The following is a 57,671-nucleotide window of genomic DNA, read 5'->3' as shown; positions in this document are numbered from 1 at the left end:
AGTACCCAACACCGGCCCGTTGCAGAGCAGTACAAGTTGCAGGCCGTACAGGCGAGCCGTGCCGACTGGCCTCGCGAAATTGCCTGCCTTGTGCGGAAGGTCGGATCGCTTTCGCCCCTGACGTCGACCTTCAAAGAACAGCTACTCCAAGAGGCTGCCCGTATCGAGATGAAGCCAAAGCGGGCGAAGTTCATTTGAACGCGTGCCGCGACACTTTCATTCTTTCCGGCCGCCGAGGCACCGCGCCGAGGCCGCACAGGAACGGTAGAGTCTCGTCCTCAGCCGGAAAGTCCGCTTATGGAGGGTTTAGGGACCGTCGCTTCCCGATGATGCATGTCCCCTTGGGGTCGGGTTGCGTCAGCCGGCTCTTCAAATGCGTCGCCGGAAAGCGGCCATTGGAATTCCACCTCCCTGAAGCGACCAGTCGGCAGTGCGTCTCCCGACCCGTTAGCTGTCATCGGCCTGCCCGCACGGAGCGTCCGGAAGCGGACGCTCATCCGGTCGAGTAGGGGATGGCTGCTAACCTATTCATCATGAAGCCCCCGTCTGGTTACGCGCGCGGTCTGTACACGTTCAAAGCTGCGACCACCCGCCGTCAACCGGCAGATCGGCACCGTTCGTGAAGGTCGCGTCGAACGCAAGGAATAGGACGGCCTTGGCGATTTCCTCCGACGTCCCGAAGCGCTTCATGGGATTAATGCCGACGGTGTGCCCTTTGACCTGTGTACGCATCTCTTCCGTAGGGAACACCTTTTCGAGGATGCCCGTGTCTATGGGGCCGGGCGACACCGCGTTTACGCGGATCTCCTGAGGAAGCAGCTCGACGGCGAGCACCCGGGCGAATGACCGCAGCGCAGCCTTGGCGGCTCCGTATGTGGCTTGGCCCGGCAGTCCCTTGACGTTGGCGACGGAGGTCGTGAGGACGACGGAGCCTCCCCGGTTGAATAGCGGCGCGAGCTTCTGGACCGCGAAAAACGGTCCCTTGGCGTTCAGGTTGAACATCTCGTCGTAGATGGCCTCGGTTACGTTCGCGAGAGGCGTTGGAATGCTGAACCCGGCGTTGACGAAAAGCAGGTCGATGATGTCGAACTCGGCCTTTACCTGAGCGGCGAGGGCGTCGATGTCTGTCAACGATCGTGCGTCGCTCGAAACCACGATGGCGTCGTTCCCAATCTCCTTCTGCGCCGATTCCAGGCCGATCTTCGAGAGACCTGTCACCAGTAGACACGACCGCTAACCGCTGCCTCGATCGCTTCGATCAACGCCGTGGCGGTATCGCGCTTGTCGACGATTCCGGCCACGCCGAGATGCAATAGTCCCGACAGCATGTGCGCATGGCAGATCATCGTCAGGATGACGACGCAGGGATGCGGCCGGGCCCGCAACAGGCGGCGCAGGAACGACACGACGTTGTTGGCACCGTGAATACCCGGCATGCCGATATCCGACACGACGACGTCGCACGCATAGGTGTCGAGCAATTCAGCCAGCGTTTGGGTATCGGGCGCCTCGCCGACTATCTCCACGTGCGGCGCCGCCTGCAGCAGGCGCATTACGCCAACGCGAACGCAGTCGTGATCGTCCGCCACGATGACTCGGATCTTTTGTGTCATTTTTCTGTTGTCTTATCGACTGGCACTCCCTGCACGCGACGTGCATCCCCGGGCTGTGCCAAGTGCATCTTCTATCCGTCAGGCCACAAGACCGGCACGACGTCTCGTCGGCTCAGCGCCGCTTTTGCACGCAATCTTCGGAGATCACGCCGTGCTCGACGGCGAAGCGGAACAACTCCGCGTCGCTGTGCAGGCCGAGCTTGCGCATCGCGGCACATTTCTGGGCACTGATTGTTTTGACACTGCGCCCGAGGCGCGCGGCGATCTCCGTTACGCCGAACCCGGAAGCGTATTGAGTGAACACCTCCAGTTCGCGGCGCGACAACATTTGCCGGACAAAATCGAACAGTTGCGCGACCGTTGCATCGGCAATCAGCGCGCGCACCGCCGGCCCGAGATAGCACTCACGAGCCAGTGCCGTAATGACCGCCACGTGAATCAGTTCGATCCGGTCGCGCTTGCTCACAAGCCCATCCACTCCGAGCGCGATAACCTTTCTCAACTCCGCGGCTTCGGTTTCCATAGTGAGGACGACAAGTGCGACCGTCGGATAGCGCACCTTGAACTGCCTGATCGCTTCCAGTCCGTCACCGTTGATGCCTCCCGGCATGTAGAGGTCCATGAGAACAAGGTCGCACGGAATTCGATCGACTTCCTTAAAAAGTTCCGCAGCGTCGGCAGCGCGCCCGACGATCTGCATATCCGGATAACCCAACATCAGATTTTCGATCGCTAACAGAACGAGTGGATGATCGTCTGCGATGATGGTTCGAACAGGTGTGCTAAATTCGGCGTTATTGTTCATCGTTTTTTCTCCCCCGTACCTGAATTCCCGTCGCTCTCTCGCGAAGCAACTGGCCCTCCGCGATCATCAATCATATTTCTGACGATTACCATAAGATCGCTCTGAAATAGATCGATGAACGCATTTCGATAATTGATTAGCTATGCGATTTAACTTCCTTAAACTCCATGTGCGCGAACACAAGAAAAAAGGCCGGGATCGTTGGTGACGCCGAGTTTAGCCATCGCTTCGCGTTTTTGACGGATGACGGTACGGCGATGGTATCCGAGCGCTATCGCGATCTCGCTGGTCGATTGACCGCGCACGAACATTCTTATCACTTCCGCCTGTTTCCGCGACAACCGAGAAACCGGCGGCAGATCACACGCTTCGTCAAGGGGCTGGGCAAGCGCTTCGACGATGGAACGGCCGACGTAGGCCTCCCCCTTAACGTCGGCCTCGATGGCTTGCCGAAGCTCGTCCCTTGTTTCCATTTTGCTGAGCACGGTGATCCCACCGTCTGACACAATGGCACGCAGAATCGCAGTGTTCATCAGCGCTGTCATCACGACAATGTGCAACAACGGCCAACCAGATCGGATTCGCCTGACAAGATCCAGGCCGTCTTCAATCGCGCCCGACGCCTCCGGCATCGTCAGATCGGTAACAAGCACGTCGCACGGCGTGTGCTGCAACAGTTCGATCAATGACGCGGGTGTAGCCGCTTCGCCGACAATGGTGACACCGGCATGCATTTCCAGCGCGGCACGAACGCCAAGCAGAACGAATGGATGATTCGTCCGCCAGAATGATTCGAATGTTCACTATGACTTCTCTCGGTTGTTGTAGGCGTATTCGGCGACCGTGCAGGATAAATCTCATTCGCTTCACACTTGTCTTGACAGCCTCCCAGCGCGGGATGGCATGCCGTAAGCGGCCATAAAACCACTGCTTCAACCGGGCGAAAATCGGAGCGCTCCCAAACCCACCGACAATTCGACAATCCGTCCCGGATCGATCAAGTCATGAATGTGTAGTTATGCAAATCGAATACGCGAAAACTTTCCCCCCACTGTTTTTTCTGGCTGAAAAGCAAAACAGCGATGAGAGCGCACCCTGCCGCTCCCATCGCATGGAACACAGCCCATGGGACCGGCAGCATCACGCTCCCGGCCACCGTTACCCCATCAAGTGGCATCGCACGCGCGCGCCGCCGTCAGCTTGCTGGCGCGAGCCGCACGCGGAAATACCGGTAGCGCGATCAACGCGCACACGCTGGCTACGGCCCAAACCATCGGCCACGAACCCGCAGACAACAACGGCGGGATTGCGAGCGGTGTCAGGAACAGCATGAGAAAGACGCAAGTGTTGCCGATCGCAAGCGCAGTACCTGCGCGGCTCGTCCCCGCGAGCGTCGCGAGTTCCGTGAAGGCAACGCCGTGCCACGCGGATGCGCTGACGCCGCCCAGCACGATCATCAGCGCGAACACCGCCGTCATCGCCACGTGGGGCATGCCTGCGAGGCCCGTCACCAGGGCGAGCGACGCGAACAACACGGCGGTCAGCGCACTGCAGGCGCGCATGTAAGCGCGCCGATTGCCGCGCCGGTCGGTCCATGCACCGCTCCAGACCCGCGCAATCGCGGCGCCGGTTTGCACCGCCGCCATCGTCACGCTGATTGTCAGCACACCGGCACGGCTGAAATCGTGGAGGAAGACGGTGCCGAACGTCACGACCGCAAGTTGCGGCACGCACAATGCGCCGGCGCCGAGCGCTACGCGCCAGATGCCGATGTCGCGTAATGGCGAAACCTTCACCGGCACGGCACCCGCACTCGCCGCGTTGCGAGCCGTACCCGCACCATTCGCTTCAACATGCGTAGGTTCGTGCAACCAGCACCATGCGAACACCGCGGTAACCGCACACGCAAGGGCCAGCACGGCGTACGCGCTGGCAAAGCCGAATCGCGAGGCAAGCACCGGCAAGATCAGCGCGCCCAAGCCACCCCCGGCCGGCACTGCGGTCTGCCGGATACTCATCGCGAGGCCGCGTTCACCTTCGCGAAACCAGGCCATCACCGCGCGGCCGCTCGACCCGTTGACGCTGCCGCCAAGCAGGCCGACCAGCAACAAGCCGAGTGCGAGCGTCGCCAGACTCGGCACATGCGTGCCGGACGGCACCACGAACAACGCCAACCCGGCCAGCGCCGCGGCAGTCGAAAGAAGTCCGAGCAAGAGCACGCGACGATCGCCCCAACGGTCGGTCAGGAGTCCCCATGGCAATTCGCTCACTGCAATGCCCAAACCCAGCATGCCGAGCGCCAGCCCCAACCCTTCGTTGCCGAGGTGATAGCCCGAGCGCAAAAAAACGGCTGTGGTCGGGATCCCCGAGAAAGCGGCCGAAAAACTCGCGTTCGCCGCAAAGCCGACTCCCAGCACCTTCCACCGATGGCTCGCCGCACGCGCACCCGGCACCCGCATCGCCGCAATCGATTCGTTTCTCATGGCAACCTCTGCAGTGAATGAATTGGCGGTATCCTACGGCTGAGGCAACTATCGGAAAAGCCGGAAATTCAGATGACTTCCATCGGATATACCGAATCATGAGCCAACGCGGATTTGACCTGACACAGCTACGCACCTTCGTCGCCGTCGCCGAATCGGGCAGCGTCTCGGCGGGCGCGGAACGCGTGTTCCTGTCGCAATCGTCGGTGAGCGAGCAGTTGAAGAAACTCGAGGAGCGCGCGGGCCAGCCGCTCTTCGTGCGCAGCAAACAAGGTGTGGCCGCCACGCCGGCCGGCAGCCGTCTGCTCGACCACGCGCGGCGCATCATCGCAATGAGCGAAGCGGCGTTCGAAGACCTGCAAGGCCGCTCGCTCGACGGCGAGCTGCGCATCGCCATCACGGACTACTACCGTCCGCTCGACATCGCGCGCATTCTCAAAACGTTTTCAGAACAGCACCCGCGCCTGAAACTCCACGTCACCGTGTTGCCGAGTGCCGTGATCGACAGCAACGCCGGCGACGATGCATCGTTTGACATCGGCCTCTCATTGCGGCTCGTCACCGGGAACATCAAATCCAGTAGCCGGCGCGCCAACGCGCAAAGCACGGTGGTGCGGCGCGAGAAATTACTGTGGGTCTGCGCGGCCGATGCCAGTCCGAGGCCAGCCACGCCTTATCCGCTGGTATTGCTGCCGTCGAGTTGCCAGTTGCAGCGCTTTGTCGTGAAGTTGCTCGACGAACACAAGGTGCAGTATCTGGTGTCGCATTCGGCCTCCGGGGTGGCCGGGCTGCAATTGGCGTTAAGAGCCGGACTGGGCATTTCCTGCCTGAACGAATCGTCGATTGGCGGTGGCGTGGCGGCCTGTCCGCCGAGCATTGGATTGCCCGCGTTGCCCGCTGTCGAGTTTCATCTGTTGCCGGGGCGAATCGGCGAAAGCGAACGCGTTAGCAATGCACGCACGGCATTGATGCGTCTCTTCAGTTGACGCGCCGCGACTCGTCAATCTCAGCCGAAACATAGTGCAGCACTTCAATCGCATTCGACAATGCAGCCCGCCTTCAAACCAGACGCAGAATAAATATTGAAGGCGCGCTAATCGGCATCTATGCTGATCGAGTATGCCGCCGATTGGTCCCTCAATTTTTATTTACGCATTGGATAAATTCCTGCAATCTGCTTCACATCTACTAAACGCATCAAGGGTTATTACCGCAGCCCGAAAGCCGCCACTCATCGGCGCACTCAGGCAGTTCATTGTTTTATAAAGCAATTGTATTGCCGCACTCATTCAACACGGCGCCTCCTTAATAAATTCGTTTCGATCTGCTGTCCATGCAGTCGTTATATAAGAACAATTAGCAGGCTTGTCATGCATCGTTCATCAAATTCATGAGCGAACGCGTGAGAATTAAAAAATGAAAATAACCGCTCCCCCGACGAGGCCCAATGCTCTCAACTGATATGACTTTCCGTGTCAATCGGGATCGGTTTTCGTTTTCCATCCATAGGTGCGTGAATTTCCTGAGGGCGACGTAGCAGTAAGTCTCGACGGTGGATCACACTTCTATGAAGCGAGGCCCTCGACAAGCTGAGGCCTAAAATTAGCGTGCTGAGGTTTGTTCACAGGAGAACATCATGCGTACCGATCAGGCATATACGGGTAGTGGCGACGTACCGGTGCTGGCAGTGTCGCTGGAACTCGCGGCGGCCAAATGGAAAGTCGCGCTTCACGACGGCCGGCGCGAGAAGCCGGCCGTGCACACGGTCGCACAACCGCAGGCCGCGGCGCGTCTGCAGGCGGTGCTGGACCTGATCGAGGCACACAAGGAGAAGTGGTCATTGCCGGCAGACGTGCGAGTCGTCGTGAGCTATGAGGCAGGGCAGGATGCGTTCTGGATCTGTCGCGCGCTGCAGCGTCGACACATCGAGTGCTATGTTGTCGATCCGGCAAGCATTCCGGTCGAACGCCATCAGCGGCGCGCCAAGACCGACCGGCTCGATGTGATCAAGCTCGTCATCAACCTGCGCGCGTGGCTGCGCGGCGAGCGCGACCGCATGCACGTGGTGCACGTGCCGTCACCGGAGGACGAGGCATCGCGCCAGTTGATGCGCGAGCGCGGGCAACTGCAGAAGGAAGTCCTGCAGCACCGCGACCGGATGCGCAAGCTGCTGGCCACGCTCGGCTGCTGGGATGCGGTCGATCACCGGACCTTCGCCGGCCGGCTCGAGCGCGAGGAGGTGCGCTGCCACGACGGTGCGCCGTTACCGTGCGAGATGCGTGAGCGGTTACTGCGCGAGTGCGAACGGCTGGCACTCGTCGAACAGCAACTTGCGGCGCTGGAGAAGACGCGACAGACAAACGTACCGGCACACGCGCGCCAGCGTTGCGATGCGCTGGCGCGCCTGCAGGGGATTGGCGAAGTAGGCGCTTCACGCCTTGCCCTCGAACTGTTCTGGCGGGACTTCAACAACCGCCGCGAAGTCGGCGCGTGCGTCGGGCTGGTGCCGCAGCCCTACGACAGCGGCGAAAGCCAGGTCGACCAGGGGATCAGCAAACAGGGAAACCGGCGGGTACGCGCGCTGCTGATCGAGATCGCATGGACCTGGCTGCGCTACCAGCCTGGCAGCGCATTAACGAAATGGTTTGGCCAGCGCACACAGGGCACGGGGTCGAACCGACGCGCGCGACGCATCGCCATCGTCGCGGTAGCGCGACGTCTTGCCATTGCGCTGTGGCGTTATCTGAAAGACGGAGTCATTCCCGAAGGCGCGCACCTTAAGTCAACCTAAGTCGCCTTCAGGTTCGCAGCATGGACGTACAGGCTTGGCCAGGCAGAGACGTAGCAAACACGGTTGGAGTGAACATGCCCGTGATCACGCTGGGTTGCAGAAGCAACCGAATATTTTCAGATGGGGCATGTTCCCGGAAATGACTCCGGCGTAACGCGCATGCAGGATGAGGCTGGTGACACGCCAGCGGATAGAAGGTGGTGAGATGCTGGTTATTCTCACGAGCGCAACGGCGACTTCAGTCCAAACACGGAGACATGTTATGAAAATTTCGGCGAAGCAATCTTGACAGAATTTCGCTCATAGAAGTGTGATCCACCGTCGAGACTTACTGCTACGTCGCCCTCAGGAAATTCACGCACCTATGGATGGAAAACGAAAACCAATCCCGATTGACACGGAAAGTCATATCAGTTGAGAGCATTGCCCCGCACAGGGGCAACGCTAATAAACCACTAACAATTCAAGGAAAGGCCAACACCACAGGCATACAAAAAAAGCGCCACACGGGCAAAAAAAACATCAACCCACCCCAACCCCACCCAAATCGCCCGTCGCCGGCGCAACACCAAATCCCCCTCGCCGACCGGCCAAAACCCCGCTCCCACTCCCTGTCTGGAAGACCGCCACCGCCGAAGTCAACCTGCGAGCCTGATCCTCCAGCGAACTAGCCGCCGCAGCAGCCTGCTCAACCAGCGCGGCATTCTGCTGCGTCACCTCATCCATCTGCGCGACAGCCAGGTTCACCTGATCGATCCCGGTACTCTGCTCAATCGCCGCCGCCGCGATCTCACCCATGATCGAACTCACGCGGGAAATCGCCTCGACGATCTCGGTCATCGTCGAACCCGAGCGTTCGACCAGTTGCGAGCCAGCCTCCACCCGCGCCGTCGAAGCATCGATCAATCCCTTGATCTCCTTGGCCGCCGCTGCGCTTCGTTGTGCCAACGACCGTACTTCACTCGCCACCACTGCAAACCCACGCCCCTGCTCGCCCGCACGCGCCGCCTCGACCGCAGCGTTCAGCGCCAGAATATTGGTCTGGAAAGCAATCCCTTCGATCACGCCGACAATGTCGGCAATCCGCCGCGAGTCGTCGACGATGCCATGCATCGTGCCCACCACCTGCTCGGTCAGATCGCCCCCCTGCGCAGCCAGGCTCGACGCACCCTGCGCCAGCGAGCTCGCCTGCTTCGCGTTGTCCGCCGTTTGCTTGACTGTCGAGGTCAGCTCTTCAATACTCGCCGCCGTTTCTTCAAGCGACGCGGCCTGCTCTTCAGTACGTTGCGACAGATCGGTATTGCCCGCCGCAATCTCGCTCACACCCGTATCGATGGACTCCGTGCCGTGACGCACGGCATTCACCGTCTCGATCAGCGAATCCTGCATCTTGCGCAACGCCGCGGCGAGACGACCCATTTCGTTGTTGCTCGTCACGTCGATCCGGCTGGTCAGATCGCCGTTGGCAATCCGCTGAAACTGCGCAATGGTCGCGTCGACCGGACTGACAATCGCCCGGACCATGACCGCCCGCCCAATCAAGGAGCCCAGCAGCGACAACCCCATGCCGACCGCTACCGCAATGCAGATCGCGTAGAAGAGGTCCTGTGCGTCCTGATAGCGCTGGGCGCCATGATCAAGTTGCAATTGCTCGAGTGTAAGCATCGCCTTTTCGTACGCGCTATAGAGCGACGGCAGCTTGTGCGCCTGCAACTGCTCGAACGCGGTCTTATCGCCGGACTTGAGCGCGGCCAGCGCCGGATCGACGCCCTCGCGCAGGAAGGTGTCGCGCTTGTCCTGCATGTCCTTGATCAGGCGCTGTTCGTCGGCATCCGCGCTCGCGCGGCTCACATAGTGGGCAAGGCGATCGTTCGATGCTTTCTGGTACTGATCAAAACGCTTGAGCACCGCGTTCGCGCCGTCCTGATCGTTCAGGTCGACCAACGATGCGTAGGTCGCCAGCGCCAGACGCAGGCGCAGCAACTGTCCGGCGCTGCCTTCGAGGTCGGCGACCGCGGGCGTGTCCACGGTGTACATCTGCTGCAGCGACGCGTTGCTCGAACGCAACGACAACAGGCCGGCGGCCGCGCCGAACAGCAGGACCACGCCGAAAAACGCGATCATCAAAGTCAGGGAGGTTCGAATCGACAGATTTTTCAGCATCGGGCTTGTCTCCATTGGGCTGCCTGACCGGACGTCCAGAACATTAGTCTCGGCCACGCGTGCTGCGCCCAAGCCCGTCGGCCAGGTCCGCAACTTTTGTTCAAAATTTAAGCGAACGCCACATAGATGGTCTACGGCGGGAATACAAAAAACTTTATGGTTGATAGCGCATGCGTTTGCGCTACATCAACATACAAGGGGAAGTCAGCGGTGGCACGCGCAAAGGCATTTGCGGGACTACCCGGGTGGTCGGCGGGCGACGGTTGGTAGAAAGTGACGAGGCGCGGATCTCCGGAGCATTTCTATGTCAGAAATAAGCTCGGCTCTGCTGGTTTTCGCTTTATTGCTTGTCGGAACCGGCTTGGGCGTGTGGGTGCGGCCCTTGCTGCCCGAGGAGCATAAGGCGCACGAAACCGTGCAACTCATCCAGCTGGTTATCGGCATGCTGGTGACGTTTGCCGCTTTGGTGCTCGGGTTGATGACGGCGTCCGCGAAATCCAGTTTCGACACCGCATCGAATGATTTGCGCACCTTCGCGGCCGACCTGATCGAATTCGACACGACCTTGCGGGAATACGGCGGCAGTACTGATGAGGCCCGGAACCTGCTTCGCGTGTACACCGCGGCGGCGATTGCATCGACATGGCCCAACGAACCGGCTCCGGCCGGTGACTATCCGCGGGACATCGGATCACAGGACAACTCGCAGAAGCTGGAAAACGTGCGGCTCGGCGATATGTTGACCGCGGTGGGGCGGCAGTTGCGGCAATTGCAGGCGCGTGAGCCACTGCAACAGCGCACGCTCGACGATGCATTGACGCAATATCGGCGAACCGTGGATGCTCGATGGAAGATCATCGAGGAAGCGCACAGCTCAATTTCTCTGCCATTTCTGATGACACTGACGTTCTGGTTATGCGTGATCTTTCTCAGCTTCGGATTGATCGCGCCACGCAATGCGTTGGCGTTGGTCACGATCTCGCTTGGCGCAGTATCGATTGCTTCTGCCATCTACGTGATCGTTGATCTGGATACGCCGTTCACCGGGCCGATTGTCATTTCCAGTTTGCCGATGAGAGATGCGCTGGAGCACCTCAGGCGGTGAAAGCTTGTCACCGCTGATAGCCGCGGCGCGCGTACTCAAGACTCTGCATATGTCCACCAACGGTGGGTGACAAAAGAAAGCGGCGTGACTGCGCAAATGACCATCGCAATCCCTATCCACGGCTCGGCCCCAGCAATCTGCGCGAGGTACGACACCAGTCCGGTCAAAGCCGCGCCGCCAAGCGAAACAGTGATGAATCGCCAAACGTTCCGCACAGGGACCGTTAAAAAAAGCGTGGGATTCCGCTTCTGCCGCCCGCTGCAGGAACTCGAGAAAGCGGAGCACCTCCTCCGGTACTTTGTCGATGCGCGCTCGATAGGCTGCAAGCCTGGCTGCCAGATCACCATTGATCACCGCGCATCGCACCTGGGCAAGCAGATGGGCGCCACGCGGCGTTCAGCGCATGTCCTGGCGCTTGCATATGCGTGCATTTACCACCTGGTTCACCGCCGATTCCGCCATAGCCGTCGAAATCGGCTTGTGCTCACGATAGTGCTTCCCGTAGACGATCGTCGAGCCGTGGTTGCTTTCCAGGTAAGCAAACAACTCGTCGAGGCGATAGGCGAGTTGTTCGAGGCTCCGCGCGAATCGCTGCGTCTGCGGCACAACGACGCGACAGAGCAGCGAGATCTGTCGCATTCGCTGCTCCGCTTTTGCAGCGTTCGCATGCCAGAAGCACCAGCGTAATTTATTGACGTAAGTTTGCTGCGCTCTCTTCATGTACGGCTCGGTCTCGGACCGTGGCAGCAGACCCCTGACGATCTGCTCGAGATACCGTACCCGTATCGACTTTGCGTGGTCGGTAGTCCTTTAGCGCCGTCCACCGATGACATCGTCGACAGATGCGCCGTAAGGCGCAGATCTCGTCGGCCTGGGCCGGGATCACCGCCTGTTGCAAGTTATGCAGCAGTAGCTTCCCTCAAAACAAACCCGGAATTACACGGTAACGCACCTTGCCCTTGTAGATCCGATAGCCCTCATCGGCGGAGAGAAGCTTTTCCTCGCGCATGATCCGGTAGCCCTGCAGCAAAAACAAAGCGCCATAGACCAGCAGGTTCTGAAGCCCAAAATTAGCCAGCAGGAAACCGATATCGGCAATGCAGTAGCCGAGATAAATCGGGTGCCGCATGAACCGGTACGCACCGGACGAGACAATTCCGCGATTGGCCGGCAGCAGTCCGAACGAGCGGCGCAACGACAACTTGGCGAAAATCTGCCAGCCGAGGCCGGCCACCTGCAGCGTCGTCCCGACCGCCTCCGGCACCAGATGAATGCCGGGCGCAAGCCACACGGCGAGGAAATAGTAGGTTGCCGCGACCGTGCAGACGAAGGTCGTCGGCGTCCAGTCGCGCTTTTGCGGCGAACGCGATACGAGCGATACCCCCACCGCCGTCAGCTCCGAGATCACCATCAACATCAGCGTGATGCGCTCAGGCGCGGCGAGCCATTGCCGCATCGCAGCGTAAGCGAACACGCTCATCAGCAGCACCGTCATCGCGCGCGCGACCACGTTGACGAGGAGCGTGCCCCAGTCGATCGCCAACGCTTCAGTCATGGGTTTGGCTGGTGTCATGGTGTTCTCCGCCAGGAGCATCGTCGTGTTCGTTCTGTGGACCGTTGATCCGGTTCTCGCCTACTTCGCAATTCGTAGTATTTCCGAAGCGAGCCTGGAAAAACACGGCGTCATGTCGGCCGGCGTCAACGCGCTGCAATACACCCCGACCGGCTGCTTCGGGTTGTAGCAACGCGGCAGCGAGTTCGCCGTATTGGCCATGCACATCAGCACGTTCTGGCCGATTTCTCCGTTCGCGCCTTCGGGCGTCAGGAGTTCCGAGCCGCGGCCGATTGCGTAGACATAGGTGCCCTCGCTGCGGGCCAGGTTGGCCATCGCTTCGGCAATGTTGCGTCCAGCGTTGTTCACGTTGGCATAGTTCACCGTGCTGGTAACGACACGCGGCGTGTTGGTGATCACCGGTATCGTCTGATTGTTGAGCCACGACGTGTTGTGCGCGTTGTACCAGGTTGGCAACTGCGTGATCAGCTTCGACGCATTGTTGTTGTAACAGGGCGAGCTGAGCTGCTGGCTCTGCACGTTGTCAGCGTAGAGCGCGGCCGGCGTGCTCGGCGTGTCGCCGCTAATAATGGTGCCGGCCACAGAATTGCAGTTCTGGTTCTTGGTCGGGAAAATCGAGGCGAAGCTGTTGGGCGCACCGTCCGAGAAGAACACGATGACTCGCAGGCTCGACGGTTGGGTAATCACGGTGTTCAGCTGGTTGAGGGCATTCCAGTAGGCTTCCTCCGAATTGGTGCTGCCGGCAAAGTTGAACGCATTGATGCTTTTGGTCATCGCCGCCATATCGAAGCCGCGGGCGTTACCGTTGAATGGCTGGTCGACGACCGTACCGTAGGCGAAGTGGATCAGCGAAACCCGGTCGGTGAGCGGGTCGAATTGCTGCAGGAACGTGATTGCCGCCGAACGCACCGCCGGTGGCACGGCTGGGTCGGTGGCCATCGAGCCAGTGGTGTCGATGATGAGCACCAGGTCGAGATCTTTTCTGACGGTCTCGGAAGCGCTCGCCACGTTCAGCAGGTTGAAGCCGAACAGGTGCATGAAGCCGACCGGCATGCTTGCCTGCGCCGACGTGTCGATCGTAATCGTGCCCTGGTTGAAGACCACCGAGGGCGCATTCAGCGTTGCCGTCGTGCCGAGGTAGCCCGCCGGATAGTTGGCGGCGAAGAAGCTGTTGGCAGCCGCTATGGCATTGGCCGCCTGCGCCGCCTGGGTGCTGCCGGTGGTGACGGCCTCGCCCGCGGCGATCGCGGCCGCATCGGCGGCGGCGTCGAGCTTGGCCTTGACCATATAGCCCAGCCCCGAATCGACGGCGATCCCCACCACGCCGATCAGGAGCACGATGGAAGCAGCGACGATGATGCTGACGGCGCCGCGCTGCTTATGTCTTCTGTTAAGTCTGCTGGATCTGCGCCCAGCATAGCCAGTTGTTTTCATGATGCCCCCGCAGGCCGGTCAAAACACGTTCATCGAATACAGATTGGGATTGAGCACCGTGGTCGACGCGCCGAACCCAAAGTTCGCTGCGCCAAACAGGTACTGCATCTTGTAGAAGCTTTCGACCACATAGACGATCTGGCCCGCCGCCAGCTGCCCTGTCAACGCATTGGCGGTCGGTGCGGCGAGACCCGCGCCAATTCCACCGCAGTTGCCGTCGCTGCCCCAGTTGCCCGAACTGCAGTTCCACACGGCGCTCGAGGGCGTATAAGCGCCCTGCTGCCCGTTGGGTTGCCATTCGTATTGCGCGAGCACGATGTTGCGGATCGTGCAGTTGGTGCCCTGCGCGTTGCAGTTTTCGCTGTTGCCCATGACCTCGGTGATGTAGATCATGCCGCGATTGGCCATGTCGAGCGGCGGCGTGGTCGACGCCAGATCATTCATGATGGTTTCCATCGGGTAAGTCAGCGAGGCTCGCAACGCGAGGTTGGCGCCCTCCCGGCTCACGTTCACGAGAATCATGTTGGCCTGAATGTTGCGCGCGAGGTCGTAGGTCGGCACGGCGAGCAGCAAGAGCATTGGCAGCAGCACGGCGAACTCGATTGATGCGATGCCCGCCATCGTGCGCCGTGTTTCGAGGTGGCTCATGTGAGGAACGGTTTTCATCAGTAGCCCTCGTTACGCATGGTCGCCGCGACGGTGAACGAGTACTGCCCACCGGTGAAGAACGGCTTGATCAACGGGGTAAGAAGCGGCCACGCACAATTGAGCTGCAGCACGATCAGATCGCCGGGACCGCCGAACATGTTCGCACCATACGTCGCGGGTACGCCGTTGACCGTCACCGAGATGGCTGGGTTGACGAGGGTATAGAGTCCCATCGAGGCATCCTCGATGTCCTGGATCACGGCCAGATAGCGTTGCTGGCTGGCGGCATTCGGATCGAGGTTGCTCTGCCCGGTGACCGCATAACGTGCGCCTTCATGCACGGCGTACTGCATCGTCAGATTGACCCAGAACATCAGCCCGAGGTCGATGATCATGCAGACCACAAAGAACAGCAGCGGCGCGACGATCGCGAACTCCACCACGGTCGAGCCGTTCTGCCCCTTGCGCGAGCGCCTGACGATCCTGCGTTTTGACCCACTCATCTTGTTCTCCCCCGCTCCGGCCTGTCGTTTCGTCTTGCTGTGTCGCGCTGAGTCATCCCCCGATTCCGCTGACCGTCGGCAACATCACGCGATAGATCTGGATCACAGCCGGTCCGAGCAGCACGATCAGAAGCGCCGGGAAAATGAAGAACATCAACGGAAACAGCAGCTTCAACGCGACTTTCGCGGCACGCTCCTCGGCAAGGTGGCGCCGCCTCGTGCGCAGCATGTCCGTCTGCACACGCAACGCGGCGCCCACACTGGTGCCGAAACGCTCAGCCTGGACCAGCATCGCCACCAGCGTCTCCACATCGGCCACGCCGGTGCGCATCGCCAGATTGCGCAAGGCCTTGTCGCGGCTCGATCCGGCGCGCAACTCGAGCAGCACGAGTGAGAGCTCGTCGCTCAACACCTGGCTCTTCACGTGAATCTCGTCGGCCACACGCAGCATCGCCGCGTCGACACCGAGGCCAGCCTCCACACACACGGTCATCAGGTCGAGCGCATCGGGCAGGCTTTCGAAAATGTCCTGCTGCCGACGGTCGATCTGGCGCGCCAACACGACGTTCGGCAGGTAGTAGCCCAGCGTCGCCAGCAACATCAGCAGCACAGCGACCAGCGCGAGGCTGTGCGGCACGTTACTCGGCAAGCTCCCCAGCATGAGCAGCGCGACCAGCGGCATACCGAGCGCAAATACCGTCTTCGCAGCGAAATAGATCGCCGGAGCCGCGGCGCCACGCCAGCCGGCGTTCATGAAACGCGTGCGTAGTGCGGACTTGTCCCAGCCCTCTGTGGGCAACGATAGCTTGGCCACATGCGCGGACGCCTTGGCGATCGTCTCCAGCCATTGCGGGCGGCCCTCCGCCACCGTGCTCCCGACGCTCTCACTTTGGCCGATGCCGCCGGGCGCGATTGCCTCGAGGCGCCGCTGCAAGACGTTGGGCCGTGTGATCAGCATGACGCCCAGCGCCGCGCCGAAGACGATGATGAAGGTCGCGCCCAGCAACACGATTTGCATGGTGTTCATGATTTCCTCGCGAATTTGCCACTCATTGCCGCTACCTGCAGCGGCCACTCAGACGTGGATCCGGATGACTTTGCGCATCCAGACAATGCCCAACAACATGCTGACCAGCGAGACGCCGATCACCTTCAAGCCCGCGGGATCGTTGATCAGCCCCATAAAGAAGTCCGGATTGATCAGCATGATCACCCCGGCGAGAGCGAACGGCAGCACGCCGAGAATCCATGCCGAGAGACGCCCTTCAGCCGACAGCACCTTGACCTTGCTCAGCAGCTTCAGCCGCTCGCGGATGATCTGGCTGATGTTGTCGAGGATTTCGGATAGGTTGCCGCCCGCCTCGCGCTGGATCAGCACCGCAATCACAAAGTAGCGCAGGTCCATGACCGGTACGCGCGCCACCATGTTCTTCAGTGCGTCGTTCATCGACACGCCGTAGCTGATCTCATCGAAGGTGGTCTGAAACTCGCCGCCAAGCGGCTTGGCGAGTTCTTCGCCCACCATGCCGAGTGAACTCGGGAACGAGTGCCCGGCGCGCAGCGCGCGGCTGATCAGGTCCGCTGCCTCGGGCAACTGCCGCTCGAGCACCGCGATACGTTTCGAACGGCTGCGATGCACATGCCCGAGCGGCAGCAGCGCGAACACTGCCGCGAGCGCAAGCGAAGGCAGCAGCGGCACGCCGAGGCACAGCGCGACCGCCGCGGCCACACATGGCAACACGAGCGTATAGGTGAGAAACCGCCCCACCGACCAGTCGCGCCCCGACTGCAGCAGCAACCGGTCCAGCATGTGGATGCGCGGAATCGCGAGCAGCAGCTTCGTTAGCGAAGGCGAATCGCTCAGCAGCCGTGCTTTCAGAATCGACAACTGTGCGGTGCCAATTTCGCCGCCCACCGACATCGCGCGAATGCGCTGATCGAGCCGCTTGACCACCGGCCCATGATGACTGTTCCACCACAGGTAGCCCGCTTCGATCACGAGCACCACGGCGAAAAACAGCAACACGGCAAACCCAAGAAACAATCTGTTCATGACGCGCTCCCCAATACCGGATCAGACTTCATAGCGCTTCTGCGGATCGTAGATATGGTCCGGCACGTTCACTCCGAAGGCCTGCAGCCGCTCGGTGAATTGCGGCCGCACGCCGGTCGCGCAGAAGTAGCCATTCACGTGCCCTTCACTATCCACGCCGGTGCGCTTGAAGGTGAAGATCTCCTGCATGTTGATCATGTCGCCTTCCATGCCGGTGATTTCCTGAATGCTCATCAACTTGCGGCGGCCATCGGTGAGACGCGAGGCCTGCACGATCACCGTGATCGCCGAGGCGACCTGCTGGCGCATCGCCTTGGGCGGTAACGCGAGACCCGCCATGCTGACCATGTTTTCGAGCCGGGTCAGCGCATCGCGCGCGGTGTTGGCGTGGATTGTGGCCATCGAGCCTTCGTGGCCGGTGTTCATCGCATGCAGCATATCGAGGGCTTCGGCGCCGCGCACTTCGCCGAGGATGATGCGGTCCGGGCGCATCCGCAGCGCGTTCTTGACAAGCGAGCGCTGGCTGATCTCGCCCTTGCCTTCGATGTTCGGTGGCCGCGTTTCGAGGCGCAGCACGTGCTCCTGACGCAGTTGCAGTTCGGCCGCGTCTTCGATCGTCACGATCCGTTCGTCCGCCGGGATGAAGCCCGACAGCAGATTCAGCATCGTGGTTTTGCCGCTGCCGGTGCCGCCTGAAATCAGCACGTTGATCTTCGCCTTGATCAGCGCTTCGAGCAGTTGCACCATCGGCGAGGTGAAGGTCTGGTATTCGATCAGGTCCGCCACTTTCAGCGGATTCACCGCGAAACGCCGGATCGACAGCAGCGGGCCGTCAATTGCCGAAGGCGGGATGATCGCGTTCACGCGTGAGCCGTCGGCGAGCCGCGCATCGACCATCGGCACCGATTCGTCGATGCGCCGACCCACCCGTGAGACGATTTTTTCGATCACCTTCATCAGGTGTGCGTTGTCGTAGAACTCCACGTCGGTGGCCTCGAGCTTGCCGCGCCGCTCGACATAGACGTGATGGGCGGTGTTCACGAGGATGTCCGAGATGGTCGGGTCCTTGAGCAGCGGTTCGAGCGGGCCGAGCCCGAGCATCTCGTCCTGCACGTCCTGCACCAGTTGGCGGCGCTCGACGTCGTTCATCAGGATGTTGCCTTCCTCGATCAGCCTGCCGACCAGTTGCGCGAGCTCACGGTGGACCTGCTCGGGCGACAGATGCTGCAGCTTGTCCAGCTCGACGCGCTCGATGATCGCTTCATGGATCTCCATCTTGAGCTGCTGGTAAGCGCGCCGCGCCAGCCCGCTGTTCGAGGCCGAGTCTGCGGCGCCATTCGCCGGGCGCGTGGCGGTCGGCTCCGCTGCGACGGCCACATCCGCCGCAGCGAGGCTCGGTGCAATCAGCGCCTCGGCTGCCTGCTTGAAAAGGTGTTCGCGCAGTGACATGGTGGTGCTCCGGTTTGGATCTCAGGGTGGCGCGTTCAGGTTGGCTCAGGTCGCTTCAGGCAGATTCACATAGCGTCACGTAGGACTAGGCTGAGCCCGCGGCCTGGCCCGGAACAGCTTTGTCAGCACCGAGTTGCCCGACGCCTTGGGCGCCGGCGCCAGGCTATCGGCGAGTTCGGCAAGGCTCTTCGAGATCGGGCTGCTCCTCTGCAGCTTGAGCACCGGCACGCCTTGGTTGACTGAGTCGCGCACCGGGCGGGCGTCGTGCGGCAGTACCTTCGAGACCTTGGCGCCGATCACGTCCTCGACGGTCTTCAGGTCGATCTGGCCGCGCTTGTCATACTGGTTGATGAGCACCCGCACACGCTCGGCCGGATAACCGAGCGACTGGAACAGATGCATCAACCGCTGCCCGGCGCGAATGTGCGGAACGCTCGAGCGCAGCACCGGAAAGATCAGGTCGCTGTGGTCGAGCGCAAAGATCGAGACCGGGTTCACGCTCTGGCCGACATCGAAGATCACGACGTCGTACTCATGGCGGATCAGTGCGACGATCCGCTCGAGGTGGGCGACCTTGATATCGCCCGCCTTGACCGGGTCGCCCGCCCCGGCCAGCACATCGAAGTTGGGGTAGGCATGGGTCAGGCAGGCATCGAGAAACGACGCATCGAGACGTTCGATCTGCGCGCAGACCTCCGCGATGGTGGCGGGCGGAGTCTTGTCGCAGACCAGACAGGCGGCGTCGCCGAACTGCTGGTTCAGATCGACGAACAGCACGCGCTTGTTGCGCAGCGTGGCGAGCGCGTAGCCGAGGTTGACGGCAATGAAAGTGGTGCCGCTGCCGCCCTTGCACGACACGAACGACAACACCTGGCCGTCGTGGCGCGCCGCCTCGACGTGACGCCCGGCGACGCGTTTGAGGTCAGCTACGAAGCTGTCGCGATCGATCGGCCACAGCGCGACGTTGCGCACGCCCGCGCGCATCGCCTGGATGAGCACGTCGTGCGACGGTGCCGGTGTAACCAGCGTGCAGACTAGCTCGCGATGGCGGCTCGACAGCTTTTCGAGCGAGTCGATATCGTCCTGCGTCAAGTGATAGCCGTCGAAGATCAAGAGGTCCGCGGCTTGCAGCGCGTCCTTGTCGGCGCACACCTGCTTCAGGCCCACTGCCAGCGTCCTGAGTTGGTGTCCCACACCGCTGGCGGCAATCACCGCAGCGATCTGCTGAGCGCGCCCCAGGTCCGATGAAACTAACAGGATATTGATCATTTCTTTTGCTCCGCTTCGCATGTCCGCTTCCGGCTGTGCCTCGCCACGGCAAGTGTTACGGCGTCCCGCTGGTATTACTCGTGCCGAGCCCGACCCCATACGGCGTGCCGACAATCGGCGGTTGCGCGAACGTCTTGCTGTAATGGAACATCGAGGCCGCCGCCGCGCCGCCGTCGAGCCCGGCGACCGGGTCCGTGTTGCTGCTCGCCTGCGGGCTCAGAATCTGCGCTGCGGTGATCTGCTGGATGGTCTCGCCGAAATGCGCGTCCCAGTGCGGCGTCGAGGTCAGGCAGCCGGCGAGCGACAGGCTGATGCCTGCACATACGCTGGCGCGAATCAATGGTTTGAGCGTTTTCATGTTCGGCCCCGGTTCAAGGTGAAGTTCGTGAGCACTGCGATGCGGTTCAAGGCGCCTTCGCGGTAGGAGGCGGCAGCGCCTGGCCGCTGGCGGGCGGATTGGCGACCGCGTAGACATCCGGCTTCGCGCTGTCGTCGCTGCCATGCGGGGCGCCTTGTGCACTCTGCGCACCCATTGCCGCCACATTGCTGACGCGCTGACTTGCGCTGTTGTCCAAGGTCGCGCCGGACGTGCTCAGCGGTTGGGCCGGCGCAGCCGGTGCAGGCGCAGCCGGTGCAGGCGCAGCCGCGGGCAGCGGGCCGGAGGTGGTGGCCGGCAGGGCCGAGGCCGGTGCCGTCGGCTGGCCGCTGGTGGCCGGAGCCACAACGCCGTGGTCAGCGGGGGCAACCGTGCCGCTGTTCGAACCCGCCGTGACACCAGGCGCAACCGTAGGCAGTGCGGATTGCGGTGCACCTGCCGCAGGCGGCGGCGTATGCAGCGCCGTGCTGCCTTCCATGTTGCCGGTCAGCAGAACGCCTGCCTCGTTGACCTCGCCGAAGTGATCGGTCGGCAACGTGTAGTTGGCCGGCAGCGGCTTGACGAGGTGCGGCGTCACGACAAACACCAGTTCCGTGCGGTCCTGCTGGAAGTTCGTGCTGCGAAACAGGGCACCCAGCACCGGAATTTCACCGGCACCCGGCAGCGCGTTGATCGTGCCCGTGATGTTGTTCTTGATCAGGCCGCCAATCGCGAAGCTCTGACCGTCGAGCACCTGCAAGGTCGTAGAGGCGCGGCGCGTCGTGATGAGCGGCAATACGGCGGTGGTGTTGCCGGACGACGAGGTCACCGTGGCGCCGGTCGGCGACAGGTCCGACACTTCAGGTGCCACTGTCAGGTTGATGCGGCCGCCTTCGAGCACGGTCGGCGTAAACGTCAGGCCGATACCGAAGTCCTCTTCCTGCAGTGTGATCGTCGTGGTGCCGTTGGCCGTCTGCGCAACCGGGATGAACACCTTACCACCGGCGAGAAAGCTTGCCTGCTGGCCGCTAATGGCCATCAGGTTCGGTTCCGCGAGCACCTTGACGAGTTGATCGCTCTTTTGCGCATCGACCGCGAGGCCGAACGGCAGCTTGTTCGACTTGACCGCAAAGCCCTTACCCGCGCCGCCGCTCAGGAAATTGGCGAGCAGACCGAAGGTCCAACTGCCGAAGCTGCCATTCAGGGTCGCCTCCGCACCGAGTTCGTCGATCAGCGTCTTCGAGACTTCCGCGACCTTCACTTCCAGCATCACCTGTTGCGGCGCGCCCACCGTCAGCATGTTGATGATGCGCAGGTTTTTGTCGGCAGGCTGGATGAGGCCGCCACCGCCCGCTCCGGCCGCGGCGGCTGCGCCGCTTGCGCCCTGGGCCTGCACGACCGGCTTGGTAGCGCGCTGCACGAACGCGTTGGCCAGTTCGAGAACTCGCTGCACCTTGACGGCATCCGCCACGGTGCCGCTCAGCACGAGGCTGTCGGCGGCCGCACTGACGCGCACATCGTGTTCTTCCGGCATCAGCGAAGCCAGCGTCGCCTGCAGGCCACCCGGGTCGACGCCCACCACCACGTCGATCACGCTGCACGAACCGCTGCGGCCCTGGATGATCATGTTGGTCGCGCCGACGTCGGTGCCGAGCAGGTACAAGGTCTGCGGCGACACCAGCATTGCCTGAACGATATCCGGGTTGCCCACCGTACGGGTGCGAACCGGTTCGGGTAGCGCGACCATCGTCGACTTGCCGACTGCGACGCCGACGGTGCTGTGTTGGCGCACTTCGCCGGTACAGCTCGGTCCCTTGATCTGGCCTGCCTCGGCGGCCGTCGCAGCGGCGCGGCTCACGCCGATCGTGAGGTTCACCCCGTTCGCCGCCACCGTGAGCGGCTTTGCGGCATCGGCCCCCGCCGATTGCGCCTCGACCGGCGCACTGCACAGGTTCACACAGGCCAGTGCCACCAGCGTGAAGCGCGCGGCGTGCCGCGCCCGTGCACTGTGCGGATGGCATCGTTCGATGCAGCGCGCGTCGCTGTCATGAATATGGTTCATTTGCATTCCCCCGGATGAGGCCACTAGCCGGATTGGCCAGCCTCGATCAATTCTTGTTGTACTGCGCCCGACTCGTGCCGTCTGGTCTCGCGGCACGATTCAATCAGAAGCATTCCTGACCGTTTTGCGTGCCTGTAATCACACGGATGCAATTGCCCGGCCGCGCCGCCGCCACCCGCTGGACAACCCGCACGGCCTTCACTTCGGGCTTCGGCGCAACCACGGCGACCGGCTCCCTCAGCAGCGAGACCTTGGTCGCACCACCGGTCGTCTCGTTGGCGGTGTCCACCTGGTTACGCAGCACCAGCGACAGCGTGCCGACGCTGCGAGCCAGATCGATCTTTTCCGCCTGGTCGGGCGAGACTTCGAGCGTGACCGCATTGACGACGCGCGGCTTGGTGTCGTCGCGGCTCACCTCTTGGGCAACGGCCAGCACGAGAATCTTCTCGAGCACGATCTTCGAGATATTGCGGTCCTGCGAATCGCCTGGCGTGGCGCTGCCGTCTTTTTGCGTGTTGACGATGATGTCCACGTAGTTACCCGGCAGCGCGAAGCCAGCTACACCGATCACGTCGTTCACGCGCACCGTGATCGCCCGCTTGCCTTCGCCGATCACCGCGGACAGGCCGCCCAGCGTGCCGAGCGGCGCGAGCTTGGCTTCGAGCAGCGGTTCGCCGCGTTGCGCGCTTGTCTTCAGCACCCGGCCGTCGAGCTTCCGCAGGTCGCTGAACGCGCCGGCCGGGATGCTGCCGGCGGGCCAGTCGACCAGCTTGACGAACTCTGGCGTCAGGCGCTGTCCGAGGTTGATGTCGGTGGCCGCGACGGCGACCCGGGTCGATGGGGTCGCCTGAGTTTGCACCCAGCGCGACGCAAACAGCACGGCCGCCAGCGCAGCGATCGTCGCCACCGTCAACATCGCCAGCGCTCTCATATTTTTCATGTCGCACTCCTTAACGGATTGACTCGTCAGGCTCGCGCCTGCACTGCTTTAAATTCAGATCGGGAAAGACTGGCGGCAGTCAAAAAGACGCCGCCGCGCAGAAAATTGGACGGGGCGAATCAGGAGGGAGCGAGGTTCAACGCCGGCGTCGAAGCGCGCCGCAGTCAACCGCTTCACGGGTGCCGGACACCGGTCGTATCGACCTGGCCTCCCCATCCGGCAGGTGCCGTCCCCCTGAAGCGGTGAAGCAACCGGTCTGCAGCAGAGGGAGGAACACCCGCCTCTATCTCCTGACTGCCGGTCGGGCCGTTGAATTCGCCCATTCTTGAACCCCGTACCAAGAAAGCCTTTCTGTGAAGGCTTGCTTTTTGTTGTTAGTCGTCCCCGTCGCGCCCTTCGATGCGGGCTTGATCGTTCGAGATACCTGTATTCGTTTCCGTGCTTCTTCTGCGTTTCTTCAGTGCTTTGCCCGTCACGCCAGGGCCTTCGTGCGGCACCACCTTCTAGTGCAACAACACCATCACCGACATCGTCCCTAGCGCGATGGCCACACCGTAGGGCAGCCGGCCGAGCGATGCTTGACCCGTTACCCCTTGTGCCTTTTGCTGCGCCAAACCGGCGAACATCAGGAACAAGCTGTTGCCCGCGTGACGCAACTGGCGCCGATGAACCACCACGACCAGCGACCAGAGTCCGCCCACCACGAAGGTCGCGAGCGCGATCAGCAGCACCGCGGACGGTCCGGCCAATGCGCCAAGCGCGCCCATCAACTTCACGTCGCCCGCGCCGAAGGCGCGCAGCAGGTAAAACGGAAGCAGTACCGCGATGCCCGTCGCCAGTCCTTCCAGTCCCTGCAACACGCCTGCACTCCCGCCATGTGCAATCCACTGCACCGGCACCGCCGCGATCAAACCGAGCAGGACCAACACGTTCGGGATGCGCCGCGTGCGCAGATCGAATGCAGCGGCAGTGATCACCAGCGTGAAGACACACAGCCCAGTGGGAAACGCGAAAGTGTTCATGGCAAGACCTGTTGAATTCTGTGGTTCGAAGTCCGGGGGCGGCGTTGCGGGAGCCCTTCCAGGCACGCCGACAGCGCCAGCTCACCCGAACCCTCCGGCTCGTCAACCGCTGCTCGCGGCATCGATTGACTCTCCGGACGGCCCCTGCGATTCAACCATTCACATTGGCCGCAGCGGTCTTCAACTGCGCCCCGACGTTGGCGAACAGCGTGTTCAGGCTCGTCCCCGCGAGCGTGGCGCCGGCGATGATCATGACCGCGATCAGCCCGGCCAGCAGGCCGTACTCGATCGCAGCGACACCGTCTTCTTCACGGACAAAGCGCTTTACTTCGTTGATGATCGTTTTCATTTTCAGTCCTCGTTGCGTTAAAAAACTTATAGAGAAGAAAGCACCCGCTGCGGGCCGGGTACAGAAGCATTGGCCGCCTTTTAACGGCCCGGGCAAGGTGCGGCTCGAGCGGCGCCGTCCGGTTGGGCTATGCGAAGCATTCACAAGGAGTGCATCACATCAGCATTGCCAGGTGGTGCATCGAATCCGTCCTTGCCTCGTTCCAGGCGCCGGGCCAGCCAACCAACCGGCCATCCCAGCCCGGCCTCCGGGGTTCGCCTCGCCGTACCGGCATATCGCGACCTCGAAGTCCGTTGTTGCCGCTTGACTGTTTCCCCGACAGCAGTCAAGCGGCACCTGAATCTGAATCTGCGTCTACTGCGTTGCTGCTCGGTGCAGGACGTTTAGCGACGACCGTGCCAGGTACACCGGAAGCCTTGTGTTTGCTGGGCCGCAAGACTCCTAGGAGAAATCCGCCTGCATAGCTGAGGGCGTTCTCGAAAAAACTGTTTCAGTGAAGACACTCAACCGAATCGCCAACTTCGCGTAACGTGGTGTTCTGTTCGCTGGCACACAAACCGGCCCATGGCGCACAGAGTCGAGGCGTATTGGCTGAAAGCACCGTGCCGCCTTGATCAGAGGAAACGCAACGTGCGCTTGCGTGCGACGCCACGCAAAAGATAGGTGGGGTGGCGCACATAGACAGGAATGTCTCAACCATGAGACGGCGCTACCCGGTTAAATGAAGAAGCGAAAACCAGTGGGCGGAAAATGCCAGTTGCGCAAAGGTGACGCAATACCGGAAAAGCGCCGGCAATGTTGACTTGGACGCACGTGGGTGCACGGGTTCCGGTCAAAATTTCCGTTCTGAGCGAGACTCCACATTAGCCTGTAATGGCGCAGCTGACCTGCTTTCTCAAAGTTGAGACGAAACGCCAGCCGGCGGTCTCGCCCGCCCGGGGCGCTGCGTGTCGGTCCGGCACAACGCTGGATTGAAGCACCGGCTACGAACGTGGCGCGTTCACAGGCGCGGACGAGCGCAGGATTGGCCGCATCGAATCGGCAAACGGGGGCACCCTGTTTCTCGATGAAATCGGCGACATGCCGCACGAGGCCCAGGCAGGCCTGTTGCGCTTTCTGCAGGAAGGCAGAATTGAACGGCTCGGTGGCAACGAATCGATTCTCGTCGACATACGCATCATTTCAGCAACCCACGTCGACCTCGAAGCCGCGATACTCGCCGGACGCTTCTGCGCCGACCTGTTCCATCGCCTGTGCGTGCTGCGCGTCGACGAACCGCCGCTGAGCGCTCGCGGCAAGGACATCGAAGTGCTCGCGCACTACGTCCTGCAGAAGTACATGACCGACAGCACCCACAAGATTCACCGCTTCACGCCATCGGCCATCGGCCATCGGCCATCGACGCTATGTCCAACTATCACTGGCCGGGGAACGTGCGCGAGTTGATCAATCGCGTGCGCCATGCACTAGTCTGAAGTTCCTGTAGGCGCCACGCGAGTTTGCCCTTGCGCGACAGGCACCTGGCGTGAGATCGGGGTTCCGGTTTCTGTCTACAGATGGATCTGCTGGAGCAGCTCGAACGCGCGCTGTTGCTTGGCGTTGGGCGTGGTGAGGATCTCGAAGGTGGGAGCTTCGGGCCCGGCGTTGGGCGTGCGGCAGGTGTTACGCACGATGGTGGCGAGCTCGTTAAGCAAGGTGGCGAAGTCGTGCGCGGGGGTGCCGTCGTCCAACGTGTGGCGGGCTACCTTGGCCAGCGCCGCCTGGGAGCGCCTGGCCGGTGCTACCGGATCGCGCCCGGCCTTGGCCTGGTTGTCGGTGTCGGCGAACATCAGCTCGCGCCAGGCCTCGCGCATATGCCACTCGACGTAGTAGGCGAGCATGCACAGGAAGATGTGCGCGCGCACCCGATCCGCCAGGCGGTGATGGATCGGGCGCACCTTCAGGTCGACTGTCTTGATCGAGCGGAAGGCGCGCTCCACGTTGGCCAGGGCCTTGTAGCTGCGCACGCACTCGGGCGCGTCCATGTTCGCGGCACTCACGCAGGTGCGAATGATGTAGATGCCGTCCAGCGCGGCTTCGGCGGCGATGCTGTCGTGCTTGCGTGCGTAGGTGAAGGCGTTCTCGCCGATGGCAAGCTCGAAGTGCTTGGCCATCTTGTACTGGTTGACGAGCTTGCCCACACGAACGCCGATCTCGGCGGCGCCGGTGAGCCTGGCCGCGTCCACCCGGGCCTTGATCTTCCCGAGATTGATCTCGGTGGCCGTCAGCAACTCCTCGCGCTTGTGCGCGCGCAGCTTCGCAAGCTCGGGGTTGCGACACGCCACCAGACGCTCGCCGGGATAGTCCGGCAAGCTCAGTTCGACCAGATTGCGCTCGTCGAACAGGCCCAGTTGCAGTTGCCCCTGCTCGACGAGCGAGCGGATCGAGGCACTCTTGAGCGCGGTGATCCAGCCGATGCCCTCGGTCTCGCGCATCTCGTCGATCGCCTTCTGGGAGATCATGCCGCGGTCTCCCACCATCACCATGCACTCGATGCCGAACTCCTCGCGCAGGCGTTGTACCTCGGGCATGAAGGTGCGGCTGTCGGCCGTGTTGCCTTCGTGCACCGACACCGCCACCGGGCAGCCGCGCGCATCGGTGAGCAGGCCATAGTTGACTTGCAGCGTGCCACGGCGACCATCGCGGCTGTGGCCGATCCTGGCCAGCGGGCACGAAGTGCCTTCGAAGTAGCTCGACGACAGGTCATACAGCACCAGGCCACCCTCGGACAGATGGCGCGAGGCCAGCTTCTTCTGGATCCTGTCCTGACGTGCGAGCAGCCAGTCCATGGCGGCGTACAGGTCGTTCTCATCGGCATCGGCCACGTCGAAGTCATCGGCCAGCGTCGTGGTGTGCCACCAGCGGGTGGTGGCAAGCTTCGTGTGGGGTGCCACGATGCGCGAGGCAATCATGGCCAGTACCCGGTCGCGTTCGCGACAGGGCTGCGAGGCAATCAACGAGTGGAGCCCCAGGCGCTGCATCGCCGTCGCCACGGCCTGCACATGACCGTGCAGGCGCGAACGCGTGATCTCGAAGGCCTGCGCCAGCGGCACGAACGTCTCGCCCTGCAGCGAGCGACGGATGATCTCGATCAGCGGCTCGGGCAGGTGCGAGAGATTGCCCAGCGTCTCGTTCCTGACGGTGCCGCCCTCGCGGTAGCTGCGCCGCAGCAGGTGCGTGCGATAGACCTGCCCCTTGTACTTGCGGGTCGTGGTGACGACGTGGGCTGTTCCGGTTCGCGCTGGCATGCGGAAAATATAGAACAAAATCCACAAATGTCAAATATTTTAGTGACTACAAATCTAACTAAAAAAAGACCGTTCGCCCAGGCGATTTACGAGGCCCGACAGGCACTTGCCGCCATCAGCGGGCCTACAAAATGGGGTGAACTTCCGACTAGTCATGGCCGAAGGCAGGCTGCTGACACCCTATGACCTCGACCTCGAATCGCATACGGCCGGAGAAACGGTGACGCTCGACCGCATACGCGAACGGGCCGAGCGCAGTGCGATCGAAAGCGCTTTGCTACGCCACGATTACCGGCTGGGAGAAACGGCGACGGCACTCGGTATCTCGCGCGTCACGCTGTACCGGATGATGAAGGCATATGGAATGCGCGTTGCAGTAGGCGCCACGGTGGAGGATACGGATGCCGAGCCGGACGGGGGAGCCTCCGCCTGACGGGCGACGGCCTGGTCGCAAGCCGGGTTTTCGCCGTGCCCGAATCCTGCTGGCGGAGCGCATCCGGCAAATGTTGCGGGTCCACAAATGCCGTAAACCTGAGATAGACAAAGAAAACCCCGCTAGAGGGCGGGGTTCTATCTTTACACTTTCTGATTACGGGAAATCAGAACGGTTAGCGGAACAATGTCATGTCAAATATCACCCAATCCATTGATTAAATTAACTTATTCTCACATTAATTCATGATGCGTAAAGCTTGGTGATGTCAAAATACAGATTGGTGCTCCCTTTGGAAGCGCCCGCTTAGCGGGTGCTTCCGGTTTTTCGTAACTCACTTTTTAGGTTTGTGGACTACATGTCTTTGTGGTTTTATTGGGGGGTGCGGGGGGAGGCAAAAAAGCGCCCCCCGCGAAGTTATCCACAGGCCGCGATGAGTTAAAACGTTCCTCCTAGTTTATTAACAGCCAGTCTCGCGGGCGCAGCGCCACCTTCGGCGGACCACCCCCCGTTTTGCGGCGCGCTCGCTTCTCAGTAGGACGCGCGCAGCCCGCCGCCGGTAAGAATGGGAATCTCCGCGCTGGCTTGCATTAAGATATGAGGAATCCACGCACAATAGACCGTCGAGCGCGCGCATCGGTATCAAGAGCGTGTGGCTGGAAATCGGGGGCCGCACGAGCGGCTCAAGTGTTTGCGCGTGACCACGCAATGGGACATGAGCACCGCCTGCTCATCCGATGCGGGCGCATTGATGCGTCTGGTCCGTTTGCAGGAATGACCTTGCCCCTGTTTGGCGAATCCCTTAACCGAGGAAATTACGCAGCCTCGCCTTGCCGGGCTGCGAACCAGTTTTTCTCGAATGTCATGGGACTGACGTAGTCGAGTGTCGAGTGTAACCGGCGTGCATTGTAAAAGCCCAGCCAGTCAATCACCTCATCCATTGCGGCACGCCGCGTGGCGAAGTGCCGACCATGCATGCGTGCGACCTTCAGCGAACCCCACAGACTTTCGGTCGGCGCGTTATCCCAGCAATCGCCGCGTCGGCTCATCGACGAACGCATGCCATAGGCCTTCAACGTGTCCTGGAACAGGCCGCTGCAATACTGGCTACCCCGGTCGCTATGCACGATTACGCCGGCTTCCGGGTGGCGCCGGAACCACGCCATACGCAGTGCGTCCGTGACCAGCTCAGCCTTCATGTGCGGCTGCATCGACCAGCCCACCACCTGCCGGCTGAACAGGTCGATGATGACCGCGAGGTACACCCACCCCTCGGCTGTTGCCAGATAGGTGATATCGCTCGTCCAGACCTGGTTCGGTGCGGTGGCGGTGAAATTGCGCTCCAGCAGATTCGGCGCCACCGGCAAATCGTGGTTCGAGTTCGTCGTCGCGATGTACTTGCGCTTGTGGCGGGCTCGAATGCCATGCTGCGCCATCAGCTTGCGAACCCGCTCCTTGCCCACGCGCACGCCACGCGCGAGCAGTTCCTTCCACATACGCGGCCAGCCGTACTCGCCCTTGACCTGCGCGTGAATCGCCTTAATGTTTGCGAGCAGTGCATCGTCGCTCAAGCGGCTTCGGTGCGGCCTGTCCTGTGCAGTGCGTTGCCGGCGCTGATGATATCCGCTGGGGCTGACCTCCAGCACTTCGCACAGCACCGAGACCGGCCAGTGGCGTCGATTGCGCTCAATGAATGCGTACTTCACATCGACTCCCTGGCGAAGTACGCAGCGGCTTTCCTAAGAAACTCACCTTTACGTTGGCGAGCCCTGAGGTTGCAGTGAATATCCAAATTGCGCCGCGCGGCGATGAAGCTGCTTGATAACACGGTCCCTGTACTGCTGTTCGTAATGATCCGCACCCGGGTCGCGGTAGTCCATGCCATAGCGCATCGCGTTATAAAACAGAACAGCGATCTTGCGCGCCGTCGCAGTCACGGCTTTGGCGTTACCAATTCGGCCGGCAAGGCGTCGGTAGAATGCGCCAAGCGCGGTATTGCTTCTTCCAACGCTCACCGCCGCAAGCCTGAGTGCGACTGTGATGCGGCTGCTGGTTTTGCGCATGTGCGATGACAGTACCTTGCCACCGCTGATCTTGCATCCGGGCGCAAGCGTGAGCCATGAAGTAAAGTGCTTGGCGGTTGGCCATCGGCTCAGGTCCGTTCCACATTCGCCAATCAGGCGCAGAGCGAGGAACGGGCCGATGCCGTGAATTTGCGTAAGGTCGGTCCCCGCAAGCTGGTACATGGCCGTGCGTACATCGAAGTTGGGATCGCTGGGCATCTTGTTGCGATGTTTCGCCTTCGGCAGCGGTGCTTCCGGAATCGGGTGAGCGATATTGAGGATTGCGACAGCACGTTCGATCTCAACATCGCACTCGTCGATGCACTGCTGGTAAAAGTCGTAGAGCGCAAGCGCCTGTTTCAGGGCGAACACGTGCTCGGGCTGGTAGTTGCCCACCAGCGCATTCCGAATGGTTTCAAGGCTTTCCTTGCAGCGGACGTCGCGCATCGCCGCCAGCCTGTCTGGATCGCGCTCACCAGCGACGATCGCACGGATGATCCGCAGTCCCGTGACACCCGTGATAGTCGCGATCACGTGGTGCAGTTGGATATTCATGAAGGTCAGCGCCTTCTGCATGTGCTGGATATGCGCGGCGGCATAGTCGGTGTGCTTTTCGCGGCAGCGCAGGTACGCGCGTAATTCCGCTATATCGCGGCCAGGCCGGAAACTGGCCCGTAGTAGCCCACACGCGTGCAGTCGCTGCAGCCATTGTGCGTCGTTGACATCACTCTTCCTTCCAGGGACTGCGCGCGCCTCGCGTGCATTGGCAAGAACGACTTCAAGGCCCCGGGACTCCAGCACCTCGTAGGCGGCGACCCAGTACACGCCGGTCGATTCCATCACAACCGTCTTTGTGCCGGTCGCGACGAGCCAGTCGGCCATGCGTTGCAAATCGGCGGTAAAAGCCTGGAATGTCTGCACCGGCTCGTCGCACAGGTCCGGACTGACGGCGACAACATGGAACCGTGAACCGATATCAATACCGGCCGCAAACGGATGAATGATCGGCAACCCTGAGGGCTTGGATCGGGTTCGGTCTTTTGGCATCACCCACCTCCTGAATAATCAGGCGCAGGACGGGGACTCGGAATTAATCAATTTCCTAAACGGGGTCGCCCGAAGACGCCACCACAGATGAGTCCGCAGCTTCCCCTGGGCCAGGTTTTTTGACGGGGTTCATACCTCCAAGAAGCTTACGGCCACTGTCTCTGCGCGCATCGAGTGTACCCCCTGGGAGTTTCTACTCATGAGGGGGGCGCGCAAGCGCGTGGGGCGGTTTTTTAAAATATCTCGCTCCATCTTCAGGCGAGCCACCTCCGCACGCAGCCGGGCCAGCTCCATCTGTTCCGGGCTTACTGGCTTTGTTCCAGCCCCCGCCAGCTTGCCTTCCCGGTCAGCCTTCACCCAGTTGTACAGCGTCTGTTCAACCACACCCAGTGTCGCCGCCACTGCTGCCATGCTTTGCCCGGCCTTGACCAGTCGCACCGCTTCCAGCTTGAATTCGAGCGTGTACTGTGCCCGCTTTGCCTTGCCTGTCATCGTTCTTCTCCTTGCGTGAGCTTACCTGCTCAGCAAGGGATTCGTTTTTCGGGGGCAAGCTCAGAAAGTATGTCGCAGTTGGGTTGCGCGTCGAGGGTGTGTCTACAAGCTAAGTCCTCCGCAGAAGAGGCTATCGAAATACGGTTATCGAGCAGACGGCCGCTTTGGTAGTTGAGTTGAAGACAGCCGAAACACTCACTCAAACTCAAATCGAAAAATTTCTGCGTTAGTCCGTTCTACTGCTTCGGCGCTACCGCCCGAAACCGCCCGGTAGGGCGGCGGCTGAGCAAGTCCTCGCTAAGTGTCAATATCCAGCAAGGGGCGACCCGGCGGCCAGCCGACCTTTCAGCGAGTCTTTTTGCCGGGTACCGCAACGCGTCCTCAACTGCGGCTCGAAGGCCGAAGGCCCCGAGCCGGAAGCTACAGCTAGCCCTACGCCAGCTTTCGACGTACCTCTGCGTGCACAGCTGGCAAATCACGCCTCAGCGCACCTTCCGTCAATTGATACGTTAGGCCGGCTGCATCCTTGTCGAACGCTCTATCCGACATCGCAAGCAGACTCGGATACAAATTGATGGAAACCGTCCTCGAGTTCAACTTCGCCCGCAGTGGTATTCGTTCACCGCCCGTCGAAGCTCCAAATTCACACGCGATACCATCTAGTTCCAAGCTGCTCGCGAGCGAGCGTAGCGACAAAGCTTGAGCGTCCGGCGGAGCACTTTTCGGAAAGGTACCAAACATGCCATAGCGTAAGAGCGCAGCGGCTAACTTCCGGTCAAGTTGGGGTTTCAGATGCTGATTGTGAAAGTGGTCGAGGCAATCAGTGCATGACGTATCGCAATCGCACCCCTCAAGCAAGGAAAGAGTTTCCTCCACGACCTCACGAAAGTACTTTGCGGCCAATTCGGCGTAGCCAGCCCCACCGGAGAGAGTGTCGTAGAGGTAAATATCGAGCGATACGCGACCTTCGGCGTTCGGAGGCAAGATTCGGTGACCCGACCCGAACTCAGTGGGGTCGAGGTCAAGCTGTTGATGCCGACTTGCCGCCAGACGCAGGGCTTCTGCCAGACTGTATGCTGCGCTCTCAAGCACTTGTACAACGCTCGGGGAAGCCACATCCGTTACTAGAGGTGCCGCAATCTCAAAGCGAAGGAGCAATAGGTCCGTCGAAAAGTCATAGCCAAGGAACGTCTGTACGAAATCACCACTGCAATCGCGCGGGATATCTTTACCGGCCACCAGGTAAGGACGTGAATGCTTTCCAGATTTGGGATTTTTCTCGTCGAAGACCTCAGCGCACCCGCACTTCCGACAGACAGAGAATCCCAATCCCTCCCTCTCAATGGTCTTGCCCTTGTTCAAGGTCAAAAGACGTCTGTCCTCTGCGTGCGCATACCGCAGATAAGAACCGCCGTCATTGAAGTCGAACGTTTCGGCATCCGTTGGTTGGGGAAACTGCGCCATCGTCGCGTATGTGAACTCTTGGTCGCGGTCTTCCTCAGAAAGTGCTCTTGCTTTCTCCGGACCAAAAACCTCGGGCTGAATCATCAAGCGATTCTTCAAAGTCCCTTCACATACAGGGCAAGCAACGAGTGCTTTTGCACCCGCGTAGGGATTTTGAACAAAAGAACACGCTTCGCAGATTACAAGCCACTTCGCTCGATTCGCCTCAAAGAGCTCGGCCGCCCTGTTCCCGTCCGATGCCGGTCCACTTGCGAATACACCTCCTGACCGGTAAGTCTCTTTATTGATAACTACAAGCCTGCCAGGCGCGTATTCGCTAAGCGCTTGCCCGGTCGACTGCTGAGGTTGCTGTTCCAGTTTAATTTCCGAGTACCCTTTCGAGTTCTGCTTCCACTCCTCAACCAGGAAGCTACAAAGGCTCGTTGGGAATGCATACGTTGGCAATAACTGATGAAAGAATAGGTACTCCAGTAAATCTTCCTGCTCGAGTTGCCTTTCGTCAGCGTCCTCATCATTAGCCTCGTCGCTGCCGTCTTCGGCAACAACTACCTGCTTGTCGTCGCCACCCGGCGACGGCAATGAACGAACTTCCTCTGCGAGAGCCCTTAACTTGACTATCAAATTCCGAGAGGTCTCCAAGACCCAGTCAAAGACATTCGCTGTCCCTACGTTGAGACTGCCAGGTAGCCAATCAGCGATGACGCGAGCCAAGGGATGGGGAGGTGCAAATACCTTTTCCTCCATCCACCTGTCAAAATTAGAGAAGTTGGGGCCGTCAGATTCCGGAATGAAGAAATCGCGGGTCCTACCCAGCGCTTTCTGCAATATCGCGCTACCGCTGCCAGCCTTCGCCCCCTCAACGCTCGGGTCTTGGAAGAAGGTCTGAATAAGGAACGCGTGGACATGCCGTATAGCAATCTTTGGATTATCGGTTTTCAATTCTGGGCTTCGTGGAGGACCTGCCACCATTCGGGCCGCATTCAGAAAATAATAGCTGTCATGGGGCCCGTTTTGCGAAAAAGCTACAACCGATGAGACGGACGAGCCGCGACGTCCGGCGCGTCCAGCTCGCTGTTGATAATTCTCCCGCTGAGGTGGCACATTTCTGAGCGCAACCGCAACCAATGACCCTATGTCGATACCTACTTCCATCGTCGTTGTGCAACTGAGCACATCTACAGGCCGGTCCTTTTCCGCCAACAAGATGTCCTGAAAGCGCAACTCATGAAGTTCCGTTGTCGAATGAACATTTCGGTAGTCTCGATTTGACAACTGCGCTGTGTGTTCTTCAACCGACATGTTGCTTATAACTGCGTCGGGTGCCAAAGCCAAAGCAACAGGCAGTCTCCAAAAAGACTTGCGGGCCTTAAGGTAAGGGTCGCTCGCGGGGTCCAGCAGTTGCGTTTCGCGCGAACCACAAGAGATGCACGCGCCGTCTAATGTAATGGGCATCAGGCTCGTGCATTCCCCGCATTGCGCCCATTTGTGCTCTAGGTCAATAGATAACTTCAATGCGTTGGGATTCAGATAGAACCCTTCTTTGTTTTCGGCCAACACCGCACAAAATACGTCTTCTATTTTCTTGACGTCCGTCTCTTGTAGGTTGTGCCCATGCATTAAAGCGCGTCGGAACTGCTTACTAAACTGTCCCTTGCTCCCCCAATGTGGCCGATAGAAGCCATAAGCCTTTTCTCTCAAACGCGCGACAAACTGAACTTCAAATGAAAAATCTCCTAACAACTCATCTATCCACGCGACTGACAATCCACGAATCTGCTCTGCATTTAGTTTCAGGCCTAGGCCCTCAACTTGCGTTACAAGCTTCCCAAACGCAAGCTTGCCGGGCTCGACAAAGCCGATGGTGGTCCCGCTCAACGAATAGTAACTGCTACACAACAGTTTCAGGAGCAGAAAGCGATATCGCGATGGCGGCTCGCCTGGATGGAAGCTTTCCGTAAGAGCCTCCTGCAAATCTTCGCCGAAATCACGACGAAACGCGTTGATATGCTGGTCTAGTTTCTCCGCGTCGGCGCCGTCAAACATCGACACATTGTTTGCCGCCAGCACCGCCAAGAATGCGACGTAAAGGACAGTTTCAGTGGGTTTTGTCTCTCGCTTTATCCCGGTCAGCAGCTTTGCGGCAACGGCGACCGCCTGTCGAAACAGGTCTAACTCCATGTCGCGTGGCATGTCTCGCGCGAGCCGCGCTGCCTTCTGCCTGCCGTCCGAAAATACGAGAACTTTTCTACCGGCATTTGGAAATTTCTCCTCTCGCCTCCGGCTCGGGGGCTGATGGAACATCTGGGCACGAACCAATGTTGCAAATGGAGCTTCTCCTTTTGTTATATGGTCCATAATTTTCGACGGGTCTTCCGGCGACTTTCGAGTTCTACGACAACAGACCGGGCATTCATCGAAGGTCATCTCTTCCGAAACCTGAATATCTTTGTCAGGAATGCGAACGTGTCGGAAACCTTGCAGGACAGACGGTCGGGCTCTCACTAACCGACCAGTTTCCAGATGGAGCCATGCATCGGAACACCGGCTTGATGAGTGGGCCTTTGATTCGACCAGGATTTCAACGGGGTAGAGCTTCCTGCTTTTGTTCCTCGAGTCCAGCCTCTCCGGCGTATGCCAGACAAAGTCGACGTTCTCGTCAATCCAGCCGGTGATGAACGCCGCTCCACAATCGCGGTGCGTATAGAAATCATAAACCCGTGCCTTGGTCTCGCAAGTGCACGAGAGCATCGGCTTTGTGTGAAACCTACCCAAAATAGACGCGCCTCCAGTCTTTACAAGACGCTCGGTACAGTTTGGGTCTACGCAGGCGTACAGCCCCGGCAGGCCTCGGTGAAAGAGATGCAGACGAGTCGGAAGAAGCACTCGACCGTCCTTTCGCTTTGCATGCGAGCACAGGGCAAGTACGCTATCTATAACGCGCTCGGCAACATCGGGGGAGGAATCTGGGCAAAGCAATGTGGTAAGAACATCTAGTGCCGTTGCGTGTCCCGATACGTGATTGACGAGAAGGTCAATGGGGCCAAGTTTCGAGAGTTGACCGAAAAGATAGTCGGGAATGTCGTCAAGTTCCTCGGGCGGTACACTCCAACCGAGCCTCGCAGCCAAACTTCTTACCTCATCAAATGCGCCCGACGGCGCGGTCACCTCCGAAGTGAACCGGTCAATCTGAAACTTGTGAAAAGCATCGATTTCAGTCTGGCTTGCTGGCCGCCCTTCGGGCCTTGATTCTAGCGTGCCCTTTACTACCTTAAATTGTCGAGAACCGGTCGCGTCGGAAGACCCGGTCAGGTCAATCGCGAATTGCTCTGCTTTGCGAATGTCATCAGGCTTGTCTCCCAAGCTTGCGCTTGTCAAGATACACCTCACTCGCGACCGCGAGATTCCTAGACGAGCTATGAGCCTACGGATAAGCAATGCAACTTCCGCCCCGCCAGCGCCACGGTACATGTGCGCCTCGTCGAGGACCAAGATGAGCTCATTCCGCTCATCAGCCTTCAGCCATCGTTCGGTATCCTCGAAGATGCGACGCTCGACGGGTCGCATCAACATATACTCGAGCATCGAATAGTTCGTCACCAGAATGTCGGGGCACTCTTTTTGCATTTCGTGCCTAGTCATCATCTCCCGGTCGTCTGGCTGCGTAATCAACCTATATTGCCAGTTACGCTTGAAATACTCTTTTCCCGCCTGCTTCGCACCGCTTTTATAAACTTTCTTTTCGATGGCCTCCGCGTTGTAGAAGCGATGGAGGTCCTTGCTAGGCCAGCGTCCAACTTTCTGCAACTGCGCTTTCAGTTCTGGCTTCTCTTCAATTTTGTTATAAAAATCCTCGAACAATGGTGCGATTCGCGAGCTATCTCGGCCGCTGCTTCGCGGGCCTGGATAAGGCGTTCGACCGGTATAACTGCCAAATCTAACCGGACGGTCACGCCCCTCGCTGACTATTCGGCTCACTCGCGGGTTCCCCAAGAGGCGGCGTATCCGTGCAACCTGGTCGTTGACCAAGGCGTTCATCGGATAGAGCAATATTGCCCTGCATCCTGGCAACGAGCGGCTCGCCAACCTCTCTTCGCTTTCGATAGCCAGTGTGCCGACGATAGGCATAAGAAAACTCTCTGTCTTACCCGAACCGGTACCCGTTGCGACAACCAAGTCCTTGCGCTCCGCTCCAAGGAACGCTTCGAGAGCGTCTGCTTGATGTTTGTATGGAGTGGGGTAAAGTCCGCTGTTGTCTGAGACAGCCGCTATCTCAAATAGTGCCTTCTGTGCACGCTCTGGGATGGCGAGCTTTTCATAGGAGTTTCCGAAGGCATATACCGGTGTGGCCTCAACAAAAGCCTTTTGCGCAATTACTTGAGGCTGTTGTAGCAGTGCTGTCCGCTCGGAGACTAGCGCCTCATCTCGAATATGGTACTGGGCCTCAATATATTGCCTTAATCCGTCGTGCAAACCAAAAACAGTGTCGTGAACGCCATAGCGTTTTCCCTGTTCATCATCTCGCATTGACTACTCTCCGGCAGATTGTTCGATTAGTCGGTACCCTAACAACTCGATAGCGTTCTGGAGCAACGGTATCAAGCGTGCGGAAAATACATATTTCTTCGGCCAAGCCTCGGGAGCATGGTCACCACACGGCCACCCTAAACTAAGGAAGGCATTTTCCGGAGCAGGCAAAGGTCTGGGTAGGAAGAGCGTAACCAAGTCGGCGTCACGCTGATACTTTATTGTCTGCGGAAGACCCGAAGCTTGCGGCAATGCCCCTTGGAGACGACGTGCATCCTGCCTGTCGATGACCAAGGCCCTCTCTATGTCTGCCCTCTCGCCACCTGTCGCGCGAAGCCGGCACAGACCATATTCGTGTGACGGAGTACCGTGGATAAGTACCTTACGCCGGTATAACTGCACACCGTGCGGGGGTTTTGTCAGTCCACCTGGTGGCTGCCATCTCCCCGCGAGGAACAACTCGACGCCGTCTAAATCTTCGACCGACAGCATGTTCTTTTCGCCTTGTTGCATAAAGGCTCGCGCCCAAACGCAAACGTCGCCATGCGCGCACCGCATCCAGTCTGCCAATCGTTGCACCGGCACTGTTGTCGCTGAGTGACGACCGGTTGTATCGACCAGTCTCGCTCTGCCGGTTATCTGAATCACTTTTCGCAAGGGAAACGGTAAAGCATGGAGTGGCGTCGCAGCTATTAATGCGCTGGTAGTGTCGTCGACCGCAATCAATCGAACAGGTGCTGACACCCAATGTGAAGAATCGACTTTCATCATTTCGCCCAGTCTGGCGAGATGACTGAGGCTGTCAAGAACGGGGTCTTCAGACTGCTCGTCTTTGACAAGCTCTGGCCAGACCGGAGAAAGGCGTTGGCGTACGGTCCGCGTAACTGTCGCTGTCGCCACAGGGGCTGGATTGCCTTCGCCGTTCCATTGACTTTCTATAAACACGGCGGCCCGAATATGCTCGCTCAGTGCTCCCAACTTAGTTACCTGCTCATGTCCGCTGTAACCAAACTCCCTCTCCATTGTCTTCAATATCTGTTGCCGCGATAGCGATTCGAGTTTCACGCGACAGCCTCTGCAAGCAATTCATCTAGCGCACTTCGGACAGATGCCACCTTCAATTGTTCGGCGGCACATGAATTGATTGCGCCTTCAATCGTCTCCCGCGCGACACCCTTGGCTTTGGCCCATGGTAGAACCCACGCGGACAGAGCGATGGAAAGGTTAGCTGCGTAGGTCGACCCAGGCAAAACAAACAAAATGTTGACGAACCGTAGAAATGCCATGCGCCAGAAGCGACTTTGAGGAAGCCCGACAGCGTCCACCATTCGCATAACCTCCGCTATCTCCTCGCCAATCGCAGATTGGGCGTCGCGGATGGAGCTCTGTTCGAAAGCAATTTCACCAGTCCGTATTTTGCTAAAGTCGGCAGAAGTTGCCCACGTCAAACTATCCGAATCAACTACCGGACCAAGTTCAACCAAAGGAGAACCACCGGGTAAAGTGGCCGGCCCGTCTGCCCACGTGGCGATGAGACCTATCTGACCGACGGCCTCACCTCGGCGAGAAAATTGACGCTGCAAGACAACGTCGCGAATTCCAGTGCCGTAAATTTCAAAAGCAGAACGGTTAACGCCTCTCAATAAAAGAGCGTGCGTTTTGGGTACATTTTCGGCTGCTTTCTTCAGCAGCGCATCAACATCAACTCCGTCACAGAGGCCGAGTGGGACCTGCCACGACAACGCCTTGCCGGCACCTAAACTAGTGGCAGTAGCAAAACCCAAGACATCTGCGAGCGACCCGCAATACTGGATAAGTTGGCCGGCGAGCGTCGCCGAAACTACAGTTCGAGCAACGCGGTCGGCATCGGCTGACCTAACGCCAGCGGCGATGAAGTTTTCGTGTACCAACCGAAGGATTGCTTCTAGAAGTTCGACTCGCACTGGCTCTGCGTCTACAGACGCATTGACCCACTTGACCGTGCCTGCGATAACCGTTGGACCACGTTCCTGCGCTTCGTCCCATACTGTCGAAACGTCGGAACGAGCCTTGAGCGCCTCAGCTACCAATTTAAAACGGTCTTCCGCTGATGCGAGGCTCGTTCTTATGCTGCTCATCTCGCTGGCAAGCGCACTAACACTTTTCTGCAACGCGTTGGTTTTACTGCGAAGGTCGCTTTCCGAAGCTTGCCAAGCATCCAGACTCATCTTTAAATGAGAGTCGAAATGTTTAGTCTGCGCCGCGAGATTGTCCGTTATCGCAGCCATTTCCTTCGACTGAGAGTTCGGAGCAACCTTATGTAGCTCGGAAAGCTTGCGCTTTATGTCCTCTATCTCATCGGACGCGTGTTTGGCGCCGCTCGACGCAGCGGTTGCTTCTGCCACCGTTGTGCGCATGTCTTGAACAAGCTTTTCTGTTGCGCGCCCGATGTCCGAGACCTTAAGTTGCAGTCCTGCTACATCTTCGGGTAGCTTTGCAAGCGCACGGTCGCGTTCAAGTTTCACTCGTAGCGGCAAAGCGTCGACGAGCGCCGACATGGCGTCGGTGGTGGGCAGACCGCTGAACAATACCAGCCGCTCAATATCTTCGCGCGCACATCCGGACTTCTTACCTTCGACCAGATTGCGGACAAACTCAAGCGCACCTTTTTCCGAGATATCCGCGAAGTTATATGGACCCTTCGGGAATGCCTCGCTGAATCTCTCATTTGCCCACCACGCCCATATCAGACCAAACGCCTGCCATTCACTGTTTGTTGCTCGGAATTTTTCATCCGGGGCATGTCCAATCGCACCGGCCAGCTTCTCGAATTGCTTTTTGAACTCTGTAGCACTGTTCTTCCGAAAGCCGGGAATCGCCGGTAGATTCGCGATTACCTTTTTTCGAACAGCAAGCGGCACCTCTTCGAGGAAGGCGGTGATGGAGCTCACGCCCTGCTGTGCAATTCGCTGCTTGGCTGTCTTAGAGTATGTGAAGCTCATCGTGTCCCCCGCATCTGATTTCCTTCGCCCCGGGTATCGGAGAACGGCGCCAGTGCTGCTTTTAGTGTTCGCCAAGCTGCCGTACAGGCAACATCGGGCGTGCTCTTCAAAAATGTCGCTACAAGTACGACGTCGGCAATGTTCCGGGCGTTCACTGCTGGGAGAAGTCGCCGTCGAGTCTGAAAAAGATAAGCCAGCAGCCGTGCCCGTAGTTCTGGTGATAGCAAAATCGGCTGATGCGTAATACTGCTGAGCCTCCTTGATGCGTGCAAGCGACCGAACGAGCCGAAATCAAAAAGTAAGTCGAACGTCGGATTCAGCAGGAGTTTGAATAGTTGCTCCGCGACGGTAGGTGCCAACAGCCTTGCGCCATCGTTGTGACGAGCTTTCGCGCTAGTACCTCGAAGCGCTAGTTGCTTCTGCCAAATTCCGTCACGGCCGGCATATATTTGGCCGCTTACATGGGGAGGCAGGGCTAGGTAAGAGAACTGAGCCTTCTCACGACGGATATCGTCGACCCATTGAACCGATACTTCGCTATGCAACTCAACCGTCGTAGTGACGCCATTTGCATCCGTCCCTACGAGTTCGACGCCGACTGTCGGGGAAAAATCTGCCTTCAACACAAGGTCAATCGTGATTTGCGTACGAATTGGCTCTTGGCTGGTCAGTTCAACAACACGTTCGCTTTCGGGAATTAGCCGATAAAACGATTCACTGGCGCTCTTCGCATTCTGTCCAACCGTCTGAGAAGGCGATTGCGCGAACATCCCGTTTGTCCCCAGCGTTCCAGATGGTGTCAACCGCCCAGAATAAAGGGTGACTTCTGCCTTAGGAATCGCTTCGAGGAAGCCCGCAGTTATTTTGCGCACTAGCGGTGGCCACACCGGCACAATCTCCGGAAGCGCAGTTTCGAGTCTCAAGCCCGTGAAGTTTTGCAGCCAGCCTTGAACCTGCGGATGAAGAGGATAAGACAGGGTGATTAGAGCAGCCTCCCAATCCGAACGCCGCTTTAATGGCTCGCATTCCAACTGCTCAGGGATATTTGCGGCTACGTTAGCTGCCCAAACAAATGCATAGGTTCGGCCGATTTTTAGCTCACTCACCCTTTTGACGACGTGGCTACCGGGACGGCCGATTTCGCCAAACACCGTTGCATGGTGGGCCGATAAGCCTAGACAACCGCGCTGAAGGCTGAAGTCCAAGGCTGTGTTCGTTGGCAACACGGACACAATCACGTAGTTTGCCGCTTGGGGCTCGGCGGTAACGTTCTTTGTGAGTTCGTCAACGCCCGCGCAACGAATGGTCTGAGTTCTGCCACCGACGTCAACGCTAACTTCGGCGCCTGATTGGCCGGCCGTCGGTATCGTAAGTTCTAGCCCCCAGCTTCGAAGAGCGCGCGAATCCGAAAGGCGTAAACCAAGGGTCATTTCCAACGGACCGTCGAAATGGTTGGAGTGAACCGTTAGGGCGCCATTTCCGAAGCCGATGCCTTCTACATAAAGACCGCAAGCCTTGCCGCTGCTGCCCGGCATGTGCGCGAAATAGGCTTGCTTCCAGTCGCCGGCGCGCAAGGATACCGGCGCACGACATTCCGGGCATTCATAAAGCCGGGGGCCATCATGCGCGTCCTCTGCACTAACATACTTTCCCGTTATTCTGTTCAGAGCCTCTCTCATGGCCCCCCCTATAAGTTCCGCTCGGCCTCTGCAGGGTCGCGTCGGGCGTTAGGCTACTTTTTCGTTCTCGCTCGCCAAACGTTTTGAATACGACGTCTTTATCAATTGCGGCAACATATCAGCTGACCACTGCATATATTCTAGTCGCGTCTCCGCACGCCGAATCATCCACCGCTCTACGGCAACGGCCCCAATTTCGGGGACCGAACGCAAGGATGGCAATTTCGGTTTGCCCTTACCGCTCCGCAGAATTGTAATAGCGTTGTCCGCGAGAAGGGAGATGAATACTTCCCTTTGAATCCCGTGCTTCAAGACATCGCCCTTGAAACCCAATAAAGTCATCGCCGCTCGAATCGTGCGAATGCGCCAATTCGGACCGTCCCCGTATTCGTGGGTATCAGCATACGGATGGCCTACATCTCGTAGGTATTCGCGCAAATCGACGAACAGACCATCTGGCACATGGAAGTGTCCCCACCCCCCGCTGTAACCCAGGCTTTCAAAGTACTGAACGCCGTCGAGTTTAAGTCGATTGTACAAAGATGACCGACCCATTGACGAAGATGTTGTCACGGCCAAAAGCCGAGGTTTTTTGAGCTCTTGGGAGATGATGCCACGCGCATCGCCATATACATCTGCAAACTCCTCGTAGATGTCTATGCTACGTATGAGACATGCCACGAGCTTTCCACCAAGGAGCGAGTTGTATGGCGGCATTGCTCCAAGCACATAGGCATCCATCAGGTTGACTAAGCGGCCTGCACGGTCTGTACCTGTCCACCCGATATATTTGTCTCTCGCCGAGAGATTAAACACAGGGTCTCCAATTGCAAAAATTCCAAGGAGTTTCCCGTTGCTATCGTCCCATACGAGATACCGGAGCCGCCGGCCAAAGCCGCTTGATACAGGTACAGACCAAGTGAGGGAAGCGAGCCGAAAAAGTTCAGCCTGCCAAGTGCCGCCGATTACGCGCTCGATTCGTGGGCTAATTCGTTCTACGCGCACGTCGCGTCCCGATGCAAAATAGTCCTGCAACTTGGGGAGTTGCCGCGCTATGAATTCCGACTGCCCCCGCAGGATTTCTTTCCGCTGAGGTGCGTGCAAATGACGAATAATGTCCTTCGTTGAACCCGGCGCCTCTAGTACGCCATTCTGCGTTCTGCTGAACCCCAGACTGGAAAGATGGCGACGCAGTCTGCGCTTCAAGAGCGCTTCCCGTGTACTAACTTGAATAATCTGGCCAGTCGGTTTGGGCGGCATGCTGTTCTTGCGTCAACGGGATGGTGAAATGCGCTTCTATGGGAAGCCGCGCGCAATTATAAGTCGAATAGCATTGGCCTGAGTTCCGTGGCTGAGTGCAAATCCCTGGTGCGTAAGCCATATCCCGCGAACGCAAGGTGTGGTCAAGAGTGACTGTGCAGACGAGGTGCGGCCGACTTCGAACAGCAGAAGGCTGCGTTTCAACGTACTGCAAGTGCTGAACATCATGGAGCGACAGCGGTATCTCATCGACCCCGCTGCGAAGATTTCGCCCGCTATGACCATTGCGTTCGAATCAGCAGAGAGCCCGAATGTCGCCAGTTTCTTGCATTCTGGCAGAACTTTGGGGTCTCACAAATCGGAATATGAGTGAGGCATTGACCGAGAAGCTGATATAGAGCAAAAGAAGGCGGGAAACTACCAACGCGGGTGTGCCGCAGATAGAGTCAGAGCGCGAACGATTCCACGCTCCGCAAAGGGAGGCTCGCTGCGCCGCAAATTAATTCCTCACTGTGCTAGTATCGTCAGAGCGTGGGGCGGTAGCTCAGCTGGGAGAGCGTCGCGTTCGCAACGCGAAGGTCGGGAGTTCGAGCCTCCTTCGCTCCACCAATTCCTTTAGAAATCAATGCACTAAAAAAGTGATATAGCGCATTGCATCGGTTGCGATGCAACGCGGTTATGCGATTGGCGCCATCCGACGTCAACGCGATGGTGCTCCTACACTGCACACTGATGGACTGGTTTGTCTGCCACGCTGAACGCCGTTGCGGTCAACTTCCCGACTTTTACCGGCCGTCAGATTGGCCAACCAAAGCCCCTCCGTCGAGATGGCTACTTGCGCCTATGTTGCGGACCGCTTCATTCTTTAACGCGGACGTACCGGTGCTAGTAATTTAGCTACGCCTCTGTCGTCAAACGTAGATTTGCGGCCGACGGCAAAAATTTCATTCATTGCGCTGGACGGTAGGACTCAGCCTAGCGTGTCTGCGAGAACGAACGCTCACCAGGAGATTTGGAAGCTGCACACGTTGGCTTACGGCTAGAGGTCGCCGGCAGCCAGTCGTTAGAACTCACCGTATCCGACTGGAGCGTTGTCCATGTCGTCCCATCGGCATTCGACAGTTGGGTCTAACCAGTCTGCGGCGCGTTGGAGCCATGTAGCGTCGACGGCGTCATCGGACGACTTCAACTTCTTGACTTCAAATTCAGTCGCGAGAGCTCGCAGGCGGTTTGCCCGCTCAAGCTTCGAAGCCCATTCTTCGACCCGCTTGAGTTGCTCAATTGCCGAACGGCGAATCGCAGCCAGCCTCGCACGCTCAGCTTCTTGCACAAAAGCGAGTGCTCGCTGCTCGACCCTCATCTGAGCCTGCACGGAATTCCGAATTATTACATGCCGTAGCTTGCCGACGAACCCGCAAATTTTCGTTTCGACTGGGGCAGTCCGGCTGTCTGCGGTAGTTGCCGTTGCATAGTTGCTTCCAACATCGAACGCCGATATTTCTAGTTCGTTCGTTGGATGGCAGATGTATGTCTGGTTGTTTAGGTTATATCCGGCGCGTTTGTTCTCGGCCAGTTGCTCTCGAGTCAAAGGAATATACTCTTGGCGGCCGCGCTCCCTCACGCGGAACGTCAGCTTGCTGTCGAGTAACGTCACGTAAGCCGGGTCGTCTTCTTTGCCGCCCGACGAAAGCGAATATCCAGCACCTATCAGTGTCTCGAGAAGCATGTTTAGCGCGAGAAGCGCACGCAGTGAGTTCTGCGGAGACACCGCAGCCCGCATCAGTCCGGCGCCGTCGCAACACGGCCACGCTCGCGAATCGCGATGTTTACCTTCGAGCTTTTTCGCCATCCGTTTGACAAGTGGCAGGCATTCGACAATAGAGGTGGGCATGCTGACAGTCGGTATGTCCGGCGCACGAGCGGCATCCTCATCGATTCGAGCCCGGGTGCGCAAGGACAGCTCGTCGTCCTGTGGGTTCTTGAAGACCGAACGCCGGTAGGTCGTCGCTCCCTCGGTAGGCTGGAGCGATGGTTTTTCCATGGCCTTGCCGGCGGCAAGTTTTTCCCAAAAGCCTCGGGGAGGGACTGGGATATCGAGGCTTATACAAATCTTGCGAAGTCCCACATCCGAGATTTCGTACCTCTTGGATACCCTTTTAACCGGTTCGGACCAGATTTCCTCGTACAGTTTTTCGCGTTCAAAGTCTTGATGGAAGTATGGCATATGAGCTCGTGGCTGTTCGAGCTGAGACCGTTCGGATTGGCCACGACATGTTAAGCCAACTGTGTGTGAACTCTGTTGGCCGTATCTATAAATTCACGGGGGCAATCCAATAACCCGAGCACGCTGGCTGGTTGCCGTCATCCGAGCTATCAAAGCGCATCGTCAAATAAATGTATTAACGGGTGCTTCCCAGTATCAGATTACGGTTCCCGCCACCAGCGGTCAACCTCGGCAGGCGAACACTCCGTCACAAGCCAGAAGATAGCGTACTACACAAGATGAAGTGCTATCAGATATGCGCAAAATCCCGCCCGTGTCGCGCATCAACCAGTAGTTCCGGCTATGCTGAGCCTCGAAGATATACGCCAGATGGCATCTCACGACCCCAAAAACATAAGCCGTGATATTTATTGCGTTGAGTTCGACAGAACCGTCAGTCATTCTTCTGCGGCACTCAAAGGCGACCCGTTTGCAAACACAAGCACACCAATGATGCCCGCATGCGGGTTCATCCGAAGTCAGCCAAGCTTCTGTGCCAGCACCAACCCAATAATGGCAGGGTACCGACAGCGCCGTGTCAGCGATTATGCGGTCCGTCGACCTAGCGTTGCCGTCGCAGACTGCGGTTTCATGAACGTGCCGTCCTTACGTGAGGGAGAGGCCTTAATCCGCTTTCGGAATCTCCAATTCGTGTGCGGTCACCAAGAAGATTATGTCGGCTGTGGCTTCGACGAAGAGCCCGGCGCGGCGTTGTTGCATAAATCAGTCTGTCGAGGGAACTGACGTATACGCGCAACAGTGCTTGCGGTGGGTCTGTTAACTTCGTGTGGAACTGCGTAGATTCTCGACCTTTGGGCGGGAAGATGCGCAAGGACGAACGCAAGACAAGCGGGCCCAAGGGCGTCTACCGCGTCAGGAACTGGTCGGATTACAACGCGGGGCTGATTGCCAGAGGCAACGTAACGATGTGGATCGACGAAAGCGTCCTGACTAATGCGGTTGAATCCGGCGCGCGCAAGCGCGGCCGGCCGTGCATCTACGCGGACGCAGTGATCCAGATGCTGCTCGGGCTCAAACAGGTCTTCCGCCTGCCGTTGCGGGCGCTTCAGGGCTTCGCGCAGAGCCTGCGCGAACTCGCATTCGCTGATTTGCCGGTGCCCAACTATTCCACCCTGAGCCGCCGTGCACAAACGCTGACGGTACTCCTGCCCGGCTTGCGTAGTGGCGAGCCGTTGCATCTGGTCGTCGACAGCACCGGCCTCAAGCTGTACGGCGAAGGCGAATGGAAAGTGCGCAAACACGGCTATTCGAAGCGCCGCACCTGGCGCAAGGTGCATCTGGCAATGGACGCGAAGACCGGTCAGGTATGCGCTGCGCTGATGACGCATCAAAATGTCGACGATGCCAGCGCGTTGCCCGATTTGCTGGACCAGATTCCCTCCGACATGCCGATTGAAATCATCGGTGGCGACGGCGCGTACGACACGAAACGCTGCCATGCGACGATCGCCGCGCGTGGGGCTTTGCCGTCGATTCCGCCGCGCGAAGGCGCAATGCCTTGGCCCGCGAGCACGTCTGGTGCTGGCTGGCGCAACGAGGCCATCGACGCCATCGCGCAAAGCGGCCGACCGCAATGGAAGAAGTGCAGCGGCTACCATCGGCGCTCGCTTGTCGAGAACCTGATGTACCGGCTCAAGACGCTCACGGGCAATTGCTTGTGGGCGCGCCGCATCGGTTCGCAGGCGACCGAAGTTGCGATCCGCGCGGGCGTGCTCAACCGCATGACGGCCCTCGCTCGCCCGCAGTCCGTTCGCATCGGCTGAATTCATCACCACTGCGGCCCCTTTGCCTTCAAATTCGATTTATGCAACAACGCCCCCGGCGCGGCAAAGAGGACGCGCGAGCGCAACCGGCTATACGACGAGGCGGTACTCCAGGCGCTAACGGTGTTGTGGGAAGCAGCCGACAGGGTTTGCGGCAAGCGACTGAAGGCGTTGATCCCGAAGCTGGTTGATGCCATGGAGCGGCACGGCCATCTCGACCTGGATCCGGTCGTCAAGGGCAAACTGCTTCAGATCAGCGCGGCGACCATCGATCGCATGCTGGCCAATGCGCGTGCGCACATCGATTGACAGCGCAAACGGCGCACGGGAGTGGGCTCGGCCATCCGGCGCAGCATTCCGGTGCGTACCTTCGCAGACTGGCGCGATCCACCACCCGGCTTCTTCGAGATCTACATGGTCGAACACTGCGGTGGCTCGAAGATAGACGGTGAGTTCGTCCACACCCTCACTCTGACTGATATCGCCAGCGGCTGGACAGAATGTGTGGCCATGCGAGTACGTAACCAGATGCTGGTGATTGAAGGATTTGAGAAAGCGGCTGCCGATCTGCCATTCGCGATGCTTGGAGTGGATTCGGATAATGACAGTGCGTTCATGAACCAGAGTGTCCTCGACTACTGCAAGGGCCGCGGACTCGTGCAGACACGTTCGAGGGCCTACAAGAAGAACGATCAGGCCTGGGTGGAGCAGAAGAACGGCGTTGTCGTGCGGCGGCTGGTCGGTTATGGCCGGCTGAGCGGTGTCGATGCCAGGAACGCGCTGGCGCAGCTGTACGCGTCAGCGCGGCTATACATTAACTTCTTCCAGCCTTCGTTCAAGCTGAAGTCCAAGACGCGTGACGGCGCGCGCGTACACAAGGTCTACTTAGCACCGGCGACGCCGTGCGATCGGCTTCTGGCACATGACAGCGTCGAACCCGCTATCAAAGAGAAACTGAAGGCGCAGTTCAATGGGCTCGATCCTGTGCGGCTCCTGCAGGAGATGCGAACGGCTCAGCAGACATTGAGCGAGTTCGCAGCCCACGGCGTGCGTGCTGAAGCAGCGCCGGCCGGCGAATCAGACGTCGCCGTCTTCCTCGCCGGCCTTTCTTCGGCATGGAAGGAAGGTGAGGCACGTCCACCGCATCGGAAGCAACCCAAGGCAAAGCACTGGTGGCGAAGTCGGGTGGATCCGTTCGCCGACGCGTGGCCGATAATCGAAGGATGGCTGATTGCGGAGCCCTCTGTGCCGGTTAACGTATTGATGGATCGGTTGGCAGCGATGTTTCCAGAAGCGTACGCAAGTCGGGCACAGCTACGAACGCTGCAGCGCCGGGTCAAGGCGTGGCGAGCAGAGCGCGTAAAAGAACTGATTCTGGGCGGCCTGCGAAAGTCCGCTGATGCGCCAGCCGAAGTGTGAGTTGCGGAGAAGTTGAAAGTCGCCGGGGCCGGGCGCTCCGCGCCCGGCAAACCACGAAAGAAGAGAAGAAAGAAAGCGAAACGACAACAATCCGTCGGGTAACATTCCTTCGTGAGGCAACGCCGGCCAAGCCGCTTGACGCTGTCTAGCCAGGCAGACGCCGCTCGAGGAGGTCGAGCGTGCCGTCGAACTGTCCGCGGTCGAGAGATTCTTTCTCTATGGCGGTGGGGACCGTCCCGGTGCGGCTGTAGATTTTTTGAACCAGTCCACCGAATCCGGGCAGCCCTGCCGGATATGAGATGCCTGCTCCGCAGAAAAACACCACACTGCCTTCTTCGTGAGCCTGCAGCAGTTCGTCCGGAATGTCCGGCCCATTGGCGACAAATTGCATTAAACCGTCCGCTGATATTGTTTGACGGCGGCCGTGGCCGATTCGGCGTTTCTTTCAATTTTCTGTTGGCCTAGTCGACACCCAAATCCACTCTGTGAAATACAGCCGGTCATGCGATTCCTCAGCCCTACCTGGGTGCCATTAATAACAGTATTACCGGACCTGTGGTGCTCGTTACCTGCGGAAACTGCATCAGACGCGCGACACTGCCGTCACGGCAATGTTCACAGGCACCGCTGGAGCAAGAAAATTTGACGGGAGCGCCTGGTTGGGAACACGACTTTCAGCGATGGCGGATGTCGTGATCGACCATAGCTATAGAACCTGAAGGGTAGCATCGGCTCGCCTTCCACTGGCGCCGCAATCAGGATATCTCCGATGGCGTCGGCGAACCTAGTAGTTACGCGTTCGCGATCGTTGAAAAGGCAGGTATTGAAGTTGATCTTCGACAGCCGGAGTACATCGCTCATCACGGTGGCGAGAGAGGCCGCCCCCTGCGCACCGATACGAGAACTGGATTCGGCGTATCCGGGTCCCATGTAGGATGCGAGGCGGGGAACGAAGCCAGTGGCTCACAGATAGCCATCCAGCCGCAACTTCGAATGAGGCAGGCAGGGAACCACCAGATAATGCCCCGAAGTTTCATTGGCTCCGCCCGTCGATCCGCGGGTCACCGCTCGCTCCCTTTGCCCCTTCGAAACGGCGGCTTCGAACGTACAACGGCGTCGGCGGGCTGGTATCGCCCAAGACAGATTTTGCCCATGACTCGTCATGTCCTCGCCGTATTCCAAAAAAACAGAGTTGACGTAAGCGGCGAAGACCACTCCGTCAAGTTTCCATAGGTCGAGGTCAAAGACTTCACCGAGTTCAAGTGCGTGAGCAAATCGCATTAAGACGGTCAACGTTTCATTCGGCCGCTCGATCAAGTCTTGCACTTTGGAATAGTCATTTTCCCGTCTGGCAAGCAAATAATTTAGCGTTGATTCCAGCGGGATATCCCAACGCGCAAGATGGGCTTGGCAGGCAATCATTGAATTGAACAACAGGCCGGCAAGTTCGTCGGCTTCGGCTTCAAGGCGGAGGCGCGTAGCACAAGATAACGCAACGGCCCAGTATGGGGCTTGAGCGTCGCTCTTCCGACCTGCGTGCACTTAATAATAAGCGTTGACCTTCAACGGTGCGGTAATACGATGAGTTGTTCGTCCAGAGTAGGTAATCCATGAATGTCGAATGTGACAGTCAACGTTCCGACTCGATCAGGCGCCTTGATTATGACCTTATAAATTCCTACTAACGCTTTAGGTAAAGAAAAATCTAGAGTACTTGAGTAAACGAGCACAGACTCAGCGCCGATATCATCGGTGACCGACGCTCGCAATCTCAAATCGTTCATTTCGCTTTCAGCATCACCGATAACGCGAAGTTCTAGCGACGTCTGTTGTCCTGCGACGACAACGTTTGGATGCGGTGCGAACGCAACAGACTTAACGGTGACAGTTTTCCCCGAATTGGTCACCACGTTGTACTCCTTGGGTCCGAAATATTTCGGGAATGGTGACTCGACATCGTTCAAAAGCCGGCGAAGCGTTTCTCTAGCCGCGTTGTCGTCGAAAATCTTCATATGCTGAGCCATTGAAACAAATGCTCGGGTTGTGTCTCCGGCAGAGGCACTTCCTTCAATTACTGTTCCATCTCCGCTGCGGAAACGGTATTCGGTAACAGTGCTTGCGCCACGCACCGCATAGTACTGCGCGCGTGTTTCGATACTGCTTCCAACGAGATACGAAACTATCACTGAGTTTGGATATGGCTTCAATGTCAGATCGCGGATTTTCTTGGCGGCCGACAGCGCATTCGCCAACCCCTTACGCGATTGTTCTGTTGTTATTGAACCTGGAACCCAGTTCAGATAATTCCATTTAACGACATCAATGGGGTCGTATGGCGTTCGATTTTTTTCGAATGGTCGACCCAAGATACAGCAATTCGAATACCTCGGAAGCAGTTCATAGAATGATGGAATGGAAAGTGAAAACCTTCTAATTGATAGAAGCCCGCCTGCGATCCAGTTTCCGGCATTACCCCAACCTTCGGTCAAAGTACCGAATGTATTGACTGAACCGTAAAACGGAACAGCCATGTTGATAATCCGATGAGCTTGGTGCTTTTGGTCAAGTTCTTTGGAAAAAATCTCCGCAACCAGCCCTCCCATACTGTGTGCAAGAATATCGAATTCACCCTGATTCAAAACCTTATTATTGTTGACAAATTCGGCAAACTGCTTTGCCGTCGTATAATTACTTTGCCGCCAATCATAGGGAAACTCAAAATAGTCAATTCCCTCACGATACCCAAAGGACAGGAGCGTCTTCCTTAGTGCGGCGTATTCTTTAATCTTCCAAGGTCCAAACGCTATGCTATCGACTATGCTGGTCGGAACTAACCATCTACTGGGTCCTTCGGTCCGTCCGGAATTGTCAAGACATTAAGTCTCGTCAATGACCAAGCGTCACCCCAAACAACTCGCCCATCTTTGTCTTTTAGCACGGAACCTACCATGCCCGGAATAAAGACCAGGGGTCGACGCACTCCTTCGGCAGATGCGGAACAGCCGAACGTAAGAAGTTTCCACAGTACGCCTGCGATTACAATAACAGTGGTTGGCCTCCGTTCAAAATTGCACAGCATAAGCACGTCCCTCGAATAGCAGCGTTGTGTTGATGCACGATGGAACGTCTTGGGCCAGTGTAATAATGATGCGATGATTGAATGTTTCATCCGCAATCCTTAAACGTACGCTTAAAGCTTTTTACCGTCTGCTAGCAGTCTAGGTGAGCACGCCCTCAAGGGCAAACACATTTGTCGTTATCAAGTACTTCATAGTTTCACATTACAGCCAGATTTAACGCTGCTCTCACGATGAGTTAGGCTAACGGGCTTGCGAATCTTCTTCTCTCGACCTAGGCTGTATCCAAAGTGGCCTGAAGCCAAGGGGGCACATGGATATGTACATGAAATGGATAGTTTTGTTACTCCTGAGCGTGACGTCCGTCATTCCTTTATCCGCACGTGCCTATATTTGCGAGAATGGGGCAGAAGTTAAGAATGAAAATTATTGCCAGTTTATAACGTACGGCCCTGAGAAGACGATAATAGATGATCGTTTTGTATGGGCTATGTCTCCCGCGCCCGGTGATCATATTCGATCAATCGCGCTGGTTGTTGGGATAGGAAAATACCCTCATTTCAACGGCGACTCAATTTCCAAGGCAGTAGAAAATGATATTGATAACTTGACTAAATTTCTGAAAGAAGATCAGGGGTTTGACGAGATAATTGTTCTGAAGAACGAAGACGTAACTCAAGAGAATTTGAATTATTTTTTGGACGAATACGTTCCAAATCAAGGTAAAAAATATCGCGGTTTCGCGCGATTTCTTATGACGTATTCGGGTCATGGACTACACCTTCCAAATGCCTTGCCTCACAACACGAAACAACAAGGCGGTCGAAAAACTTCACGGGTACCCATCTCGCCTAAGAGGCTGGAAACACCGAGGGCTGCACTTCTATTGAGTAATGCGGAGAGTGAACTCGACACGTTGCATAGCTACCCTCTGGAAAATCTCAAGCGTCAACTCGTCGCAATTTCACCAGACTATTTTCACGTCCTCGCGCTAATCAACACTTGCTATGGCGGCGCAATTTACGGCTGGGATCAGGGAGCGATCGATGATAATACAATGCGCGGGCGCGGTGCATTCGCGATGACAGCGGGATCTAACGACATGCAAGCCGCGACACTTGGAAAAGAGAACGACGGTAGCATTTTTTTCGATTCGATTATTCATAGTGTCAAAATGGGGAGCGCTGATCCGACGGCTTTGCGGATAGCAATCGATGGAAAAACTGTCCAAAGGGGCGGATTCGTCCGACTGGGTGCGCTGGCAACTTCAGTGTCAACCGACTACGAAGATATTAATTCACAAAATATTGTCACTACAACCGGCGTTCTACAACTGGCGGGACCGTGGGTTGGATCAATGGAACCCGCTGGAGTTAATGCAAGAGGTGGCTTCTTCTTTTTAACCCCATTTTTTTTGAGTAACGGTCTTGCCGCACCGATATTGCCGCCCGTCCCGTCAAGTAGCGTCCCGAATCACCCTGAGATTCAAGTATTCGCGGCACCAGAACAGTATCCTATACGCGGCGTCGACGTGTCAGCGCATCAGGAAATTGAAGATTGGAATTTCCTCGCAAAACAATATCGATTCGTTTATCTTAGGGGGAACAGTTGGCATGGACCGGATCCGGTGTTCGCGAAGCGATGGGAGTATCTTAGGCAGATGGGCATTGATCGGGGGCTCTACGTCGTGTTCGATTACTGCTCTTCAGCTCTACACCAGATGCAGTATCTGTCTGCTCTCGAAGCGATTGACGAAGAAGCGCTTCCAACGGTGATAGATCTCGAAGAACCTTCCATAAATGAAAGCCCTCAGCAGCTCGAATGCCTTCATAAATCTGGCGTCTCGGCAACGAGGAAAGCAGTTCTTGAAATGGCAAAAATCTTAAATAAGAAGTTCAACAAAACCCCTATGATTTATGGAAGCCAGCCGATGTTGAACGCGATCTTAGACGAACATTTTAGTCCTTACATGATATGGTTATCCACCTTAAAGAAAGCTTCACTCCCCGGTGACGATAATTTGGGACTGTATGGTGCAAATCCATGGACCCTGTGGCAGTACTCATCGAGAGAAATCGTGCCGGGGATAAAACGACCGATCGATATTAGCGTGTTCTTTGGCGACGAGGCTATGTAAGTGTTGCTGGTAAACGCGTTTGAATTTTGTTAACTTCGGCGAACCCATTGCGCCGGAGTCCAGATGAAGTGTGTTGTAGAGCTGAGCGAAGCCGAGGAAAAGACCTTGCAACAGATGTCGTTGAACCACCAGCATCGCGACATGCGCATCCGGGCCGCGGGCGTGATGATGCTCGGCCGCAAGATCAAACTGACTGAAGTGGCTGCGCAGCTCAGCGTGAGCGGGCAGTCGGTCTACAACTGGGCGCGCGCGTGGCGGGAATCCGGCATATGTGGGCTGCTGGTCGGTCATAAAGGCGGACGTCCCCGTTCGTTGTCTGAAGCCATGATCGCCACCGCCATCGAGGCGGCCAGCGCCGAATTGATGACGCTCAGACAGATTGCGCAGCGCGTTGAAGAAGCTCATGGTGTGCCGTTTCCCTGCCGCCTGGATACCTTGTCGACTGCGCTCAAACGAGCGGGGTTTTCCTACAAGCGTGGTCGCTATTCGCTCAAAAAAAGCGTAACCCCGAGGAGTTCGCCGTGAAGGCCTCCACCCTCGCGAAGCTACAGCAGGCCGCACTCGACGGTGCGTGCCAGCTGTTCTACTTCGATCAATCGGGGTTCAGTGCTTCGCCCCCGGTGCAGCGCGGCTGGTCGCCCATCGGCGAACCGCATCGTGTGTTCCCGCAACCGCACTGCAAACGCTCCGTCCTTGGTGCACTGGATTTCGGCGCCAACCTGCTGACGTATCACACCAGCAAGACCACGATCAAACGCCCCGATGTCGTGCAATTCCTTGAGCAGATCGCGCGGAAAAGCACGCCCGGTCTGACGACCGTAGTGGTGCTCGACAACGCCTCGATCCATCACAACATCGATCAGGAAACAATCGACCGATGGTTTCTCGAACATCGCATGGTGCTGTTCTATCTGCCGCCCTACAGCCTCCGAGTAGACGGGGACGTTACCGCCCCCATCCCTCACAGATCCGGACGAGCCCAATTAAGGCATCCGGTTCTTCATTGCACAGATTCGCTCACTTATTTATGGGTATAGCAGTGCACAATTCGAGCGGGTGGCAAGGGAAACCTCGTGAGTATCTCTTTGAATGCGGCCCATGGAATGGTGCTTTTGGACGATCTGCTCGATAGCCACTTGCGCCAACAGTGGGCGGCGAAATATCTTAGCCTCCCGATGCGCTTGGCGTTACCGCTGATGCCAAAGTAGGCGTAATGCCCCTTGAGCATCCTGCCGAGCTTCTGATGCTGATCCCTGATCGGCCAGTGCCGCATGGCGCGACACTGCTGGTTGATCTCCTTCAGGGCGCGAGCCAAGCGATCCTTGGCCGTCAGTTGCCCTGGCATCGGCCCTCCCTTCCTCGATTTCACCCAGACATGCGTGAACCCGAGGAAGTTAAAACTCGTCGCTAGCGCCTTATCGTCCTCTTCCTTCGCAGACTTCGGCCTGTAGCGGAAATCGACCATGGCGGTCTTGTCCGGGTGAAGCTCCAGCCCGTATTTCCCAAGCCGCTTACCCAGCACCTCCAGCACTCGCTGCGCGTCATCCTTATATGCAAATAGCATGACAAAGTCATCCGCGAAACGCACCAGCGTGCTCGGCCCTCTCAAGCGTGGCTGCACCTCATTGCTGAACCATTCGTCGAGCACATAGTGCAGGAATACATTGGATAACAATGGGGAAGCAACACCGCCTTGAGGCGCGCCCGTTTCGGAAAAGGACAACTGTCCACCTTCCATTACACCCGCCTTCAACCACTTATCGATCAGCCTTCTGACTATCCCGTCAGTGACCCGTCGGGCTAAAAACTCCCTCAGTTTTGCGTGCGAGATGCTGTCGAAGAATTTCCGAACATCCACATCTAACACCCATCGCCCACCATTCTTGGTGATCCCGCTTCTGATCGCTTGCAGCGCGTCGTGCGCGCTGCGTCCACGGCGGTAGCCGAAGGAACTGTCGCTAAAGTCGATCTCATAGACCGGCTCCATCAGCAGAACGATGGCACGCTGTGCCACCTTGTCCTCAAAAGAAGGAATTCCAAGACCGCGTTGACCGCTGCCATCTGCCTTGTCGATGTAATGACGGCGAACCGGCGGCGCACGGTAGCTGCCCGATTTGAGCCGGTCGATCAGGCTGGTCAGATTCTGCTCCAGATTGGCAGCGTAATCTTCTCCGGTCTGACCGTCGACTCCCACCGCGCCATCCTTGCGCGTGCAGTCGTATGCATACCTGACCCATTCATAGTCGATGTGATGGGCCAAGGTGGTCAATGTCATCGCCGGGTTGTTTCTCGCCAGCTCGGCTATTCGTTCCTGTTTCGTTGACACGCTTTCAGGCTTCAATGTTCCTCCGTGTTTCTCATGAACGATTCTGTACAACGACGCCTCCCTTTCCTCGACCGGGTCCGCCCGAGCGGCGTTCCCCGGCGTCATCAGTACTATGAAGGCGCTAAGACTTCCTGTGCCGAATACGAGGTCGCTTATGGATTCGCTTGCTCGCTCCAATCCTTCCTCTCCTCGTTTTGCTCCTTGCGGCGGAGAGCCCCGCAAGGTGTGGCCCGGTTTATATCGCCCCGTGCCTCAGGGCCCTACAAGATCGGTCGAACACAGGACCTCCCAGGTTCCTGGGGAATCCATCCTCGCACCTTTGCCCTGCTCTCGGACCCCGGTCGGTCTGGCGAGCCTCACCATTACGGCTCGCACAGTGCTGTCCCCAGTGTTCGGAAAGTGAAGACACCAACAGTTGATTATCTCGAGGCTCAATCACATGGCTTCGGTACCTGCTGCCTACGCTTCAAGTAGTGCGTCACCGCACTCGCATGCAAGGCTCGCTTCCGGCTGGTGGCTAGCCTTTACCGGGAGGGAGTCGAACCCTCTGGATTCCAATGACTGGTTTCCGCAATACACACTTCCTCCAATCCCAGGCTTCGCCTGGCGCTACCGAACTGAATCTCATCGAAATCCTCTGGAAGCACGCCAAGTATCACTGGCGCGGCTTCGTCACCTGGACCAAGGAAACCATCGATGCCGAGGTCAAAAAACTGCTCGACGGATTCGGCTCAGATTTTCAAATCAGATTTTCGTGAACACTTACAGTAGATTCAAAAAAGGAATCGGCAATATTGCGCTCTTAGCAAGTTATAAAC

At 58.3% G+C, this 57,671-nt stretch carries 42 protein-coding genes, 1 tRNA gene and 5 pseudogenes (1 of these 48 running past the window's edge); 14 read left to right on the top strand and 34 right to left on the bottom strand.

Going from position 1 to position 57,671, the window contains the following annotated elements; genetic code table 11:
* Positions 1–198, top strand: the 3' end of a protein-coding gene (locus B0G76_RS36835; protein WP_120297630.1) for a LysR family transcriptional regulator. The gene continues 732 nt to the left of window position 1, outside the view; the window shows 198 of its 930 coding nt (coding positions 733–930); its start codon lies beyond the left edge, outside the window; its stop codon occupies positions 196–198.
* 375 nt (positions 199–573) lie between these two features.
* Here B0G76_RS36835 and B0G76_RS36830 read toward each other — a convergent pair whose 3' ends face one another.
* The 5 genes and pseudogenes from B0G76_RS36830 to B0G76_RS36810 form a co-directional block, all read right to left on the bottom strand.
* The gene (locus B0G76_RS36830) at positions 574–1,218 is read right to left on the bottom strand and encodes an SDR family oxidoreductase (protein ID WP_220700812.1); all 645 of its coding nucleotides are present in this window, start codon (positions 1,216–1,218) and stop codon (positions 574–576) included.
* 2 nt (positions 1,219–1,220) lie between these two features.
* Positions 1,221–1,613: pseudogene (locus tag B0G76_RS36825) on the bottom strand (response regulator transcription factor); the annotation flags it as partial.
* A gap of 112 nt (positions 1,614–1,725) precedes the next feature.
* Entirely contained in the window at positions 1,726–2,418 is a 693-nt protein-coding gene (locus B0G76_RS36820) for a response regulator transcription factor (protein WP_120297627.1), read from the bottom strand.
* 158 nt (positions 2,419–2,576) lie between these two features.
* Positions 2,577–3,152, bottom strand: coding sequence for a response regulator transcription factor (locus tag B0G76_RS36815; protein ID WP_120297626.1), 576 nt, complete (start codon positions 3,150–3,152; stop codon positions 2,577–2,579).
* 432 nt (positions 3,153–3,584) lie between these two features.
* Positions 3,585–4,901, bottom strand: a complete 1,317-nt coding sequence (locus tag B0G76_RS36810) for an MFS transporter (RefSeq protein WP_120297625.1) — start codon at positions 4,899–4,901, stop codon at positions 3,585–3,587.
* Positions 4,902–4,999: 98 nt separating this feature from the next.
* Between B0G76_RS36810 and B0G76_RS36805 the strand changes: the two genes are divergently transcribed.
* Together B0G76_RS36805 and B0G76_RS36800 are read left to right on the top strand one after the other, a co-directional pair.
* Positions 5,000–5,887 carry a LysR family transcriptional regulator gene (locus B0G76_RS36805; protein WP_120297624.1) on the top strand — a complete coding sequence of 296 codons (888 nt, stop codon included), beginning with the start codon at positions 5,000–5,002 and terminating at the stop codon, positions 5,885–5,887.
* Positions 5,888–6,537: 650 nt separating this feature from the next.
* On the top strand, positions 6,538–7,692 hold the full coding sequence (locus B0G76_RS36800; RefSeq protein ID WP_120297623.1) for an IS110 family transposase: 1,155 nt from the start codon (positions 6,538–6,540) through the stop codon (positions 7,690–7,692).
* A 522-nt stretch (positions 7,693–8,214) separates the two neighbouring features.
* Here B0G76_RS36800 and B0G76_RS36795 read toward each other — a convergent pair.
* Positions 8,215–9,855, bottom strand: coding sequence for a methyl-accepting chemotaxis protein (locus tag B0G76_RS36795; RefSeq protein ID WP_120297622.1), 1,641 nt, complete (start codon positions 9,853–9,855; stop codon positions 8,215–8,217).
* Positions 9,856–10,159: 304 nt separating this feature from the next.
* Here B0G76_RS36795 and B0G76_RS36790 point away from each other — a divergent pair, with 304 nt between their 5' ends.
* The gene (locus tag B0G76_RS36790) at positions 10,160–10,960 is read left to right on the top strand and encodes a DUF4239 domain-containing protein (RefSeq protein WP_120297621.1); all 801 of its coding nucleotides are present in this window, start codon (positions 10,160–10,162) and stop codon (positions 10,958–10,960) included.
* Between the two features lie 324 nt (positions 10,961–11,284).
* Here the strand turns inward: B0G76_RS36790 and B0G76_RS44400 are convergent.
* The 14 genes and pseudogenes from B0G76_RS44400 to B0G76_RS36715 all read right to left on the bottom strand — a co-directional run.
* Positions 11,285–11,749: pseudogene (locus B0G76_RS44400) on the bottom strand (ISKra4 family transposase); the annotation flags it as partial.
* A 130-nt stretch (positions 11,750–11,879) separates the two neighbouring features.
* Complete coding sequence (locus B0G76_RS36775; RefSeq protein ID WP_120298070.1) at positions 11,880–12,533, bottom strand: isoprenylcysteine carboxylmethyltransferase family protein; 654 nt, start codon at positions 12,531–12,533, stop codon at positions 11,880–11,882.
* A gap of 60 nt (positions 12,534–12,593) precedes the next feature.
* A complete protein-coding gene (locus B0G76_RS36770) occupies positions 12,594–13,967 on the bottom strand; it encodes a vWA domain-containing protein (RefSeq protein WP_120297618.1) in 1,374 nt (457 codons plus the stop codon).
* A gap of 18 nt (positions 13,968–13,985) precedes the next feature.
* Positions 13,986–14,633, bottom strand: coding sequence for a TadE/TadG family type IV pilus assembly protein (locus B0G76_RS36765; RefSeq protein ID WP_120297617.1), 648 nt, complete (start codon positions 14,631–14,633; stop codon positions 13,986–13,988).
* Positions 14,633–15,118, bottom strand: coding sequence for a TadE/TadG family type IV pilus assembly protein (locus B0G76_RS36760; protein WP_120297616.1), 486 nt, complete (start codon positions 15,116–15,118; stop codon positions 14,633–14,635). Before B0G76_RS36760 ends, B0G76_RS36765 begins: the two co-directional genes overlap by 1 nt.
* A gap of 52 nt (positions 15,119–15,170) precedes the next feature.
* Positions 15,171–16,145 carry a type II secretion system F family protein gene (locus tag B0G76_RS36755; protein ID WP_120298069.1) on the bottom strand — a complete coding sequence of 325 codons (975 nt, stop codon included), beginning with the start codon at positions 16,143–16,145 and terminating at the stop codon, positions 15,171–15,173.
* 48 nt (positions 16,146–16,193) lie between these two features.
* Positions 16,194–17,171, bottom strand: coding sequence for a type II secretion system F family protein (locus B0G76_RS36750; RefSeq protein WP_120297615.1), 978 nt, complete (start codon positions 17,169–17,171; stop codon positions 16,194–16,196).
* Between the two features lie 21 nt (positions 17,172–17,192).
* Positions 17,193–18,620 (bottom strand): CpaF family protein, encoded by a 1,428-nt coding sequence (locus tag B0G76_RS36745; RefSeq protein WP_120297614.1) that lies wholly within the window; start codon positions 18,618–18,620, stop codon positions 17,193–17,195.
* A gap of 75 nt (positions 18,621–18,695) precedes the next feature.
* Entirely contained in the window at positions 18,696–19,889 is a 1,194-nt protein-coding gene (locus B0G76_RS36740) for an AAA family ATPase (protein WP_120297613.1), read from the bottom strand.
* Between the two features lie 55 nt (positions 19,890–19,944).
* Positions 19,945–20,247, bottom strand: a complete 303-nt coding sequence (locus tag B0G76_RS36735) for a hypothetical protein (RefSeq protein ID WP_120297612.1) — start codon at positions 20,245–20,247, stop codon at positions 19,945–19,947.
* A 46-nt stretch (positions 20,248–20,293) separates the two neighbouring features.
* Entirely contained in the window at positions 20,294–22,306 is a 2,013-nt protein-coding gene (locus B0G76_RS36730; protein WP_120298068.1) for a type II and III secretion system protein family protein, read from the bottom strand.
* Positions 22,307–22,409: 103 nt separating this feature from the next.
* Entirely contained in the window at positions 22,410–23,246 is an 837-nt protein-coding gene (cpaB, locus tag B0G76_RS36725) for a Flp pilus assembly protein CpaB (protein ID WP_120297611.1), read from the bottom strand.
* A 503-nt stretch (positions 23,247–23,749) separates the two neighbouring features.
* Positions 23,750–24,268 (bottom strand): prepilin peptidase, encoded by a 519-nt coding sequence (locus B0G76_RS36720; protein WP_120297610.1) that lies wholly within the window; start codon positions 24,266–24,268, stop codon positions 23,750–23,752.
* A 151-nt stretch (positions 24,269–24,419) separates the two neighbouring features.
* Positions 24,420–24,617, bottom strand: coding sequence for a Flp family type IVb pilin (locus B0G76_RS36715; protein WP_120297609.1), 198 nt, complete (start codon positions 24,615–24,617; stop codon positions 24,420–24,422).
* 981 nt (positions 24,618–25,598) lie between these two features.
* Here B0G76_RS36715 and B0G76_RS36710 point away from each other — a divergent pair.
* Positions 25,599–26,089: pseudogene (locus B0G76_RS36710) on the top strand (sigma 54-interacting transcriptional regulator); the annotation flags it as partial.
* Between the two features lie 78 nt (positions 26,090–26,167).
* Here the strand turns inward: B0G76_RS36710 and B0G76_RS36705 are convergent.
* A complete protein-coding gene (locus tag B0G76_RS36705) occupies positions 26,168–27,931 on the bottom strand; it encodes an IS1634 family transposase (RefSeq protein ID WP_120297608.1) in 1,764 nt (587 codons plus the stop codon).
* 127 nt (positions 27,932–28,058) lie between these two features.
* Between B0G76_RS36705 and B0G76_RS36700 the strand changes: the two genes are divergently transcribed.
* Positions 28,059–28,337: a helix-turn-helix domain-containing protein gene (locus B0G76_RS36700; RefSeq protein ID WP_120297607.1), complete on the top strand. Its 279-nt coding sequence runs from the start codon at positions 28,059–28,061 to the stop codon at positions 28,335–28,337.
* 815 nt (positions 28,338–29,152) lie between these two features.
* Here B0G76_RS36700 and B0G76_RS36695 read toward each other — a convergent pair.
* From B0G76_RS36695 to B0G76_RS36660, 8 genes and pseudogenes are all read right to left on the bottom strand, one after another.
* A pseudogene (locus B0G76_RS36695) lies at positions 29,153–30,076 on the bottom strand (IS3 family transposase); the annotation flags it as partial.
* 15 nt (positions 30,077–30,091) lie between these two features.
* Complete coding sequence (locus tag B0G76_RS36690) at positions 30,092–31,447, bottom strand: IS110 family transposase (protein WP_120289714.1); 1,356 nt, start codon at positions 31,445–31,447, stop codon at positions 30,092–30,094.
* Between the two features lie 231 nt (positions 31,448–31,678).
* Positions 31,679–31,939, bottom strand: a pseudogene (locus B0G76_RS36685) (transposase); the annotation flags it as partial.
* Between the two features lie 432 nt (positions 31,940–32,371).
* Positions 32,372–37,927, bottom strand: coding sequence for a DEAD/DEAH box helicase (locus B0G76_RS36680; protein WP_120297606.1), 5,556 nt, complete (start codon positions 37,925–37,927; stop codon positions 32,372–32,374).
* Between the two features lie 3 nt (positions 37,928–37,930).
* Positions 37,931–38,992, bottom strand: coding sequence for a hypothetical protein (locus B0G76_RS36675; protein ID WP_120297605.1), 1,062 nt, complete (start codon positions 38,990–38,992; stop codon positions 37,931–37,933).
* Positions 38,989–40,908 carry a hypothetical protein gene (locus B0G76_RS36670; RefSeq protein ID WP_120297604.1) on the bottom strand — a complete coding sequence of 640 codons (1,920 nt, stop codon included), beginning with the start codon at positions 40,906–40,908 and terminating at the stop codon, positions 38,989–38,991. The genes B0G76_RS36675 and B0G76_RS36670 overlap by 4 nt, the downstream gene beginning before the upstream one ends.
* The gene (locus B0G76_RS36665; RefSeq protein WP_147394137.1) at positions 40,905–42,587 is read right to left on the bottom strand and encodes a hypothetical protein; all 1,683 of its coding nucleotides are present in this window, start codon (positions 42,585–42,587) and stop codon (positions 40,905–40,907) included. The genes B0G76_RS36670 and B0G76_RS36665 overlap by 4 nt, the downstream gene beginning before the upstream one ends.
* A gap of 48 nt (positions 42,588–42,635) precedes the next feature.
* Positions 42,636–43,793 carry a DUF4338 domain-containing protein gene (locus B0G76_RS36660; RefSeq protein ID WP_259460930.1) on the bottom strand — a complete coding sequence of 386 codons (1,158 nt, stop codon included), beginning with the start codon at positions 43,791–43,793 and terminating at the stop codon, positions 42,636–42,638.
* A 587-nt stretch (positions 43,794–44,380) separates the two neighbouring features.
* Here B0G76_RS36660 and B0G76_RS36655 point away from each other — a divergent pair.
* A tRNA-Ala gene (locus B0G76_RS36655) sits at positions 44,381–44,456 on the top strand.
* A gap of 454 nt (positions 44,457–44,910) precedes the next feature.
* Here B0G76_RS36655 and B0G76_RS36650 read toward each other — a convergent pair.
* Entirely contained in the window at positions 44,911–46,071 is a 1,161-nt protein-coding gene (locus B0G76_RS36650) for a hypothetical protein (protein ID WP_120297601.1), read from the bottom strand.
* A gap of 863 nt (positions 46,072–46,934) precedes the next feature.
* On the opposite strand from B0G76_RS36650, the gene B0G76_RS36645 reads away from it, so the two are divergent.
* From B0G76_RS36645 to B0G76_RS36640, 3 genes are all read left to right on the top strand, one after another.
* Entirely contained in the window at positions 46,935–47,894 is a 960-nt protein-coding gene (locus B0G76_RS36645; protein ID WP_120297600.1) for an IS5 family transposase, read from the top strand.
* Between the two features lie 123 nt (positions 47,895–48,017).
* Complete coding sequence (locus B0G76_RS44395; RefSeq protein WP_259460929.1) at positions 48,018–48,203, top strand: hypothetical protein; 186 nt, start codon at positions 48,018–48,020, stop codon at positions 48,201–48,203.
* A 21-nt stretch (positions 48,204–48,224) separates the two neighbouring features.
* Positions 48,225–49,313, top strand: a complete 1,089-nt coding sequence (locus B0G76_RS36640) for a transposase family protein (protein ID WP_259460928.1) — start codon at positions 48,225–48,227, stop codon at positions 49,311–49,313.
* Positions 49,314–49,458: 145 nt separating this feature from the next.
* Here the strand turns inward: B0G76_RS36640 and B0G76_RS36635 are convergent, their stop codons facing one another.
* The 3 genes from B0G76_RS36635 to B0G76_RS36620 form a co-directional block, all read right to left on the bottom strand.
* Positions 49,459–49,704 (bottom strand): hypothetical protein, encoded by a 246-nt coding sequence (locus tag B0G76_RS36635; RefSeq protein WP_220700823.1) that lies wholly within the window; start codon positions 49,702–49,704, stop codon positions 49,459–49,461.
* Positions 49,705–50,276: 572 nt separating this feature from the next.
* Complete coding sequence (locus B0G76_RS36625) at positions 50,277–50,747, bottom strand: hypothetical protein (RefSeq protein WP_147394136.1); 471 nt, start codon at positions 50,745–50,747, stop codon at positions 50,277–50,279.
* Positions 50,748–50,875: 128 nt separating this feature from the next.
* Complete coding sequence (locus B0G76_RS36620) at positions 50,876–52,099, bottom strand: lipase/acyltransferase domain-containing protein (protein ID WP_259460966.1); 1,224 nt, start codon at positions 52,097–52,099, stop codon at positions 50,876–50,878.
* 616 nt (positions 52,100–52,715) lie between these two features.
* Between B0G76_RS36620 and B0G76_RS36615 the strand changes: the two genes are divergently transcribed.
* The 3 genes from B0G76_RS36615 (at position 52,716) to B0G76_RS43385 (ending at position 55,564) form a co-directional block, all read left to right on the top strand.
* Positions 52,716–54,527, top strand: a complete 1,812-nt coding sequence (locus B0G76_RS36615; RefSeq protein WP_183082286.1) for a GH25 family lysozyme — start codon at positions 52,716–52,718, stop codon at positions 54,525–54,527.
* Positions 54,528–54,590: 63 nt separating this feature from the next.
* Positions 54,591–55,052: a helix-turn-helix domain-containing protein gene (locus B0G76_RS36610; RefSeq protein ID WP_259460486.1), complete on the top strand. Its 462-nt coding sequence runs from the start codon at positions 54,591–54,593 to the stop codon at positions 55,050–55,052.
* Entirely contained in the window at positions 55,049–55,564 is a 516-nt protein-coding gene (locus B0G76_RS43385) for a transposase (protein ID WP_220700746.1), read from the top strand. The genes B0G76_RS36610 and B0G76_RS43385 overlap by 4 nt, the downstream gene beginning before the upstream one ends.
* Here B0G76_RS43385 and ltrA read toward each other — a convergent pair.
* Positions 55,549–56,868, bottom strand: a complete 1,320-nt coding sequence (gene ltrA / locus B0G76_RS36600; RefSeq protein ID WP_220700747.1) for a group II intron reverse transcriptase/maturase — start codon at positions 56,866–56,868, stop codon at positions 55,549–55,551. The genes B0G76_RS43385 and ltrA overlap by 16 nt on opposite strands.
* Positions 56,869–57,410: 542 nt before the next feature.
* On the opposite strand from ltrA, the gene B0G76_RS36595 reads away from it, so the two are divergent.
* The gene (locus tag B0G76_RS36595; RefSeq protein WP_120292536.1) at positions 57,411–57,611 is read left to right on the top strand and encodes a hypothetical protein; all 201 of its coding nucleotides are present in this window, start codon (positions 57,411–57,413) and stop codon (positions 57,609–57,611) included.
* The last annotated feature ends 60 nt before the right edge of the window (positions 57,612–57,671 follow it).

The organism is Paraburkholderia sp. BL23I1N1 (assembly GCF_003610295.1).
Lineage (GTDB): Bacteria > Pseudomonadota > Gammaproteobacteria > Burkholderiales > Burkholderiaceae > Paraburkholderia.
The sequence above is the reverse complement of the archived record's forward strand: the minus strand, read 5'-3'. Positions and strand labels throughout refer to the sequence as shown.

Bases quoted from the DNA above. Each gene is read 5' to 3' on its own strand.
- B0G76_RS36795 (WP_120297622.1), bottom strand. From the start codon at position 9,855: ATGCTGAAAAATCTGTCGATTCGAACCTCCCTGACTTTGATGATCGCG.
- B0G76_RS36755 (WP_120298069.1), bottom strand. From the start codon at position 16,145: ATGAACACCATGCAAATCGTGTTGCTGGGCGCGACCTTCATCATCGTC.
- B0G76_RS36800 (WP_120297623.1), top strand. From the start codon at position 6,538: ATGCGTACCGATCAGGCATATACGGGTAGTGGCGACGTACCGGTGCTG.
- B0G76_RS36820 (WP_120297627.1), bottom strand. From the start codon at position 2,418: ATGAACAATAACGCCGAATTTAGCACACCTGTTCGAACCATCATCGCA.
- B0G76_RS36770 (WP_120297618.1), bottom strand. From the start codon at position 13,967: ATGAAAACAACTGGCTATGCTGGGCGCAGATCCAGCAGACTTAACAGA.
- B0G76_RS36805 (WP_120297624.1), top strand. From the start codon at position 5,000: ATGAGCCAACGCGGATTTGACCTGACACAGCTACGCACCTTCGTCGCC.
- B0G76_RS36815 (WP_120297626.1), bottom strand. From the start codon at position 3,152: ATGCATGCCGGTGTCACCATTGTCGGCGAAGCGGCTACACCCGCGTCA.
- cpaB (WP_120297611.1), bottom strand. From the start codon at position 23,246: ATGAAAAATATGAGAGCGCTGGCGATGTTGACGGTGGCGACGATCGCT.
- B0G76_RS36610 (WP_259460486.1), top strand. From the start codon at position 54,591: ATGAAGTGTGTTGTAGAGCTGAGCGAAGCCGAGGAAAAGACCTTGCAA.
- B0G76_RS36720 (WP_120297610.1), bottom strand. From the start codon at position 24,268: ATGAACACTTTCGCGTTTCCCACTGGGCTGTGTGTCTTCACGCTGGTG.
- B0G76_RS36635 (WP_220700823.1), bottom strand. From the start codon at position 49,704: ATGCAATTTGTCGCCAATGGGCCGGACATTCCGGACGAACTGCTGCAG.
- B0G76_RS36765 (WP_120297617.1), bottom strand. From the start codon at position 14,633: ATGAAAACCGTTCCTCACATGAGCCACCTCGAAACACGGCGCACGATG.
- B0G76_RS36750 (WP_120297615.1), bottom strand. From the start codon at position 17,171: ATGAACAGATTGTTTCTTGGGTTTGCCGTGTTGCTGTTTTTCGCCGTG.
- B0G76_RS36735 (WP_120297612.1), bottom strand. From the start codon at position 20,247: ATGAAAACGCTCAAACCATTGATTCGCGCCAGCGTATGTGCAGGCATC.
- B0G76_RS36700 (WP_120297607.1), top strand. From the start codon at position 28,059: ATGGCCGAAGGCAGGCTGCTGACACCCTATGACCTCGACCTCGAATCG.
- B0G76_RS36740 (WP_120297613.1), bottom strand. From the start codon at position 19,889: ATGATCAATATCCTGTTAGTTTCATCGGACCTGGGGCGCGCTCAGCAG.
- B0G76_RS36745 (WP_120297614.1), bottom strand. From the start codon at position 18,620: ATGTCACTGCGCGAACACCTTTTCAAGCAGGCAGCCGAGGCGCTGATT.
- B0G76_RS36715 (WP_120297609.1), bottom strand. From the start codon at position 24,617: ATGAAAACGATCATCAACGAAGTAAAGCGCTTTGTCCGTGAAGAAGAC.
- B0G76_RS36670 (WP_120297604.1), bottom strand. From the start codon at position 40,908: ATGAGCTTCACATACTCTAAGACAGCCAAGCAGCGAATTGCACAGCAG.
- B0G76_RS36690 (WP_120289714.1), bottom strand. From the start codon at position 31,447: ATGCCAAAAGACCGAACCCGATCCAAGCCCTCAGGGTTGCCGATCATT.
- B0G76_RS36665 (WP_147394137.1), bottom strand. From the start codon at position 42,587: ATGAGAGAGGCTCTGAACAGAATAACGGGAAAGTATGTTAGTGCAGAG.
- B0G76_RS36730 (WP_120298068.1), bottom strand. From the start codon at position 22,306: ATGAACCATATTCATGACAGCGACGCGCGCTGCATCGAACGATGCCAT.
- B0G76_RS36790 (WP_120297621.1), top strand. From the start codon at position 10,160: ATGTCAGAAATAAGCTCGGCTCTGCTGGTTTTCGCTTTATTGCTTGTC.
- B0G76_RS36595 (WP_120292536.1), top strand. From the start codon at position 57,411: ATGACTGGTTTCCGCAATACACACTTCCTCCAATCCCAGGCTTCGCCT.
- B0G76_RS36615 (WP_183082286.1), top strand. From the start codon at position 52,716: ATGAAATGGATAGTTTTGTTACTCCTGAGCGTGACGTCCGTCATTCCT.
- B0G76_RS36810 (WP_120297625.1), bottom strand. From the start codon at position 4,901: ATGAGAAACGAATCGATTGCGGCGATGCGGGTGCCGGGTGCGCGTGCG.
- B0G76_RS36650 (WP_120297601.1), bottom strand. From the start codon at position 46,071: ATGCCATACTTCCATCAAGACTTTGAACGCGAAAAACTGTACGAGGAA.
- B0G76_RS36645 (WP_120297600.1), top strand. From the start codon at position 46,935: ATGCGCAAGGACGAACGCAAGACAAGCGGGCCCAAGGGCGTCTACCGC.
- B0G76_RS36760 (WP_120297616.1), bottom strand. From the start codon at position 15,118: ATGAGTGGGTCAAAACGCAGGATCGTCAGGCGCTCGCGCAAGGGGCAG.
- B0G76_RS36775 (WP_120298070.1), bottom strand. From the start codon at position 12,533: ATGACACCAGCCAAACCCATGACTGAAGCGTTGGCGATCGACTGGGGC.
- B0G76_RS36680 (WP_120297606.1), bottom strand. From the start codon at position 37,927: ATGCGAGATGATGAACAGGGAAAACGCTATGGCGTTCACGACACTGTT.